Raw genomic sequence first — 57,075 nt, forward strand, 5'->3', positions numbered from 1 at the left:
CCGGATCATGCGCAAGCGGGAAACTGTTCCTTGTCTTTACGTCGTCCTTACGTCGCACCCGGGTGGAGAGGGCTGCGCCCGACCCTGGGTGGGCGCTTCGCGACGTGGGTTCTGCACGGCTCGCTTAAAAGCATAAATGTTGTCAATGCGATACGCGACACCACCAATGCGCCCTCCCGGGGGGAGGTCGGGCGCGGCCCGGGGTAGATCCCGGGCCAGACCTGTTGCGGGCGCGGTGCAGAACAGGTTCCCGCTTCCGCGTTTGCGACCGGCGGGCTGGACGACTTTTTCAGCAGCCTGTCAGGCTGCGACGTTCCGCTTTTCGCGCCTGTCCAGGCAGGCCCCGCCCGGCGCAAGTCGCCCTCCGTTTGTGCCATGACCGCGTGATCCGGGGCCGGCTTGCGATACCCGATCACCGCCGAGGCGCGCGCACTCCGCGCTTGACCCCTGCGCATCGCCATGCTGCAAAAGCGCGATGCAAAGGCCCGCCCGATGATCCGTTCGCTTTATGACTGGACGCTTTCGCTTGCGCGTAGCCCGCACGCGCTCTGGGCGCTGGCATTTGTGGCGTTTCTGGAAAGCTCGGTCTTTCCGGTCCCGCCCGATGTGCTGATGATCCCGATGATCCTGGCGCGGCCCTCGCGTGCCTTCGTCATCGCCGGGGTGGCGACGCTGGCCTCGGTGCTGGGGGGGATGGCGGGGTATTTCATCGGCTACGGCATGTTCGAAAGCCTGGGCCGCCCGGTGCTGGAGTTTTACGGCAAGCAGGCCCATTTCGACGATTTCGCTGTACGCTACAACGATTGGGGCGCCTGGGTGGTGCTGTTTGCCGGGGTTACGCCCTTTCCCTACAAGGTGATCACCATCCTCTCGGGGGTCACGGCGCTGTCGCTGCCGGTGTTCATCGTGGCGTCGATCATCGCGCGAGGCCTGCGCTTTTTCCTTGTCGCGGCGCTGCTGTGGCGCTTTGGCGCACCGATCCGTGATTTCATCGAGCGGCGCCTCGGGCTTATGTTCACCCTGTTCATGGCGCTTCTGATCGGGGGCTTTGTTGCGATGAGGTATCTGTGACCCGTTCCACAGGCATTCTGCTGGCAGCGGCCGGCTCGCTGGGGCTGCTTCTGGCGGCGCTGGTGTTTCAATACGGCTTTGGCATGGCGCCTTGCGCGCTGTGCATCTGGCAGCGCTGGCCGCATCTGGTGGCGGTGGCGCTGGCGGGGCCGGCTGTTGCACTGGCGGGGCCGCTCTGGCCGCTGCTGGGCGGTGCGGCGGCGGCGACCTCGGGCGGCATCGGGGTCTATCACACCGGGGTCGAACGCGGCTGGTGGCAGGGGCCGCAGGCCTGCTCGGCGGGGCCCGACATCGGCGCGCTCAGCCCCGAGGAACTGTTCGCGCAAATCATGGCGGCACCGGTCGTGCGCTGCGACGAGGTGCCCTGGGAAATGCTGGGTCTGTCCATGGCGTCGTGGAACGCGCTGGCCTCGTTCGGGCTGGCCGCGCTATGGGTGGCGGTGCTCTGGTTGCCGCGCGGACAAGGTCGGGGCCGGGTCTGACCGGCGGTCAGTGCAGATGAAATTCGCCCACGACATTGCGCCATTCGCCCGGCGCGATCATCTTGCGATGGGTGAAGCGCACCGAATGCAGCGGCCCTTCGATCTCTTCCTGCCAGAACTCGATGAACTTGAAGAGCCTCGGGTAATCGGGGGCGAGGTCATACTCCTGCCAGATGAAACTGTTGAGCACATGGCGGTAATCCGGCATCCGATAATACATCTCGGCAGTGGTCAGGCCGTAGCCCTTGAGCATCAGCTCGGTCTCGCGCGGGCGGGATTTTTCCATCGCAGTCTCCCTGTGGCGTGGTGATTCCCTTTCGATTTTGCCTAAGGAATATTTCTTTTCAACAAAAACAGCATGTTATCACTCACGCTCGGGGGCTGCTCGTGCTTTCTGCCGGGCGCCATTGCAGGCTGCAAGCGGCTTCGGCTATAGTGCGCCCAACACCGAATTGAAGCGTTCGAGCAGAGGCGAAACCTACGTGAGCGACACGCCGGAAACTCCTGAAGAAACAGAAGAAAAGCCCTACGGCCCGACCATCTCGATTGCTGACGAGATGCGTTCGGCCTATCTCGATTACGCGATGAGCGTGATCGTCAGCCGGGCGATCCCCGATCTGCGCGACGGGCTCAAGCCCGTGCATCGGCGGATTTTGTTCTCGATGCACCAGAACGGCTTCACCCATGACAAGCCTTATCGCAAGTCGGCGCGGGTGGTGGGCGATGTGATCGGCAAGTATCACCCGCACGGCGACTCGGCGGTCTATGACGCGCTGGTGCGGTTGGCGCAGCCGTTTTCGATGTCGCTCAAGCTGCTGGACGGGCAGGGCAACTTTGGTTCCATGGATGGCGATAACGCGGCGGCCATGCGCTATACCGAAGTGCGCATGGACAAGCCCGCCGCCGCGCTGCTGGCCGATATCGGCAAGGAAACCGTCGATTTCCAGGATAACTATGATGGCCAGGACCGCGAGCCCACCGTGCTGCCCGCGCGTTTTCCCAACATGCTGGTCAACGGCGCCGGCGGCATCGCCGTGGGTATGGCGACAAACATTCCGCCGCATAATCTGGGCGAGGTGGCCGCGGCAACGCTGGCGCTGATCGAAAACCCCGACCTGACCAGCGAACAGCTGATGGAATACGTGCCTGCGCCCGATTTCCCCACCGGGGGGCTGATCCTTGGCCGCTCGGGCGCGCGCAAGGCTTACATCGAGGGGCGCGGCTCGGTCATCGTGCGTGCGCGCACCCATATCGAAGAGCCGCGCAAGGACCGGTTTTCCATCGTCATCGACGAGATCCCCTATCAGGTGAACAAGGCCACAATGATCGAGCGCATCGCCGAGGTTGCGCGCGACAAGCGGATCGAGGGCATCGCCCATGTGCAGGACGAATCCGACCGCAGCGGCGTGCGCGTGGTCATCGACCTCAAGCGCGACGCCACCGCCGAGGTGGTGCTCAACCAGCTTTTCCGCTTCACCCCGATGCAGACCTCGTTCGGCTGCAACATGCTGGCGCTTAATGGTGGTCGGCCCGAGCAACTGACCCTGCGCGACTTCCTGCGCCACTTCATCACCTTCCGCGAGGAAGTGGTGGCGCGGCGCACGGCCTTCGAACTGCGCAAGGCGCGCGAGCGCGCGCATGTGCTGTGCGGGCTGGCCGTGGCGGTTTCGAATGTCGATGAGGTGGTGGCGACGATCCGTGCCTCGCGCGATCCGGCCGAAGCCCGCGCCCACCTGATGGAGCGGCGCTGGCCCGCGCACCAGATCGCCGAATACATCCGGCTGATCGACGACCCCGGCCACACTGTCAACGAAGACGGCAGCTACAACCTGTCCGAGGTCCAGGCGCGCGCGATCCTCGATCTGCGGCTTCAGCGCCTGACGGCGATGGGCGTTCAGGAAGTCACCGACGAGTTGCAGGACCTGGCCGAAAAGATCCGCGACTATCTCGACATCCTGCGTTCGCGCGAACGGATCATGGCGATCATTGCCGATGAGTTGACCGAGGTGCGCGACGCCTTCGCCGTGCCGCGCCGCACCGAGATCGTCGACTGGTCGGGCGACATGGACGACGAAGACCTGATCGAGCGCGAAGAGATGGTCGTCACCGTCACCAGCGCGGGCTATATCAAGCGCACGCCTTTGGCCGAATTCCGCGCGCAGCGGCGTGGCGGCAAGGGGCTGGCCGGCATGGCCACCAAGGAAGACGATGTGGTCACCACGCTTTTCGTGGCAAACACCCATACGCAGCTTCTGTTCTTCACCACCGACGGGATGGTCTACAAGCTCAAGTGCTGGCGGCTGCCGCAAGGCGGGCGCAACGCGCGGGGCAAGGCGATCGTCAACATCCTGCCGATCGCGACCGGGGTTTCGATCGCGGCGATCATGCCCGTGGACAAGCCCGAGGAGGAATGGGAAAACCTGCAGATCGTCTTTGCCACCACGGCAGGCGATGTGCGCCGCAACGCGCTGTCGGATTTCACCAATGTCAAATCCAACGGCAAGATCGCGATGAAACTGCCCGAAGACGGCAGCGTGCAGTTGGTCAACGCGCGCATTTGCGAGGAAAGCGACGATGTGATGCTTGTCACCGCGCTGGGGCGGGCGATCCGCTTTCCCACCACCGCTGTGCGAGTGTTCAAGGGGCGCGATTCGACCGGTGTGCGCGGCATCCGCCTGGCGAAGGGCGACCAGGTCGTGTCGATGGCGGTGATCCGCCATTTCGAGGCCACCACCGAAGAGCGTGCCGCCTATCTCAAGATGCGCCGTGCCGTCGAAGGGGCGCTTGATGACGGGGCCGAGACCGATGACGAAGAGGCCGTGGCCGATGTCGCCCTTTCACCCGAGCGTTATGCCGAGATGTCCGCAGCCGAAGATCTTATCCTGACAATCGCTGCCCGTGGCTCGGGCAAGATCTCGTCCAGCCATGATTATCCGGTGCGCGGGCGCGGCGGCCAGGGCGTTGCGGCGATGGACCGCGCCATGCGCGGCGGGCCGCTGGTGGCGGCCTTTCCGGTGGAGCCGGGGGATCAGATCATGCTGGCGACGTCGACAGGGCAGTCAATCCGGGTGCCGGTCGAGGGCATTTCCTTCCGCTCGCGCTCGGCTGGCGGGGTGAAGGTGTTTGCCACCGCGCCCGGTGAGGAAGTTGTCTCGGTCGCGCGCATCGCCGATCAGGGCGATGAGGACGAGCCGGACGCCGCGCCCGAATCGGATGGGGCCACCCCGGACTGAAGCCGGAACACGGCCGCCCCCGGGGCTGTTTGCAGGGCTTCGGCGGCAAGCTCGGACGCAATTTTATACAATGCACGCAAACCCCGCGACACAATCGCGGGTTTTGCAACAATGTGGCGCGGGGGCGGCACTCTTCGTGCATTTCGCAGCAACAAAATCAAGTTTACGACCAAATTGAGCCTGATTTGAGCGGCAATGTTCACGAAAGCAAAACACAGGCAGGCACCCTTACGGGAGTGAGAAGAGTATGCAGGCAACTGTTGTCCCGAAACGGCCGCAACGTCCGAAATCCGTTTCCCGCAACGCGGTGACGGATGCGCCCGAGACCCGTATTCACGAATGGGCGCAGGCCTCGGGGAGGATGCTGGTTGCGACTTTCTTCATCGCTTCGGCGGTGTCGAACATGGGCAACTCGCATTTCGATTTCAGCGCCATCGCGCACGCCGAATCTTCCATCGTGCTCAACGCAATGATCTACAGCATGGCTTTTGCCGTGCTGGTCGGGCGTTATCTTCATGTCACCGCGCTCGTGCTTGCGCTGGCCATGCTGTGGTCCAGCACTCTTCAGGTGACAAGCGGCGAACAGGAACTGGCCAGCTACTGGCAGGATCTCGCGGTGATCGGGGCGCTGTTCTACATGGCCGCCTCGAAAAGCGAGACTGTCGCGCAGCGACTGCCCAGGGCGTGGATGCGCAGCAAGTCCGTGACGCCGCGTCGCGTTCTTCCCGAAGGGCGGGTGATGGTCGATAGTGTCGCGGGGCCGGGGCCGCAGGTGTCGCGAAACCATGTGGCGCGGCCGGTGGCCATGCCGGTGTTCACGTCGCGCCGGCCATCGCGCTGAGAGGCGCGCGCGTATTCCTCTCCTCCTCCGGCGCGTGCCGGTCTTTCCTCTGCCGGGCCGGCGCGCAGGCCCCTTTCGCCCTGACCGGTGAAAGGGGCTCGCGCGCCATCACGCCCGTTGACCCCGTCCCCTGCCGTGGTAAACCCGCCGCGCAGGCAGCCGCAGGCAAAGGATGACAGGGCGATGAATCTCTTTTCCGATCTCCGCGACCTCGTGGTCGAGACCCTGCAGGCGATGGAGAGCGACGGCGCGCTGCCCAAGGGCCTGGATCTTGCCAATGTCACGGTCGAGCCGCCGCGCGACCCCGCGCATGGCGACATGGCGACCAACGCGGCCATGGTGCTGGCCAAGCCCGCGGGCATGAAGCCGCGCGAGATTGCCGAGGCGCTGGCCGCCCGGCTGGATGCCGACGGGCGCATATCCAGTGCCGAGGTTGCCGGGCCGGGCTTCATCAACCTGCGGCTGGCGCCGGCGCTCTGGCACGGGCTGATCCGGGGTGCGCTTGCCGAAGGTGCCATGTTCGGGCGCTCCGATCTGGGGCAGGGGCGGCGCGTGAATGTCGAGTTTGTTTCGGCCAACCCCACGGGGCCAATGCATGTGGGCCACACCCGGGGCGCGGTCTTCGGCGATGCGCTGGCGCGGCTGCTGGAATTTTCCGGCCATGATGTGACGCGCGAATACTACATCAATGATGGTGGCGCGCAGGTCGATGTGCTGGCGCGCTCGGTCTACGAGCGCTACCGCGAGGCCCACGGCCGCGCACCCGAGATCGCCGAGGGGCTGTATCCCGGCGACTACCTCGTGCCGCTGGGCCAGGCGCTCAAGGATCGTTACGGCGATGCGCTGCTCGACCGGCCTGAAGCGGAATGGCTTGAGCCGCTGCGCGATTTCGCCACCAGCGCGATGATGGACAGAATCCGCGACGATCTGGCCGCGCTGGGCGTGAAAATGGATGTCTACTTCTCGGAGAAGTCACTTTATGGCACCGGGCGGATCGAGGCCGCGCTGGACAGCCTGGAAAAGAAGGGCCTGATCTATCGCGGTGTGCTTGAGCCGCCCAAGGGCAAGCTGGCCGAGGATTGGGAAGCCCGCGAACAGACACTGTTTCGCTCCACCGCGCATGGCGACGATGTGGACCGCCCGGTGCGCAAGGCCGATGGCGGATGGACCTATTTTGCCCCTGACATCGCCTATCACCATGACAAGATCGAGCGCGGCTATGACCTGCTGATCGACGTTCTGGGCGCCGATCACGGCGGTTACGTCAAGCGGATGAAGGCGGCGGTGTCGGCCCTGTCGGACGGGCGCGTGCCGCTTGAGGTGAAGCTGGTCCAGCTGGTCAAGCTGTACAAGAACGGCGAGCCCTTCAAGATGTCGAAACGCGCGGGCACCTTCGTGACCTTGCGCGATGTGGTCGAGCAGGTGGGCGCGGATGTCACGCGCTTTGTCATGCTTACGCGCAAGAACGACGCGCCGCTCGATTTCGATTTTGACCGCGTGCTGGAGCAGTCCAAGGACAACCCGGTTTTCTACGTGCAATACGCCCATGCGCGGATCTGTTCGGTGCTGCGCAAGGCGGCCGAGGCAGAGATCGCCTGCGCCGACGCCGAATTGCAGGCCGCAGACCTTGCCGTGCTTGCCCACGAGGCCGAGCTGGCGCTTGCCCGGCGGCTGGCGCAATGGCCGCGTGTCGTCGAGGTGGCCGCCCGCGCCGGAGAGCCGCATCGCATCGCCACCTACCTGTCGGAACTGGCTGCCGAGTTCCATGGGCTGTGGAACCGCGGGCATGACGAACCGGCCCTGCGCTTCATTCAGGAGGGCGATGTAGCAACATCGCAGGCGAAAATTGCCCTTGCCCGTGCCACCGGCGTTGTCATTTCTGCCGGTCTTGGTATCCTTGGCGTCGCTCCGGTCGAGGAAATGCGCTGAAAAATACGGCGCCCGTCCGGAAACGAGCAGGCAAGACGGCCACGCACCCCCCTCAGCCGGGACCGGCAGGGAAGGGCGTGCGGGCAGCGAGGCAGGGCATGACGGACAGGCAGAGTTACGCTTACGCAGATGAGAATGCGACGCGGGTTCCTACCGCTGGCAGCCGGTTGCGCAGTATTGCCAACGGGTTCGGGGCGGTGCTCTCGGTCGCGCTGGTCGCGGGAATGGGGTTCTGGGGGTACAAGTTGGCGGTCCGTGACGTGAGCGGCGTGCCGGTGGTGCGCGCGCTGGAGGGGCCGGCGCGGGTGGCGCCCGAGGATCCCGGCGGAATGCAGGCCGCCTATCAGGGGCTGGCAGTCAATACCATCGCCGCCGAGGGCGAGGCCGCGCCCCTGCCCGAACAGATCGTGCTGGCGCCGCCGCCCCTGGACCTGGACCTTTCCGGGATGGAGAGCGCGCCGGGGGGCGACGCTTCACAGGAGTCCCCCGCGGGCAACCGCCTGGCCGGCCTGACCGAAGTCGCCCTGCGCCCCGATACGGACGCGGCGCAGCCCGCTGAGTCGGGCGCCACGGGCAGCCTGCGGCTGGTGCCCGCCGATGTGCCCGGCGTCGCGCGCTCGCCCCTGCCGCCAGCCAGGCCTGCGGGCGACCTGATGGCCGAGGCCGCCGCCCATGCCGCGATCAGCGCGCTTTCCGGATCGCGCCGCGGCGCCGAGATCGCCCCCGAAAACCTGACGCCCGGCACGCGGCTGGTGCAGCTTGGCGCATTCGACGATGCCGATGCCGCCCGCGCGGAATGGGACAGGCTGAACCGCCGCTACAGCGCCCTGCTCGAGGGCAGGAGCCGGGTGATCCAGTCGGCGGAAAGCGGCGGGCGCACCTTCTACCGGCTGCGCGCGCATGGTTTCTCCGATGAAGACGACGCACGGCGCTTCTGCTCGGTGCTGCTGGCCGAGCAGGCCTCGTGCATTCCGGTCCTGATCCGGTGAGCGCGGCGGGCGCCTGCATCCTGGCCCCCGCCGGGCCGGAGTTGACGGCGCAGGAGCGGGAATTCTTCGCCGATGCCGCGCCCTGGGGCTTCATCCTGTTTGCCCGCAACGTCGAAACCCCCGAACAGCTTCGGCGGCTGACCCATGATTTGCGCGAAGCGGTCGGCCGCGAGGCGCCGGTGCTGATCGATCAGGAAGGCGGACGTGTCGCGCGGCTTGGCCCGCCGCACTGGCGCGCCTGGCTGCCCCCGCTCGAACAGGTGGAACGCGCAGTCGGTGCCGGCGCGCCAGAGCGCGCGGCGCGCGGCATGTGGCTGCGCTATCGGCTGATCGCCAACGAGTTGCGCGCTGTCGGGATCGATGCCAATTGCGCGCCCATTGCCGATATCGCCGAGGGGACCACCCACCCGTTCCTCAAGAACCGCTGTTATGGCACCGATCTCGAAACGGTGGTGCGGATGGCCCGCGCTAGCGCGCAGGGGCTGCTTGCGGGCGGGGTGCTGCCGGTGCTCAAGCATATCCCCGGCCACGGGCGCGCGGCGGTGGACAGCCACCGTGACGTGCCGCTGGTGGGCGCCAGCGCGGCCGACCTGTCGGGGCGCGATTTCGCGGCCTTCCGCGCCCTTGCCGACCTGCCGATGGCCATGACCGCGCATGTGGTCTACGAGGCGATCGACCCCGGCGCGGTGGCGACCTGCTCGCCGCGGATGATCACGCTGATCCGCACGGAAATCGGCTTCGGCAACCTGCTGATGAGCGACGACATCTCGATGCGCGCGCTGGCCGGGCCGCTTGAGGCGCGCTGCCACCTGGCGCTTGCCGCGGGGTGCGATCTGGTGCTGCACTGCAATGGCGACGCAGGCGAGATGCGCGTGGTGGCGGCAGCCTCGGGCCGGCTATCCGCCGATGGCCAGCGCCGCGCCGAAGCCGCGCTGGCCGCGCGCCGCGCGCCCGAAGCTGTTGACATTTCCGCGCTTGAGGCCGAACTTTCCGAGCTTCTGGGCGGGCAGCGGGACATATGAGCGAGGCCTACGGCGACAGCAGCGAATGGGATGGACAGGAGCGCCTCTCGGTCGGCCAGCGGCTGGCGGAAGAGGCGCTGATCGTCGATGTGGACGGGTTCGAGGGTCCGCTCGATCTGCTGCTGACGCTTTCGCGCAGCCAGAAGGTCGATCTGCGGCGCATTTCGGTGCTGCAACTGGCCGAGCAGTATCTGACCTTTGTCGAACGTGCCAAGGCCCTGCGTATCGAACTGGCCGCCGATTACCTGGTGATGGCAGCCTGGCTTGCCTATCTGAAATCGCGCCTGCTGCTGCCGCCCGACCCGACCGAGGAAGGCCCCAGCGGCGAGGAACTCGCCGCGCATCTGGCTTTTCAGCTTGAGCGCCTGCAAGCCATGCGCGAGGCCGCAGCCAGGCTGATGGCGCGCGACCGCAAGGGGCAGGATTTTTTCGTGCGCGGCATTCCCGAAGAGGTCACGCGCACCCGCCGCTACCGCTATGACGCGACGCTCCTCGATCTGATGCAGGCCTATGCGCGGGTGCGCACGCGCGATGAATTCCGCCCCTATGCCTTTGACCGGGCCGATGTCTACGGCCTCGACGAGGCGCTGGCGCGGCTGCGCGCCATGCTGGGCGATCTGCCCGGCTGGGCGCCGCTGAGCGATTTCCTGCCCGAGGGCTGGCGCGGGCAGCCCGCGCGCCGCCGCTCGGCCACCGCCGCCACCTTCGCGGCCAGTCTGGAACTCGCCAAGGCCGGCCAGGTCGAGCTGCGCCAGCCTGACACTTTTGCCACCATCGAGTTGCGGCGCAAACCGTCTTCCGAAAGCTGAGCGCACCATGACCGACACTCCCCCCGTGCCCGACAACGAGGATGCCGCCCCCGCAAACACGGCGACCGAGAGCGGCGAAGCCGAACGCCCGCTCTTTGCCGCGCCCCCGATGGGCGAGCAGGAGCGCATGGTCGAGGCGATCCTATTCGCCAGCGCCGATCCGGTCAGCGTGGCCGATCTGGCGGCGCGGATGCCGCATGGCTGCGACCCGGCCGAGGCGCTGGTGCATCTCGAGCGCCGCTATCAGGGGCGGGGGGTGAACCTGGTGCGGGTCGGCGATGCCTGGGCGATGCGCACCGCGCCCGATCTGGGATTCCTGATGACGCATGAGCGGGTCGAGACGCGCAAGCTGTCGCGCGCGGCGATCGAGACGCTGGCGATCATCGCCTATCACCAGCCTGTCACCCGCGCCGAGATCGAGGAGATTCGCGGTGTCGCGGTCAGCCGTGGCACCATCGACCAGTTGATGGAACTGGACTGGATACGCTTCGGCCGCCGACGCATGACGCCGGGCCGCCCGGTGACCTATCTGGTCACGCAGGAATTCCTGGACCATTTCGGGCTGGAAAGCGCGCGCGACCTGCCGGGGCTGTCCGAGTTGCGCGCCGCCGGGCTTCTGGAAAGCCGCCCCGGTCCGGCAAGTGACATGCCCGGCACAGCCGGTACCGACGAGGACGAGGAGGCCGCCGACGCCCCCGAGCGCGGGCAGAGCGAGCTTTTCGAGGATTGATCGGCAGGGCCGCCCTGTGCGAGGCTGACGCGTGCGCGCCCCGGCGCGCGGTGAAATCAAGCCGAGGTATTGCTGTGAATGCGGCGCGATTGATGACGATGATCCTGCGTATCCTGATGCGGCGCGGCCTGCGCGGCGCGCTGCGCCGGAGAATGCGGGGGGCCGGTGCCGGCAGACTTCCCGGGCGTCGCCCGCCGCGCGGGCGCGGCTGATCCGGCAAGGGCGATGCTTCAAGTGCCTGTCGGGCCTCGCGCTCCTGGCCGGTTGCGGATGCCTCCGGCGGGGATATTTTGACCAAGAAGAAGGCAGGGCGGCGCGGTGCTACGCGGGCGGGTTCAGCCCGCGCGGAAATGCTTGGACAGCTTCAGCCCCTGGCCCTGGTAATGCGAGGCGATGCCCGCGCCATAGAGCGTGTCGGGCCTGTCGGCCATGCGTTCATAGACCAGCCGGCCCACGACCTGGCCGTGTTCGAGCACGAAGGGGGCTTCGTGGCAGCGCACCTCCAGCACCCCGCGCGCGCCCGCGCCGCCCTCGGCCGCGTGGCCGAAGCCGGGGTCGAAGAAGCCGGCGTAATGGACGCGGAACTCGCCCACCATGGCCAGATAGGGCGCCATTTCGGCGGCGTAGTCGGGCGGGATATGCACCGCCTCGCGGCTGACGAGGATGTAGAAGGCGCCGGGGTCGAGCACCAGCCGGCCCTGGCGGCTGCGCAGTTCCTCCCAGTAATCGGCGGGGTCGTAATGGTTTATCCGGTCGAGGTCGATCACGCCGGCATGGGGTTTGGCGCGATAGCCGAGCAGGTCGCCTGCCTCGGGGCGCAGGCCCACGGAAAAGCCCAGCCCCTGCGAGATTACTGCCTCGCCGCTGACCAGGGTGTCGCGCGCGTGCAGCGCGGCGAGTTCGGCATCGTCGAGGACTGCCTTGCCGCGGCGAAAGCGGATCTGGTTGAGCCGCATCCCCGGACGCACCAACACCGAAAACGAGCGCGGGCAGATCTCGGCATAAAGCGGGCCGCGATAGCCGGGCGCGACGCGGTCGAACTCGGTGCCGCCATCGGTGATGACGCGGGTGAGCAGGTCGAGCCGCCCGGTCGAGCTCTTGGCGTTGGCGACGGCCTCGACCCCGTCACCCAGCGCCAGGCTTTCGGCCAGCGGCACGACATAGACGCAGCCCTTTTCCAGCACCGCGCCGGAGCGCAGGTCCATCCGGTGCATTTCGAATTCGGAAAGCCGGTCGGCCACGTTCTTGCCGGCGCCGCTGAGGAACGAGGCGCGCACCCGGTAAGCCACATTGCCCAGCCGCAGATCAAGGCTGGCGGGTTGCACCTGATCGGGCAGGATGGCGGGGGCGGCGGTGATCTGGCCCGCAGCGATCAGGTCTCGCAGGCCTTGTGCCGGGAGAACGCCGATGCCTGTCTGTGCTGCTGTCTGTGCCATTGCGCTGTTTCCCGTTCCCACGCTGTCAGGTCGCGCGATACACAAACGCCCGCGCCGACACGGGGGCCGGGGCGGGCGTGTTGAGAATGGTCGGGCTGGCGAGATTCGAACTCACGACCTTCCGTCCCCCAGACGGACGCGCTAACCAGACTGCGCCACAGCCCGACGCGGCAGAGTGATAACCGATCTGCGCGCAGGGGCAAGGGTGAAATCGCATCTTTTCCGGCTCAGTCTGGGATCGAGGCACAGGCCTTGGCGAGACGGGCGTGCAGGCGGCGCATCCGCTCGAGCGTGGCGTGCAGGGCCTCGCTCCGGGCGCGGGCGGGCAGCGGGCGCATCGCGCGTAGACGGCTGGCGGGCAGGGGGCCAGACGCAGGATCTGACGCGGGCGTGGCGGGCGGTGCTGATGGGGCGGGGGAGAGGCCACCGGATTTGCTGTCGGGCGGCGGCGTGGCGGTTTTCCGGGCGCGGGCCGGCGGCCCGTCAGCGGCCGGAGCAGGGGCCGTGTCGGAGGGCGTGGCGCCGTCGGGGGCCGATGATTCGCCGGAATCCAGTTGCCGTGGGGTAGCGTCGGCTGCTGCACCGGCGCCTGTGGCAGATGCGGCCCCGCCGGGCCGTTCCGGCGTGAAGGGGAACGTCTGCTGCGCTGTCTGTTCGGCGTCCTGCGCGGGCTTTGGGGGCTCGTTGGAGCCAGCGCCAGATTCGGTATCGGCTGCCGGGGTTTGTTCATCGGGCGCGGGGGGCTCGGCGGCGGGGCGGGCGCGCTGCGCCTCGGGCTGCGGCTGTGGCGCGCCGGTGGCCGGAGCTGGCGCGTCGCCGCGTGCGTCGGGCGTGCCTGCCCCTTCGGCGCTGCCTCCGTCCGCGCCCACGGGAAGGGTGCCCAGCGAGGCCACATGCTTTACACCCTGTTCACGCAGGAGTTTTTGCACCCCGCGGATGGTCATGCCATCCTCGTGCAGAAGTTGCTTGATCCCGGCGAGAAGCTCCAGATCCGACGGGCGGTAATAGCGCCGCCCCCCGGCCCGCTTGACCGGCTTGAGCTGGGTGAACTTGCTTTCCCAGAAGCGCAGCACATGCGGGGGGGTCTCGAGGATATCGGAGACTTCCGAGATGGTGCGGAACGCCTCGGGCGCCTTGCTGCCCATGTGGCTCAGCTCCTGTTGCCGCGCGCCACACGCTCCTTCATCAGATGCGAGGGGCGGAAACTCAGCACGCGGCGGGGGTGAATGGGCACCTCTTCGCCGGTCTTCGGATTGCGGCCCACGCGGGGGCCCTTGTCGCGCACGCTGAACGTGCCGAAAGACGAGATCTTCACCGTCTCGCCCGCGACAAGCGCATCCGAGATGTGTTGAAGCACACTCTCGACCAGCTGGGCGGATTCATTGCGCGAAAGGCCTACTTCGCGAAACACCGCTTCGCTCAGATCCATGCGCGTCAGCGTCTTTTCGGCCATCACGTCCCCCTGCATTTTTGCCAAAGCATCGGCGAATTGATTTTCCGAGTCAATATCAGGGTGTTGGAAAGCGGATTTCATGTGCGGTTCTGGCGTGTTTTCGCCTGTGGCGATGCCCGGGCGGGGTGGCTATCACCAGCGCAGCACCACCGCGCCCCAGGCCAGCCCGCCGCCGATTGCCTCGGCCAGAACCAGATCGCCCTGCTTGAGCTTGCCCTCGGCCTTGCCAACCGACATCGCCAGCGGGATCGACGCGGCGGAGGTGTTGCCGTGGTCCTGCACGGTGACCACCACGCGCTCCATCGGCAGGCCCAGCTTGGTGGCGGTGGCGCGGATGATGCGCAGATTGGCCTGATGCGGCACGACCCAGTCGAGATCGGCGCTTTCCAGCCCGGCCTTGGCGAGGGCGCGCTCGGCGGTGGCGGCCAGCTTCTCGACCGCGTGGCGGAAGACCTCCTTGCCCTGCATCCGCAGATGTCCGGCGGTGCCGGTGCGTGACACCCCGCCATCGACATAGAGCGCTTCGCGGTGGCGACCGTCGGAATGGAGGTCGGTCGAAAGTATGCCGCGATCATTGATGTTGCCCGCGCCTTCGGCGGCTTCCAGCACCACCGCCCCGGCCCCGTCGCCGAACAGCACGCAGGTGGAGCGGTCCGACCAGTCCATGATCCGGCTGAAGGTTTCGGCGCCGATCACCAGCACCCGGCGCGACTGCCCCGAGCGGATCAGCGCATCGGCATTGGACAGCGCATAGATGAAGCCCGCGCAAACCGCCTGCACATCGAAGGCGAAACCGCGTGTCATACCCAGCGCGGCCTGAACCTGCGTGGCGACCGAGGGGAAGGTGTAATCGGGGGTCGAGGTGGCGAGGATCAGCGTGTCCAGATCGTCGGCTTCAAGCCCGGCATCGGCCAGGGCACGCTGCGCGGCCTTCAGGGCGAGGTCGGATGTATACTCGCCCTCCGCCGCGAAATGCCGCCGCTCGATCCCGGTGCGGCTGCGGATCCACTCGTCCGAGGTTTCGAGCGTCTTCTCGAATTCGCTGTTGGGAACCACCCGTTCGGGCAGATAGTGCCCGACGCCCCTGACTACGGCGCGTGTAATCATGCCTTGTTACCATCTCCCTGGTCGGGTTCGCCGGATTGCCCGGCATCCTGACCGGGTGCCGCGGCGGATGCAACCCGTGCCGCCAGCCGTTCCTGAAAGCCCGAGCGTGCAAGCTGGAAGGCCAGTTTCAGTGCCGCCGAAACGCCCGTGGCATCGGCCGCGCCATGCGATTTGACCACCGTGCCGTTCAGCCCCAGAAACACCCCGCCATTGACGCGGCGCGGGTCGATCCGCTTTTGCAGCCGCTTGAGCGAGCTGAGCGCCAGCAGTGCCGCGATTCGGCTTAGCGGTGTCTTGCGGAAGGCGTCAGAGAGGAAGGCGCGGATCAGCATTGCTGTGCCTTCGCCTGTCTTGAGCGCGACATTGCCGGTGAAACCGTCGGTAACGACCACATCGACCCGGTCGGAGGGGATGTCGCCGCCCTCGACGAAGCCGACGAAGGTGAAGCCGCCCGCCTCGGCGGCCTGGGCGATCAGTTCGTGCGCGGCCTTCAACTCGGCCCGGCCCTTGTGTTCTTCGGTGCCGACATTGAGCAGGCCCACGCGCGGGCTGGCCAGTTCCAGGCCGTTGCGGGCATAGGCGGCGCCCATCAGCGCGTATTGCAGCAGGTCTTCGGCATCGGCACGCACATCGGCGCCCACATCGAGCATCACGTTGAAGCCCTGGGTGTTGCGCGAGGGCCATAGGCAGGCGATGGCGGGGCGGTTGATCCCCGGCAGCTTGCGCAGCCGGATCATCGAGACCGCCATCAGCGCCCCGGTATTGCCGCATGAGACAGCAACCGTCGCCTCGCCGTCGCGCACCGATTCGAGCGCTGACCACATCGAGGTCGCCTGACCGTTGCGCATCACCTGGGCGGGCTTGTCATCCATCGCCACGATCTCGGCGGCATGACGGATCTCGCAGCGGCCCTTCAGCTCGGCGCGGCGTTCGACCAGCGGGCGCAACACCGCCTCGTCGCCATGCAGGATGAAGGCGATCTCGGGGTTCTTCTGCGCAGAAATGACAAGCCCGGCGACAATCGTCTCCGGGCCCTGGTCGCTTCCCATGGCATCGACCGAAATCACGATGCGCCCGTCGTTCTGGTGTGTGTTGTCGGGGGACGTCATCATGAACCGGGCTGCCTGCTGCTGAGAGTGATCAGGCCGCGTCGTCTTCCAGATCGACCTCGTCGGCCTGCGCCACGACCTCGCGGTTGTCATACCAGCCACAGGAGGGGCAGACGTGATGCGGGCGCTTCAACTCGCCGCAGTTGCCGCATTCGTTGGGGTTGGTGGCCACCAGCGAGTCATGCGCGCGGCGCATGTTGCGGCGGGAGCGGGTTACCTTGTTCTGCTGAACAGCCATGTTCGTGTCCTCGGGGTTGCCTTGCAGGGGCGCGCGGCGGGGCCGCGGCGCGGAGATTCTACTTCGATCGGGCAGGCCTTTACACGCAACCGGCGCGGCATCCAACCCTTGGCATCGAACGAGAGCGCGAAAATACTGCGAAACTGCGCGTATGCAAGGGGTATTCGGTGGCCTTTTCCAATGGGGCAGGGCGCCGCGGCGGGCGCAGCCGGTCACTCGCCCTGTCCGTCCTTGTCGCCGCTCAGCTTGTCACGCAGTTGCGCAAGGCCCGCCAGGGGGCGGGTATCCTCGTCGCGCAGGGGGGGCTTGCCCGGCTTGGTGAAGACCGCCTCGCCCAGTTCGGCACCCTCGGCGCGCGGAAAGGGGGGCAGTGCCAGCGCCAGCGCCTCGATCATCACCGCGCCGGGGTCGATCACCTCGGCAAGGGGTTCGGCATCGGCATCCTCGGGCATTTCCGACTCACCCTCTTCGACGGTGGGCATGTCGCGCAGATAGCGGCGCACCACCTCTTCCTCGATGCGAGTCGTCACCTGCGCCAGCGTCACGCTGCAGGGCTGCACCACGGTCGCCCCGAGATGGGCGTGCAATTCCCAGCTTCCGCCGGGGGCGGGGGTGATCTGCCCCGCGAAACGCAGCTTGCGCAGCTTGTCGATGCCGAGAAACCCGGCCAGCACGGCGCAATCCTCGGCACCCGGCGCGATCTCGAACGGGGTAGGGGCGTTGCGCGGCAGGCGCACCACGCGCAGTGGTTTCGCGCCCGGCACCAGCGCGGGGCTGTGGGCGCTCTTGTCCTCGGTCATTGGCGGAGCCTCCTGTGCGGACGTTCCTTTCTTGAACAGTCGCCATTCCTTCTGTAAGCCGGATACGTGGCTTGATGCGGCAAGACAAGGGGTCGGTATGGGGGGCGGCATGGCAAAACGCGTGGCCAGTCATGGCAGCGATCGGGCTGGGCGGCTCGTTCTCGGGCTGCGTGCGGGGCTGGCGGCACTGCTGATGGTGGCCCTTGCGGGGTGTGCCACGCAGGTGCGTCACCACGGCTACGCCCCCGATGATCGGGCCCTTGCCGAAGTCGACGTTGGCCGCCACAGCCGCGACGATGTCGCCGACCTCGTGGGCCGCCCCGGTTCGACCGGGCTGATGCGCGACAGCGGCTGGTATTACGTGGCCTCTAAGCGCGAACATTTCGCCTATCGCGCCCCGGTCGAGACTGACCGCGAAGTGGTTGCCATCAGCTTCGACCAGGGCGGGCGCGTCAGCAATATCGAGCGTTTCGGCCTGGAGAACGGCGAGGTGGTCGCCCTGTCGCGCCGCGTCACCGACAGCCAGATCACCGGCACCACGCTGATCGCGCAGATCTTCCGCAACATCGGCAACTTCACCGCCGGTCAGTTCTTCTGATCCGGGCGCGCCTTGCGCGCGACCGTGGCCGCGCGCGCGGTGCTTTCAGCGCTCCGCCGCTGGCTCGAATTCCAGTGCCACGCCGTTGATGCAGTAGCGCAGCCCGGTGGGTTTCGGCCCGTCGGGAAAGACATGGCCGAGATGCGCCTTGCAACGCGCGCAATGCACTTCGGTGCGGCGCTGGAACAGGCTGTCATCCGTCTGCTCTCCCACGGCCCGCGCGTCGATCGGCGCATGGAACGAGGGCCAGCCGCTGCCCGAGTCGTATTTCGTGGCCTTGTCGAACAGCGCGGCGCCGCAGCATATGCAGCGAAACACGCCCGGCCCGGCAGGAAATCCGGGGTGGCTGAAGGCGCGTTCGGTGGCGTGGCAGCGGGTCACGCGATAGGTCTCTGCGGGCAGGATCTGCTGCCACTCCTCATCGCTGCGCGCGGCGGGGTCCGAGGGGGTGGGGCGGGTGTTCATCGGGCTGACTCCGTCATACTTGTGTCATCTCTTGGGTGCAGTCTTGCGTGCCCGTCTTGCGTGCCGGGGGCTTGCCAAGCATACTTATGCCGTTGCGACCCACCGCCAAGCCCCTAAGGGAGGTTGCAGATGCCCAGCCTGAGCATGGGGCGTTACCGTGCCCGTTTCGGCACCAGCGCGCAAGACATCGACACGGCGCGCAGATTGCGTCACGCGGCGTTCATCGCGGCGCGCTCAGGGGGCGCGGAGGGCGCCGCCGCCGGGCGCGATGGCGACGCGCTCGATTCGCGCTGCCGTCATGTGCTGGTCGAAGAGGCCGCAACCGGCGCGCTGGTCTGCTGCTTTCGCGTGCTGGACCTGCCGCGGGGCACGGCAATCGGATCCAGCTATTCGGCACAATTCTACGATCTGTCGCGGCTTGGCGCCTATCCGGGCCGCATTCTCGAGATCGGCCGCTTCTGTATCGACCCGGCCCGAACCGACCCCGACATCCTGCGCATGGCCTGGGCCTTTCTGACCCGTCTGGTCGATGCGCAGGGCATAGAGCTTCTGATCGGCTGTTCCTCGTTCGAGGGCACCGACCCGGCGCGCTATGCGGCGGCCTTCGGGCTGCTGCGCGCCCGGCACCTGGCGCCGCCGCGCTGGCGCCCGGCTGGGCGGGCACCCGAGCGGGTGCGGTTCGATGCGCTGCCCGGCGCCGATGATCCGCCCGACACCCGCCGCGCCCTGCGCGAGCTGCCGCCCTTGCTGCGCAGTTATCTAACGCTGGGCGGCTGGGTTTCGGACCATGCGGTGATCGACCGGCAGCTTGATACGCTGCATGTCTTCACCGGGCTTGAAATCCGCGCCATTCCGCCCGCGCGTGCCCGGCTGATGCGCGCCGTGGCCCGGAGCGGGCGCGCAGTGGTGCCCGTCTCGCCGTAACCGGCGCTTGACCTCCGGGCGCGCCGGGGATAGCCCGCCGCCATGGCGCGCGCACCTCTTCTTCAGCTTTCCGGCATCGGCCTCGGCTTCGGCGGGGAACCGCTTTTCTCGGGCCTTGACCTCGTGGTGCAGCAGGGCGACCGGGTCGCGCTGGTGGGGCGCAACGGTTCGGGCAAGTCCACGCTGATGAAGGTGATGGCCGGGCTGGTGGAGCCCGATGCCGGCGCGCGCAGCCTCGCGCCCGGCACCACCGTGGGCTACATGGAGCAGGAGCCGGATCTTACCGGCTTTGCGACGCTGGGCGATTACGCCGCCGCCGGGCTTGACCCGTCCGAGGCCTGGCGCACCGAAATGGCGGCCGAGGGGCTGGGCTTCGATGCCGCGCTTGACCCGGCCACCGCCTCGGGGGGCGAGCGGCGGCGCGCGGCGCTGGCGCGGCTTCTGGCCGAGGCGCCGGAACTCATGCTGCTCGACGAGCCGACGAACCATCTCGACATCCAGGCGATCCGCTGGCTCGAGGCGCGGCTGGCCGAGACCCGCGCGGCCTTCGTGCTGATCAGCCACGACCGCGCGCTGCTTAACACCCTCACCCGTGCCACGCTCTGGGTCGATCGCGGCCAGGTGCGGCGCCGCGAAGAGGGTTTCAAGGGCTTCGAGGAATGGCGCGACAAGATCTGGGCCGAAGAAGACGAAGCCCGTCACAAGCTCGACCGCAAGATCAAGGCCGAGGCCCGCTGGGCCGTCGAAGGCATCAGCGCGCGGCGCAAGCGCAATCAGGGGCGGCTGCGCGCGCTGGCCGGACTGCGCGCCGAACGTGCCGGGCAGATCCGGCGGCAGGGCACGGCGGCGATGGCGCTCGAGTCTGGCGCGCAGTCGGGCAAGCTGGTGATCGATGCGCGCAACATCTCGAAAAGCTACGGCGACAAGGTGATCGTGCATGACTTCTCGCTCAGGGTGCTGCGCGGCGACCGGCTGGCGCTGGTGGGGCCGAATGGCGCGGGCAAGACGACGCTCTTGCGCCTGCTCACCGGCGAAGAGGCGCCCGACAGCGGCAGCCTGCGCCTGGGCACCAAGCTGGACATCGCGGTGTTCGACCAGACCCGCGCCCGGCTGGACCCCGACGCCTCGCTTTGGGAGAACCTCACCGGCGACCCCTTGATGCGGGTCTCCGGCCAGGCCGATCAGGTTATGGTGCGTGGTCGGCCCAAGCATGTGGTCGGCTATCTCAAGGAATTCCTGTTCGACGAGGGCCAGGCGCGCGCCCCGGTGCGATCGCTGTCGGGGGGCGAGCGGGCGCGGCTTCTGCTGGCGCGGATCATGGCGCGGGAATCGAACCTGCTGGTGCTCGACGAGCCTACAAACGACCTCGATGTCGAAACGCTCGACCTTCTGCAGGACCTGCTGGGCGAGTATGACGGCACGGTGCTGCTGGTCAGCCATGACCGCGATTTCATCGACCGGATCGCCCAGACTACGATCCTGCTGGAGGGCGAAGGCCGCGCCACTGTCTATGCCGGGGGCTGGAGCGACGTGCTGGCCCAGCGCGGCGGCGATGACCCGTTTGCGGTGACGCAGCCGCAGGCTGCGCCGCGCAAGGCCGCGCCGCCCGCCGGCGTGCAGGACGGGCCACGGGGCGGCACCACCGCCGCGCCGCGCAAGCCCGCGCGCGCCAGCCCGCTCAGCTTCACTGAGCGGCACCGGCTGGAAAAGCTGCCCGAGGATATCGCGCGGTTTGAAGCCGAGATCGCGAAGCTTGAACAGTTGCTCGCCGACCCCGAGCTTTTCACGCGCGCGCCCGAGAAATTCGCCAAGGCGACCGAGGCGCTCGCCATCCGCCAAAAGGCCCTGCAACAGGCCGAGGAGGACTGGCTCGCCCTGGCCGCGCGTGACGAGGACGCCGGCTGAAAGGCTTTGCGCCGCTGCCCGCAGGCCGGGCAATTCGTGACCTTTCTGCAACGCCCCGTCGCCCATCATGCCGATTTTCGCCAGCGGGGCGCCGCCTTCGGCGGCCAGACGCCGATTTCCTGGCGCTTTCGGTCACTCTGGCGTGAGGGGGGGGTCGTATTTGCGGCCGCGTTACTTACTTCAGGTCATATGGCGCGTCTTCGGAACACCGACGGCGTCTCCAAAGTTGAGTATCTGCTAGCGGCGTCGCGGCGTGCGACAAAGGCGCAGCGGCGTAACGATTCAAAGGAGGATAGTGATGAAGAAACTCTATGTAGCACTTCTGGCAAGTGCAATCGCAGCTCCGGCTTTCGCCGGCAGCCCCACGGCCCCGCTGTCTGAGCCGGTGATCCAGCCGGCCGCCCCCGCGCCTGTCGCCCGCGCGCGCGACTGGACCGGCTTCTACGGCGGTGCGCAGCTTGGCTATGGGAATGTCAAAAGCCCCAATGGCAGCGGCGCGATCGGCGGTGTGCACCTTGGCTACCTGCATGATTTCGGCGGGTTCGCCGCGGGTGCCGAGCTTGACCTGAACGCCGCGCGCCTTTCGCTTGACCAGGGCGGGCGCCTTGATGAGCTGCACCGGCTGAAGCTGCGTGGCGGTGCCACCTTTGACAACGTGTTCGTCTACGGTGTTGCCGGCTACGCCTATGCCAGCACCGACAGCACGGCCGCTCTGGGCAGCGATAACGGCTGGCTGGGCGGCATTGGTGCCGAGGTCGCGCTGGATAACAACTGGCGCGTCGGCGGCGAGATCCTGCACCATCGCCTGCGCGATTTCAACGGCGGCACCGAAAACCTGAGCACCACCACGGCGCAGGTGCGCACCTCGTTCCGCTTCTGATCCAGGCAGCGGAATACCAGACTATGAAGGGCGGGCCTGCGGGTCCGCCCTTTTCATGCCTGCCGCCCCGATCCTGGGCATGGCGGCCTCAGCGCGGCAGGATGATCTCGGCCTTCAGCCCGCCCAGCCGCGTGCTTTCGCCAAGGGTCAGCCGCCCCCCATGCCCGCGCACCGCATCGGCCACAATCGCCAGCCCCAGCCCCACCCCGGCGCCGCTGTTCTGGTTGCGCGCGCTATCGAGCCGGATGAAGGGCTTCAGCGCGTCGCCCCGCTGCCCTTCGGGGATGCCGGGGCCGTCATCCTCGACCGTGATGTGCAGCGCATCGGGCAACAGCGCCACGCCGATCTCGGCGCGGCTGCCGTAGCGGGTGGCGTTGCCGATCAGATTGTCGAGCGCGCGCGCCAGCAACTGCGGGCGCATCGGCATCTCGGCCCCTTCGCCGCGCACATCCACCAGCCGCACCTCCTGCCCGGCGCGGTGCGCGGTCTCAACCGCGCCGCGCACCAGCGCGACCGGGTCCGCCAGTACCGGATCGGCCACCGCATCGCCGCGCGCATAGGCCAGGAACATGTCGACAAGGCGCTCCATCTCGTCGATATCGGCCAGCATCGCTTTGGCCTCCGGATCGCCCGGTTGCAGGGCCAGCCCCAGCCTGAGCCGGGTCAGCGGCGTGCGCAGATCGTGGCTGACCGCCGACAGCATCAGCGTGCGCTGCTCGATCTGCCGCTCAAGCCGCCCGCGCATTTCCAGAAAGGCCTGGCCCGCGGCGCGTACCTCGCGCGCGCCCTGCGGTCGGTAATCCACCGAACGGCCCTTGCCGAAGGCCTCGGCCGCATCGGCAAGCCGCTTGATCGGGCGCAACTGGTTGCGCAGGAAGAGAAAGGCGATCAGCGTCATCAGCGTGCCGGTGAAGATCACGATCACCAGAAGTTGGTGCGGATTGCGCACCGTCAGGCGGGTGCGGTCCAGATAGAGGATCATCATGCCATGCCGGGTCTCGACCCAGACATGCGCCTCGTTGCGCCCGCTGATCATGTCGATGCCGCGCACGCCGGGCAATTCCGCCCTCAACGTCAGGGCAATGACGCGCCCGGTCAGGTCGACCGCTTCGCGCAGATCCCGGGGCGGGGGCGGCGCCCCGGCGGGCAATTCGGTCTGGAGGTCAAGCGGCCCCTGCAGTGCCACGATCTCGGCCTGTGCCGCGGCGACCGTCTCGGCCTCGTCCACCGCATCGAGCAGATAGCGCAGCCCGACCGCGATATTGCTGGTCATGCGTTCGGTGACGCCCTCGTAATGGCGCTGGATGAACAGGACCGAGACCACAAGCTGCATCGTGACGATCGGCAGGATCAGGATCAGCGCCGCCCGCCCGTAAAGCCCCGTGGGCATGAATCGCTTGAGCCACCGGAATACCATGCGCCCAACCTATGCCATCGCGCGCCACAGGGGGAGCGGGTTTTTTTAACGCTCCCTGCGCCAGCCCTTCTTCTTGGCCCAAATATCCAGTCTGTTTTTTCTTGTGCAAGGATGTGTGCGGGCGGGGCCCAGTGCCCCGCCGGCGCCCTACTTGGCTGCGCCGCCTTGCTGCCGTTCGCGCGCCTCGATCTTTTCACGTTCGGTCTTGAGGTAGGCGCGCCCGATCATGTGCGCGGCAATCGGCGCGGTCAGCATCAAGAACAGCACGGCCGCGATGGTCTTGGTGGTGGTCGGTGTTGCGGCGAAATGCAGCGCCAGCGCCGCCAGCACCAGCATCGCGCCCAAGGTGCCCGCCTTGGTCGAGGCGTGCATCCGTGTCAGCAGGTCGGGAAGGCGCAAGATGCCGATCGCCGCGACAAGGGTGAACCCGGCACCGCCCAGAACCAGCAGTCCTGCGATGATCTCGATCATTTGCCCGACTCCTCGCTGTCATAGCCCTGCTTGTCGCGCAGGAAGCGGCGTTCGGCATAGCGCGCCAGCGCCACGGTGGCCAGAAAGCCCACCAACGCCAGCACGATCGCCACGTCCAGGAAGGACGGATCATCCACAAGCAGCGCGTAAAGCCCGCAAAAGGCGATGATGGTGACGTTCATCATGTCCAGTGCGACCACGCGATCGGCCAGGCTGGGCCCCTTGGCGAGGCGAATGAAGGCGATGCCAAGCGCGGCGGCGACCATAAGGAAGCCGAGACGCACTGACAGGTCCAGGAATTCGACAGGGGTCATTTCTCGAACACCTCCTTCACCATGCGCTCCATGCCGTTCTTGAGGCTTGCGATCTCGGCCTCGGGGTCATCGGCGAACATCGCGTGGACATAGAGCGTCTTGCGGTCGGGCGTGACATCGATGCTGAGCGTGCCGGGCGTGAGCGAAATCAGGTTGGTGACTAGCAGGATCTCGATATCGCTCTGCACGTCCAGCGGCACTTCGATGATCTTCGGGTTGCGCGTCGGGAAGGGACGCAGAACGTCCCAGGCCACGCGGATCGACGACAGCAACAGTTCCCACAGGAAATACAAGGCCAGCCGGGTCGCCCGGAACACCCGGATGAAATAGAGCCGGTCCACCCCGATCAGCGGTGCCGATATCCACAGCGCGGCAAAGCCCAGCACCAGCCCGGTAAAGAGCGACCCCAGCGTGAAGCTGCCGGTGATCGCCGCCCAGCAGAAGGCAAGAACAAGGTTGTAGACGAATGCGTTCATGGCCGCACCCCCAGCACCGTTGTCACATAGGCGTCGGGCTCGAGCAATTGCATTGCGGCGATCTCGGCGAACTGCACGAAGGGTTCGGGCATCAGGCCGATCACCACGGTCATGATTGCCAGCCCGATGATCGGGATCATCATCGGCCAGTAGACGGCGGGCGAGATGCGGGCGGGCTCCGGGTCGATGCCGTCGGGGTGCGGCTTCCAGAAGGCCATGCCCCAGATCTTGGTCATCGAGAAGATGGTCAGCAGGCCCACCACCAGCGCGACGAAGGCGATGAACCAAGCGTCGATCTCCAGCGCGGCCTTGACGATCAGGTATTTCGCCCAGAAGCCCGACAGCGGCGGAAAGCCTGCCAGCGAAAAGGCCGGAATGATGAACAGCGCGGCCAGGAAGGGCGAGGATTTGTAAAGCCCGCCGATGCGGTTCAGGTCGGTGCTGCCGGTCAGCTTCTTGGCCACGCCCGACACCAGAAACAGGTTGGCCTTCACGATGATGTGGTGCACCAGATAGAACACCCCCCCCATCAGCGCCAGCGGCGTATAGAGCGCCAGCCCCAGCACCATGTAGCCGATCTGGCTGATGATGTGGAACGACAGGATCTTGCGGAAATCGGTCTGCGCCGCTGCGCCCAGAACCCCCGTCACCATGGTCAGTGCCGAGACCCAGATCAGGATCTCATGGGTAAACGCGACATCGCCCACGAAAACCAGCGTGAACATGCGCATCAGGGCATAGACGCCGACCTTGGTCAGCAGCCCGGCAAACACCGCCGACACCGCAAAGCTGGGCGTGTGATACGAGGCCGGCAGCCAGAAGAAGAGCGGGAACACCGCCGCCTTCACGCCAAAGCCGATCATGAACAGGATCGCGATCACGGTGATCAGGTTCTGGTTCTCGGCCTGGGCCACGGCCTCGCTCAGGTCGGCCATGTTCAGTGTGCCGGTGACCCCGTAAAGCAGCCCGATCCCGGCCAGGAACACGATGGTCGAGACCAGGTTGAGCGCCACATAGCGGATGCCCGCGTCAAGCTGCGCGCGCGAGCCGCCCAGCACCAGCAGCCCGAAGGAGGCGATCAGCATCACCTCGAACCAGACATAGAGGTTGAAGAGGTCGCCTGTCAGGAAGGCGCCCGTGACCCCTGCGATCAGGGTCTGGAATAGCGCGTGATAGCCCAGTTTTTCCAGCCGCTCGCTGATTTCGCCGAAGGCATAGATCGCGGTGGCAAGCCCGGTGATCGCGGTGATCACCACCATCACGGCGGAAAGGTAGTCCGACACCAGCGTGATGCCGAAAGGGGCGTCCCAGCTCGACATCTGCGCGGCGATCACGCCTTCGCGCAGTACACCGACCATCAGCGCAGACGAGGCGAGCAGAGATGCGACGGAGCCGCCAAGCGAGATCCAGCGCCCGGCCGCGCTGGCGCGGGCGAGGTAGGCAAAAACGGCTGTGGCGAAGGGAATTGCGATGGGCAGGACGAGCAGCCAGCTCATTTGGCGTCCTCCCGCGGTTCGGCATCGTTCATTTTATCGGTATCGAGCGTTCTGAGGCGCCGGTAGGCCTCGAAGGCCAGCGCCAGGGTGAAGGCCAGCAGGCCAAAGCCGATGACGATCGCGGTCAGCACCAGCGCCTGCGGCAGCGCATTGCCGACCACGCCGTCGGGGGTGTCCATGCCGTAGGGCACCAGCGCCGGCGCGCCCAGCGTCATGCGGCCGCTGGCAAAGATCACCAGGTTGGCCGCGTTCGACAGCAGGATCAGCCCGAACAGGAAGCGCAGGAAATTGCGCGCCAGCATCAGGTAGACGGATGCCGCCACGAGAACGCCGACAAGAAGGGCGGTAAGCGCCTCCATCTTACGTCTCCTCCTCGAAAGCAAAGGTCAGCGAAAGGATCCCGCCCAGCACGACGAGATAGACTCCGATGTCGAACACCAGCACCGAGTTGACCGAGAAAGCCGCGGTTTCATAGCTGTCTCCGCCCACCCAGTACCATTGCCCGGTGAAGAACGGATCGCCGAAGAAGACCGAGACGAGCCCGGCGGCCAGCGCGATGCCCAGCCCCACCATCGCCAGCGCCTCGGGCGAGCAGCGCAGCGCCGCCTTGGCCTCCTTTGGGCCGCAAGCCAGCGAGTAGACGATAAAGCCCACCGCGCCCAGAAGCCCGCCGATGAAGCCGCCCCCAGGCAGGTTGTGCCCGCGCAGCAGCATGAACACCGAAAAGACCAGCAAGAGCGCCACCAGAAGCCGTGCGGCGGCCGTGAAGATGATCGAATTCATTGGCCTTCGTCCTTCTTCGTGGCTGCCCGCGCACCCTTGAGCAGCGCATAGGCCCCCAGCGCCGCGACCAGCACCACGGCGATCTCGCCGAAGGTGTCGAGCGTGCGGAAGTCAACCAGGATGACATTGACGATGTTGCGCCCGAAGGCTTCGGGGAAGCTGGCGGCCTCGAAGAAATCGGTCAGGCGCCGATCAAATGGCGTATCGACCACATAGAGCAGCACCAGCGTTGTCATTGCCCCGACTGACGCTGCCAGCACGGCATCCCAGGGCCGGTGGCGCTGCTTTCCGGTGGGGTCCAGGTGCGGCATCTTCAGTGCCGCCACCGCGAACAGCACCACGACCAGCAGCTCCACCAGAAGCTGGGTGATTGCCACGTCAGGCGCCGAATAGACGATAAAGATCAGCGCCACGGCGATACCCACGACGCCAAGCCCCACGATGGCGGCAATGCGCGACGAGGTCAGCACGACCACCCCGGTACCGGCCAGCGCAAGGCCCGCGATCGCCCATTCGCGCACCGACAGCCCGCCCAGCGACAGGCTGACCGATCCGGGCGAGCGCAGCACCATCGTGGCCGCCACAGCAACGACCAGCACCGTGAAGGTGGCGAACAGATAGTGCCGCAACACCCCGGTCTGGATCACCCGGGTCTGCCCCTTGGCCATGGCCATGAAATGATCGAGCAGCCTGTCCCAGCCGGCATCAAAATCGGGGCCTTTCGCCTCGATCCGCGCCAGCGCCGCGCGCAGCTGCTGGTGCTTCCAGTACATCAGCGCGCCCAGCGCGAAGGTTGCGAGGCTCAGCATCAGCGGCAGGTTCACCCCGTGCCACAGCACCAGCCGTCCGCCGGTATCGGGCGCGCCCATCACGGCCGCCACGGCGGGTTCGATCAGCGCTTCGGCCACCAGCCAGGGCATCAGGCCGAATAGCAGCCCGAGCACGCCCAGGATCACCGGCCCCGCCAGCATCGGCCAGGGGCCTTCATGCGGCTTGTGCGGCAGTTTGCCCTGGGGGCCGTAAAAGGGCTTCCACGCGACGATGCCGGCCACCGCAAACATCAGCGCATTGGCAATGATCGCCATCGGGATCACGAAGGCCGAAAGCGTCATCTCCAGCCCGCCGGCATAGGCCAGCTCCTTGGCGATGAAACCGATGAAGGGCGGAAGCCCCGCCATCGACAGGGCAGCCAGCGCCGCCACGGTTGCGGTGATCGGCATGGCGCGGGCCAGCCCGCCCAGCAGATCGGCATCGCGCGTGCCGGTGCCGTGATCGACCACCCCGATGGTCAGGAAGAGCGCGGCCTTGTAAAGCGAATGCACGAACAGGAATGTCATTGCCGCGGTGATCGCATAGCCGGTCGAGCCGGCCAGGAACATGGTCAGCGTGCCCAGCGCCATCAGCGTGGTATAGGCCAGCGTCTGCTTCAGGTCGGTCTGGCGCAGCGCCATGAAGCTGGCGAACACCGCCGTCACCCCGCCGAAGATCGTCAGCGACCAGACCCAGGCATCCGAGCCCGACAGCGACGGGTGCATACGCGCCATCAGATAAACACCGCCCTTCACCATGGTGGCCGAGTGCAGATAGGCCGAAACCGGCGTCGGCGCGGCCATCGCATTGGGCAGCCAGAAATGGAACGGCACCTGCGCCGATTTGGTGAAGGCCCCGATCAGCACCAGGATCAGGATCGGCAGATACATCGCATGTTCGGCCATCGACCCGGCGGCATTGAGTTCCGACAGCTCGAACGTGCCCTGCGTCACCCCGATCAGGATGAAACCCGCCAGCATCGCCAGGCCCCCGGCCGCCGTCAGCAGCAGCGCCTGCAGCGCGTTGCGGCGCGATTTCGGATCGACATGCAGATAGCCGATCAGCAGGTAGGAGGTGAAGGTCGTCAACTCCCAGAACACGAACAGCGTGATCAGGTTGTCGGCCAGCACCAGCCCCAGCATCGAAAGCATGAAGGAGAAGAGGTAGAGGGCGAAGCGCGGGAATTGCGGCTGCCCGGCCAGGTATTTGGCCGCATAGAGCATCACCAGCGTGCCGATCCCGGTGATCAGCAGCGCGAACATCAGGCTGAGGCCGTCCAGCCAGAAGGTCAGCGCGATATCCAGGCTGGGGATCCAGTCCCATGCCCAGCGCACCGGCGCATAGGCCGCGATCTGGGGGATGTAGCCCAGAAAGAACACGAACAGCGCCCCGGTGACGAGCACCGGCAACATGCCTGCCGTCGTGACCCAGGGGGCGTTCGGGTCGCTATCTCCTGCCATATTCCTCACCCTCCCTTGCGGCCAGTCGCGCTGGCCTTGGGGCCAAGTCTTTTTTCCTCTCGCCTGCCGGCCAACCCGGACGCGACCGGGCACGGCGATGTCCGCAGCCGCCTTCCGGCGGGGTTGCGCCCGGCTGGCGCCCGACCCTTTTGCATCTCGCGCCGTCCTGCGCAAGGATTCCTGCTCCAAGCCTTGTGCCATGCAGGCTGCGGCGGGGCGGTTTGCACGAATCCCGGGCATCGCGCGGCAAGTGGCCGAAAATCCGGTTGCGCTTTCCTATGGGTGTCAGGCTGATTGTTGAAATCGAAATTGCATGGTGTTTCAATAGATAGAATCTATCAGGAGGCCCGCCATGCCCACCTTGCAGCAGATGCGCTATCTTGCCGCACTGGCCGAGACGCTGCATTTCCGCCGGGCGGCGGAACTGGCCCATGTGACCCAGCCGACGCTTTCGACCCAGCTGCGCGAGCTTGAGTTGCGCCTTGGCGTGCAGTTGGTCGAGCGCTCGCGCAGCCGGGTGATCCTGACGCCCGTGGGCGAGGAAATCGCTCGTCGCGCCCGCGCGGTGCTGCGCGATGTCGAAGAAATCCGCGCCGTCGCACGGTTCGCGCGCCAGCCGCTGCACGGCACTATGAAGGTGGGCGTGGTGCAGACGCTGGGGTCGTATCTGCTGCCGCTGATCGTGCCCGACCTGCATCGCAGCCACCCCGAGCTGGGTTTTTATGTGCGCGAGGGGCTGCCCGAGGCGCTGCTGGGCCGACTGGAACAGGGCGGGCTGGAGTTGCTGTTTTGCGCCTTGCCGGTCAACCGTGCCGATCTGGTGGCGACGCCGCTGTTTCACGAGCCGCTCATGCTTGTCGCGCCCGAGGAGCACCCGTTGGCCCGTCACGAGGTGGTGGATGCCAGCGCGCTGAAGGACCAGACGATCCTGACCCTTGAGCCCGGCCACCGGATGCATGACCAGATCGGCGATTTCTGCCGCGATGTGGGGGCGCGCATCTCGCCCGATTACGAGGGCACCAGCCTCGACACGCTGCGCCAGATGGTGGCCATGGGCATGGGGCTTTCGCTGCTGCCCGCGCTTTACGTGCGCTCCGAGGTTGCGCGCGAGCGGCTGGTGGTGGCCCGCCCCCTGCGCGCGCCCGCCCCGGCGCGGCAGATCGGCATGGTCTGGCGCAAGGGCAGCGCGCGCGCCGGCGAGTTCAGCGACCTTGCCGGAATCATCCGTGATATCCTGCGTACCCGCGCGCCCGAAATTTCGGTGCCGGAAGACGAAGCGGCGGCGTGACACCGCTGTCTTGTGTTTTGGCGCGGCGGGCCTGCGGCCCTTGCCTCCGCGCCAATGCCTTCGGCGAGGATATTTTTGCCAAGAAGAAGGGGCCGCGCTTTCGAGGCGCGCGCGCCTTCAGGGGGTCCAGCGCAGGAAATTGGCGATCAGCCGCAGCCCGGTGGCCTGGCTTTTCTCGGGGTGGAACTGGGTGCCGATCATGGTGTCGCGCCCGACGATGGCGGTAAGCGGCGCGCCATACTCCACATGCGCGAGCCGTTCGGAGCCGCGGTCCACCCGGAAGTGATAGGAATGCACGAAATAGGCGTGATCGCCGGTGCTGATCCCGTCCAGCACCGGGTGGGCATGGTCGATCACCAGATCGTTCCAGCCCATATGCGGCACTTTAAGGGCCGGGTCGTCCGGCGCGATGGCGACCACCTCGCCGCCGATCCAGTTCAGCCCGGCGACATCCTCGTATTCGCGCCCCCATGTGGCCATCATCTGCATACCCACGCAGATGCCCAGAAACGGCACCGCGCGGTGCTCGACCGCCTCGCGCAGCGCCTGTGTCAGCCCTGGCACCGCGTCGAGCGCGCGGCGACACGCCGGAAAGGCCCCGTCGCCGGGCAGCACGATGCGATCGGCGCGGGCCACATCCTCGGCCCGGGCCGAGACCAGCACCTCGCCGCCGCCCACCTCGGCCGCCATGCGCTGAAATGCCTTCTCGGCCGAGTGCAGGTTGCCGCTCTCGTAATCGACCAGAACCGTCAGCATGGCCTCACAGCGCCCCTTTGGTCGAGGGGATGGCATCGCCCGCGCGCGGGTCGGGCTCCACCGCGTCGCGCAGGGCGCGGGCCACGGCCTTGAAGGCGGCCTCGGCGATGTGGTGGCTGTTCGCGCCATCGAGCGTGGCCACATTCAGCGTGATCCCGCCATGGGTGCTGAAGGCCTGGAAGAACTCGCGCACAAGCTCGGTGTCGAATGTGCCGATCTTCGGGGTGGGAAAGCCCACGTTCCACACCAGAAAGGGCCGGCCCGACAGGTCGAGCGCGGCGCGCACCAGCGCGTCATCCATCGGCAAGAGGCAGGCGCCATAGCGGCGGATGCCGCGCTTGTCGCCAAGCGCCTGTGCCAGTGCCTGGCCCAGCGCGATGCCGCAATCCTCGACCGTGTGGTGATCGTCGATATGCAGATCGCCCTTGGCGCGCAGTGTGATGTCGATCAGCGAATGCCGCGCCAGCTGGTCCAACATGTGGTCGAAAAAGCCCACGCCGGTGGCGTTCTCGCCCTTGCCGGTGCCGTCCAGATCGACGCGGACGGTGATTTCCGTCTCGGTGGTGTTGCGGGTGATTTCGCCTGCGCGCATCACGGGGCCTCCATGTGTTCGAGCCCCGCTTATAGGCAGGCCGGGGCGTGCTGAAAAGACCGGATGGCCCGGGCCCGCGCGCGCAGGCCGGAGTGTTGGCAGGAAAGCACCAACTCACATGCCGGGTCCGCAGTGCCGCGCGCGCCCGCAGCGGGGCCGCGCGGCGGCAAAGCCGGGCCGCAAGGGTCGCACCCCAGGCCCGCGTGATCTGCTCGCGCCGCGCCCTCCGGCCATTGACAGGCGCCGCGCTGCCGGCCAAGTCGGCCGCACCGCCGCTGCAAGCAAAAGGCCAAGCGCATGACCCCAGCCGCCCGCCTCCAGGCCGCAATCGAGGTGCTCGACCGCATCACCGCTGGCGCGCCGACCGAACAGGCGCTGCTTAACTGGGCGCGGTCCAGCCGCTTTGCCGGCTCGAAAGACCGCGCGGCGGTGCGCGATCATGTGTTCGATGTGCTGCGCTGCTGGCGCTCCTGCGCGGCGCTGGGCGGGGGCGAGAGCGGCCGGGCGCTGATCATCGGCGCGTTGCGCGCTGCGGGGCAGGATGTGGCGGAACAGTTCAGCGGCGCGCGTCATGCGCCGCCGCCGCTGACCTCGCAGGAGGCCGCGCTGCTGGCGCACCAGCCGGACCTGCCCGAGAACGTGGCGCTCGATTGCCCCGACTGGCTTGCGCCGCGATTGCGCGCGGCCCTGGGGGCGCGGTTCGCGCCAGTGATGGAAGCCCTGCGCCACCGTGCGCCCGTCTTTCTGCGGGCCAATCTGGCCCGTGCCAGCCGCGAGGCGGCCCGCGCGGCTCTTGCCGAAGAAGGGGTTGAGACCCGGCCATCCGCGATTGCTGACACCGCGCTCGAGGTCACGGCGAACGCCCGCCGCGTACAGCATACACAGGCCTATCTGACCGGGCTGGTGGAGTTGCAGGACGCCGCCTCGCAGGCCGTGGTTGCGGCGCTGCCGCTGCGCGCCGGGCAGCGGGTGCTCGATTATTGCGCCGGGGGTGGCGGCAAGGCTCTGGCAATGGCTGCGCGGGCCGGGGGGGCGATCCTTGCGCATGACGCGGACCCGGCCCGCATGGCCGATCTGCCCGCACGCGCGGCACGGGCCGGGGCGGCGATCACGCCGCTTGCGGGCGATGCGCTGCGCGCCGCGGGGCCATTCGACCTGGTGCTGCTGGATGTGCCCTGTTCCGGCTCGGGCAGCTGGCGGCGCGCGCCTGAGGCCAAGTGGCGCTTCACCGAGGCGCGGCTGCATCAACTGGAGGCCACGCAGGCGCAGATACTGCAAGAGGGCGCAGGCCTTATCGCGCCGCGTGGCTTGCTGGCCTATGTGACCTGCTCGCTGCTGCGCGAAGAGAACGAGGCCGCCGTGGCGCGTTTTCTCGCCGGGGCGCCGGAATGGCGCTGCACACTGCAACGGCGCTGGCTGCCCTGCGACGGGGCGGACGGGTTCTTTCTTGCACTCTTGACGAGAGATTGAGCGAGGTATACGCAATCATGGGTTGTGGCGCGCTGCTGTTAATCAGGGTTTAAGGTTTTGTGTCCGGAATGGAGCGCGACGAATCCTGATCTTGGGGGGCACTCAGGTGTCGCAAACGGCGCTCGAACCGCATTCGATGGGGCGCATGGCCCTGTCGCTCTCGGCTTCGGTCTGGCCGCTGATGATCGCGGCCGCCGGGGCAGGGGCCACGGCCTGGCTGGTGGCCGAGCCGATGGTCAGCCTGGTGCTGGCATCGGTGGCGGCCACGCTGTTCTGCCTCGGGCTGTTGATCCTGTGGCTGGCGCGGCGGCATCTGCGCGCGCAGGGCGCTCTGGCCGAGCAGCTGGACGAACTGGTCGGGCAGGACGCGGCGCCGGCCTTCTGCACCGATGCCGACGGCTGCATCGGCTATCAGAACGCCGCGGCGGCGGAACGCTTCGGCGAACATGACGGGCGCACGCTGCTACGCGCGCTGGGCAACAGTTTCGCCAACCCCGCGGCGGTGCTCTTCCGCCTGCAGAACCGGGCCAGCGCGCTGGGCGCCGCGCGCGAGGATGTTGTCACCCGGCAGGGGCATGTGCGGCTTTCGGTCCACCGCATGGGCGCGCAGGATTTCTTCTGGCGGCTCGAGGAAATGGCCGAGCGCAGCAGCAGCGGCGGCCGCGGCGCCGAGGGGCTGAGTCTGCCGATGCTCACTGCCTCGAAGAACGGCACGATCCTTTTCATGAACGATGCGCTGCGCCGGATTGTCGGCGGGCGCATGCGTTCGATCGACCGGGTCTTTCCCTATCTGCCGCTGCGCTCGGGCGAGGTGACGGAGGTTTCGGGCGCCGAAGGCACGCTGCGCGCCCTGGTCGCCGAGGTCGAGGGGGCGAGCGGCCGGCGCGAGATTTACCTGCTGCCGATGCCCGAGGGAGAGCAAGGCGCGCTCCCCGCGCGCGGCGATTTCGAGGATCTGCCGGTGGCGCTGATCAAGGCCGCGCCCGACGGCGCGCTGATCGAAGCCAATCGCATGGCGCGCGACCTGGTGGGCCTGCCGCCCCGCCTCGAAGACATGCCGGACCTGGCCCTGGGCGACCTGATCGAGGGGCCGGGCCGGCCGATCCGCGACTGGCTTGCCGACGTGATGGCCGGCCATGCCGAGAACCGTCCGCAGACGGTGCGCGCGCGCCGCCGCGACGATGAGACCCATGTGCAGGTGGTGCTGCGCCGCATCGCGGGCGAGGGGCGCCCCGGCCTCGTCGCCGTGTTGCAGGACGCGACCGAACTGCGCTCGCTTGAGGCGCAATTCACCCAGAGCCAGAAGATGCAGGCCATCGGACAGCTCGCCGGGGGCGTCGCGCATGATTTCAACAACCTGCTGACGGCGATCTCGGGCCATTGTGACCTGCTCTTGCTGCGCCACGACAAGGACGATGCCGATTACGCCGACCTCGTGCAGATCCATCAGAACGCCAATCGCGCGGGCAGCCTGGTGGGGCAGTTGCTGGCATTCTCGCGCAAGCAGACGCTCAAGCCCGCGGTCTTCGACCTGCGTGACACGCTCTCCGACCTGACCCACCTGCTCAACCGGCTGGTGGGCGAAAAGGTGACATTCACGCTTTCGCATGACTCCGAGCTGCACATGGTCAGGGCCGACCGGCGGCAGATGGAACAGGTGCTGGTGAACCTCGTGGTGAACGCGCGCGACGCGATGCCGCAGGGGGGCGAGATCCGCCTCTCGACCGCGAACCGCACCTTGCGCGAAGACCTTGAGCGCGACCGCGCCCGCGTGCCGGCGGGCGATTACGTGGTGATCGAGGTCAGCGACCAGGGCGAGGGCATCGCGCCCGACAAGATCGACAAGGTGTTCGAGCCGTTCTTCACGACCAAGCGCGCTGGCGAAGGCACAGGGCTGGGCCTGTCCACCGCCTACGGGATCATCAAGCAGACGGGTGGGTTCATCTTTGCCGACAGCGTCGCGGGGCAGGGGGCCACGTTCAGCATCTACCTGCCGGCCTGCGATTTCGTACCCGAGCCTGCGCCGCCGCGCCCGGCGCCCTCGGCCCGGCCGGTCGGCGCGGGCGAAGGGGTCATCCTGCTGGTCGAGGACGAAGCGCCGGTGCGCGCCTTCGCCTCGCGCGCGCTCAGGATGCGCGGCTACACGGTGATCGAGGCCGACAGCGCCGAGCGCGCACTGGAAACCCTGCGCGACCCCGCGCTGAAGGTCGATCTGTTCCTCACCGATGTCATCATGCCCGGCAAGGATGGGCCAAGCTGGGTGCGCGAGGCGCTGTCGGACCGCCCCGGGGCCAAGGTGATCTTCGTTTCGGGTTATGCCGAGGATGCGCTTTCCGGCGGTGCGGCGCAGATACCGAATTCGGCCTTCTTGCCGAAGCCCTTCTCGCTCAATGAGCTGGCCGAAATGGTGGAGCGGCAGATTCATTGACGACGTCAGGCATTGACAGCGACAGGCATTGACGGGGGTTGGTATCGGCGGCGCCTGGCATTGACGGCTTCAGGCATCTGCGGGGCCCGTCAGCGGCGGTCGCGCCGCGTCCTTCGCTTCACGAAGGCGCGAGGTTGCCCTTCTTCTTGGCGAAAGTATCCCCGCCGGAGGCACCGGCGCGGAATAAAGGGCCGGCAGGCCCGCCGCGCCATCTGGCCAGGCCGCCCTCGCGGCCTGGCGATTGCTCGATGTCTGCGCCTCGCTCGCATCTCACGCGGGTTTGGCCCGCAAGAGGCGCTGCTGTTCCGCTGCCGGGTTCAACAGCCCGTGGCCTGCCACTGGCGCGGCCTTGCACCCAAGGCAGGCCGGCCGCGTCCGCGCCCCGGCGCGGCCTGCAGGGCCGGACAGGACGGCGGCGGCTTGCTCACGGCTGCGTTTGTTCACACTATGTTCACATTTTCCGGTTGGAGACTCGGTCGCCCTGGCCTATGTCTGTGAGGATCGTGACGAGGGGCAGCCAATGGCCGAACAGAAATTCATCTCGGTGCGCGGCGCGCGCGAGCACAACCTCAAGGGTGTCGATGTCGATATCCCGCGCGACCGACTGGTGGTGATCACCGGCCTCAGCGGCTCGGGCAAGTCCAGCCTGGCCTTCGACACGGTCTATGCCGAAGGGCAGCGCCGCTATGTCGAAAGCCTCAGCGCCTATGCGCGTCAGTTCCTCGACATGATGCAAAAGCCCGATGTCGACCACATCTCGGGCCTCAGCCCCGCGATCTCCATCGAGCAGAAGACCACCAGCAAGAACCCGCGCTCGACCGTGGGCACAGTGACGGAAATCCACGACTACCTGCGGCTGCTGTTCGCGCGCGCGGGCACCCCCTACAGCCCCGCGACCGGCCTGCCGATCGAGGCGCAGCAGGTGCAGGATATGGTCGACCGCGTCATGGCGATGGAGGAGGGCACCCGCGCCTATCTGCTGGCCCCCGTCGTGCGCGACCGCAAGGGCGAATACCGCAAGGAATTCCTGGAGTTGCGCAAGCAGGGGTTCCAGCGCGTCAAGGTCGACGGCGCCTTTCACGATCTCGAAGAACCGCCCGTGCTGGACAAGAAATACCGCCACGACATCGACGTGGTGGTCGACCGGATCGTGGTGCGCGAGGGGCTGGAGACCCGACTGGCCGACAGCCTGCGCACCGCGCTCGATCTGGCCTCGGGCATCGCGGTGCTGGAAACCGCCCCGCGCGAGGACGAGGGGGAGCCAGAGCGCCTCACCTTCAGCGAGAATTTCGCCTGCCCGGTCTCGGGCTTCACCATCCCCGAGATCGAGCCGCGGCTGTTTTCCTTCAATGCCCCGTTCGGTGCCTGCCCGGATTGCGACGGGCTGGGGGTGGAGCTGTTCTTCGACGAGCGCCTGATCGTCCCCGACGCGGCGCTGCGACTGGCCGACGGCGCCATCGCGCCCTGGCGCAAGGGCAAGTCGCCCTATTTTCTGCAAACCATCGAGGCGCTGGCCCGGCATTACGAATTCGACGCGCGCGCGCCCTGGCGCGACCTTGCCCCGCATGTGCAGCAGGTGTTGCTGCATGGTTCGAACGGCGAGGAGATCGAGTTTCGCTATGACGAGGGCGGGCGCGTCTACAAGGTCACGCGCCCTTTCGAGGGGGTGATCCCCAACATGGAACGCCGTTGGCGCGAGACCGACAGCGCCTGGGTGCGCGAGGAGTTCGAGCGCTATCAGAACAAGCGCGACTGCGGCACCTGCGGCGGCTTCCGGCTGCGCCCCGAGGCTCTGGCAGTCCGGATCGGCGGGCTGCATGTCGGGCAGGTCAGCAACATGTCGATTCGCGAGGCGCTGGACTGGGCCGAGGCGGTGCCGGCCCAATTGACCGAGCAAAAGCGCGCCATCGCCGGGGCGATCCTGAAAGAGATTCGCGAGCGGCTGGGCTTCCTGGTCAATGTGGGCCTCGATTACCTGACGTTGTCACGCGGGGCGGGCACGCTTTCGGGCGGCGAAAGCCAGCGCATCCGGCTGGCCAGCCAGATCGGCAGCGGGCTGACGGGCGTGCTTTATGTGCTCGACGAGCCTTCGATCGGGCTGCACCAGCGCGACAATGACCGGCTGTTGCAGACGCTCAAGAACCTGCGCGACCAGGGCAACACGGTGATCGTGGTCGAGCATGACGAAGAGGCCATTCGCGCGGCCGATCATGTGTTCGACATCGGCCCCGGCGCGGGGGTCCATGGCGGGCGCGTGGTGGCGCAGGGCACGCCCGACGAGATCGCCGCCGATCCGGCCTCGGTCACCGGGCAGTATCTGGCCGGCACCCGCCGCATCCCGGTGCCCGCCACACGGCGCGCGGGCAATGGCAAGACGCTCACGGTGGTCAAGGCCAGCGGCAACAACCTGCGCGATGTGACGGCGGAGTTCCCGCTGGGCAAGCTGGTCTGCGTGACCGGCGTTTCCGGCGGGGGCAAATCGACCCTGACCATCGAGACCCTGTTCAAGACCGCGAGCGCCCGGCTGAACGGCGCGCGCCAGACCCCCGCGCCTTGCGAGACGATCAAGGGGCTGGAGCATCTCGACAAGGTGATCGACATCGACCAGCGCCCGATCGGCCGCACGCCGCGCTCGAACCCGGCGACCTACACGGGCGCCTTCACCCCGATCCGCGACTGGTTCGCCGGCCTGCCCGAGGCCCGCGCGCGCGGCTACAAGCCCGGGCGCTTCAGCTTCAACGTCAAGGGCGGGCGCTGCGAGGCCTGCCAGGGCGACGGCCTGATCCGCATCGAGATGCATTTCCTGCCTGACGTCTATGTGGAATGCGAGACCTGCAAGGGCGCGCGCTACAACCGCGAAACCCTGGAGATCAGGTTCAAGGGCAAGAGCATCGCCGATGTGCTCGACATGACGGTCGAGGATGCGCAGGCGTTTTTCCAGGCCGTGCCGTCGATCCGCGAAAAGATGGATGCGCTGATGCGGGTGGGCCTGGGCTATATCAAGGTGGGCCAGCAGGCGACCACGCTTTCGGGCGGCGAGGCGCAGCGCGTGAAGCTTTCGAAGGAGCTGGCGCGGCGGGCTACGGGCCGCACGCTCTATATCCTGGACGAGCCGACAACGGGGCTGCATTTCGAGGATGTGCGCAAGCTCTTGGAGGTGCTGCACGAACTGGTCGATCAGGGCAACACGGTGGTGGTGATCGAGCATAACCTCGATGTCATCAAGACCGCCGACTGGATCATCGACATCGGCCCCGAGGGCGGCGACGGCGGCGGCAAGATCGTGGCCACCGGAACGCCCGAAGATGTGGCCGCCGCCGAGGCCAGCCATACCGGGCGCTATATTGCGCAGATGCTGCGCCCGCGCGGCTTGGCGGCCGAATAGCGCCTCTCGCCTTCTTGTCTGGCGCCGATGCGATGGCGGCAGAAGTCCTGCGCGCAATGGTCCCGGGATTGCACGGGGTCACCGCCTTGTGAATGTGGCCTCATGGCTGTATGACCCCCGCCACGGCAGGGGTGCCGCCACCAGGGACCACGCAGCGGAGGAAGATCATTGCGTATAGGTTGTCCATCCGAGATTTTCGAGGGAGAGCGCCGCGTTGCGCTCACGCCTGAAAGCGCGGGCCAGCTTGCGAAGCTTGGCCATGAATGTCTGATCGAAAGCGGCGCGGGCGAAGGTGCCGGGTTTTCGGATGCGGATTACAAGGCCGCCGGGGTCGAGGTCGTCAAGACCGCCGCGGCGCTGTGGAAGGCCGCCGACATCGTCATCAAGGTGCGCGAGCCCAACGAGACCGAAGCCAAGCGCCTGCGCAAGGGCCAGACGCTGATTTCGTTCTTCTGGCCGGCGCAGAACGAGGCGCTGCTTGAGCAGTGCCGCGCCAAGGGTGCCACGGTCATCGCCATGGACATGGTGCCGCGCATCTCGCGCGCGCAGAAGATGGATGCGCTGTCGTCCATGGCCAACATTGCCGGCTATCGCGCGGTGATCGAGGCGGGCAACAATTTCGGCCGTTTCTTCACCGGGCAGGTGACGGCGGCGGGCAAGGTGCCGCCGGCCAAGGTGCTGGTGGTGGGCGCCGGTGTGGCCGGGCTGGCCGCCATCGGCACCAGCGTCGCGCTGGGCGCGGTGACGCACGCTTTCGACGTACGCCCCGAAGTGGCCGAACAGGTCGAATCGATGGGCGCCGAGTTTGTCTATCTCGACTTTGCCGAATCCACCCAGGACGGTGCGGCCACGGGCGGCTATGCCGCGCCGTCGAGCCCCGAGTTCCGCGAGGCGCAGCTTGCCAAGTTCCGCGAACTGGCGCCCGAAATGGACATCGTCATCACCACCGCGCTGATCCCGGGCCGCCCCGCGCCCAAGCTCTGGACCGAGGACATGGTCGCGGCGATGAAGCCCGGCTCGGTCGTCGTGGACCTTGCGGCGGAAAAGGGCGGCAACTGTGATCTGACCCGCGCGGATGAAAAGGTCGTCAGCGACAATGGCGTGACGGTCATCGGCTACACCGATTTCCCCAGCCGGATGGCGACCCAGTCCTCGACGCTTTACGCCACGAACATTCGCCACATGCTGACCGACCTGACGCCCGAGAAGGACGGTGTCGTCGTCCATGACATGGAAGACGACGTGATTCGCGGCGCGACCGTGACCCATGCGGGCGAAATCACCTTCCCGCCGCCGCCGCCCAAGGTCGCGGCGATCGCGGCGGCCAAGCCCAAGGAAAAGAAGCCCGAGCCGACAGCGGCCGAGAAGCGTGCCGCCGAGGCGGCGGCGTTTCAGGCGCAGACCAAGGCGCAGGTGACGTTGCTGGCGGTCGGGGGCGGGCTCATGCTGCTTCTTGGGCAGATTGCGCCGGCCTCGTTCATGCAGCATTTCATCGTCTTCGTGCTGGCCTGTTTCGTGGGCTTCCAGGTGATCTGGGGGGTGAGCCACAGTCTGCACACGCCGCTGATGGCGGTGACCAACGCGATTTCGGGCATCATCGTGCTGGGGGCGATCCTTCAGATCGGCTCGGGCAACTGGATCATCGTCGTGCTGGCGGCGATTTCCGTGCTGATCGCCACGATCAACATCGTGGGGGGCTTTGTCGTGACGCGGCGGATGCTCGCCATGTTCCAGAAATCCTGAGGCCGGGAGAGAGCGGATGCTAAGTCAAGGATTTGTCTCGGCCGCGGCGATTGCGGCAAGTGTGCTCTTCATCCTCTCGCTGGGGGGGTTGAGCAATCAGGAGAAAGCCAAGCGCGCGGTCTGGTACGGGATCGTGGGCATGGCGGTGGCGGTGTTCTTCACCACTTTTGGCCCCGGTATCGGCGGCTACTGGTGGATGATCCCGATGATGGTGATCGGGTCGGTGATCGGCTGGCGCGTGGCCAAGCGCGTCGAGATGACCGAAATGCCCCAACTGGTGGCGGCGCTGCACAGCTTTGTCGGCCTCGCCGCCGTTTTCGTGGCCTGGAACGCCGATCTGGAGCGTATCCGGGTGCTGGGCGATCGGGCCGCCGGGCTGACCGACATGCAGTATTCGGCCTTCGCCGCGCTGGTGGCGACCAAGGATCAGGCCGAGCTGACCTTCCTGCAGCTTGAGATCATCTTCGCGATCTTCATCGGGGCGGTCACCTTCACGGGCTCGATCATCGCCTATGGCAAGCTGGCCGGTTCGGTCGATGGCAAGCCCAGGCAACTGCCCGGCGGGCACATGCTCAACGCAGCCGCGGCGGCGCTGTCGCTGGTCATGGCGATCGCCTACATGAACGATGCGGGATTCTGGACCCTGCTGGTGCTGGCCGCGCTGGCCTTCTTCATCGGTTATCACCTGATCATGGGGATCGGCGGGGCGGACATGCCGGTGGTGGTGTCGATGCTCAACTCCTATTCGGGCTGGGCGGCGGCGGCCATCGGCTTCACGCTGTCGAATGATTTGCTGATCGTCACCGGCGCGCTGGTGGGCTCTTCGGGCGCGATCCTGAGCTACATCATGTGCAAGGCGATGAACCGCAAGTTCCTCAACGTGATCCTGGGCGGCTTCGGCGGCCCGCAGGGCGCGGCGGCCGAGATCGAGGGCGAGCAGGTCGCCATCGATGCTGGCGGCGTCGCTGCGGCGCTGAACGAGGCCGACAGCGTGGTTATCGTGCCGGGCTATGGCCTGGCGGTGGCGCAGGCGCAAGGTGCCGTGTCGGAGCTGACGCGTAAGCTGCGCGCCAAGGGCAAGGAGGTGCGTTTCGCCATCCACCCGGTGGCGGGCCGCCTGCCCGGGCACATGAACGTGCTGCTGGCCGAGGCCAAGGTGCCCTATGACATCGTGCTCGAGATGGACGAGATCAACGACGACTTCCCCAGCACGGATGTGGTGATCGTGATCGGCTCGAACGACATCGTGAACCCCGCCGCGCAGGACGACCCCAACAGCCCCATCGCCGGGATGCCGGTGCTGGAGGTCTGGAAAGCCAAGCAGGTGTTTGTTTCCAAGCGCGGGCAGGGCACTGGCTACTCGGGGATCGAGAACCCGCTGTTCTTCAAGGAGAACACGCGCATGTTCTACGGCGATGCCAAGGACAGCCTGAACGCATTGCTGCCGCTGGTCGACTGAGCGGAAGGGCCAAAGGCTATTCTCCAGGGCCGCTGCGGCCCCGGACACGGCAGGCGGGAAAACCCGGCCTGCCGTTTTTCGTTCCGGCCCGGGCCTGTCTGCCTCTCACAGTGGCAGGTGGGCGGAAAACCCGGCATCCAACGGAGATGACCCGCAAGGCGCGCCCGGCGGAACTTGCCATGTGCTGCAAATCCTGCAACCCTTGCCATGACGGCCATCATGCCCGGCCAGTGGCACTGACAGACGGAGGATGACATGCCCGCGCCCGACCCGAAAATCGTGCTCGACTTCTGGCAGAACGAAGTTGGCCCCGAAGGCTGGTATAGCGGCGGCGAGAAACTCGATGCCGTGATCCGCGAAAGGTTCCTGGACCTTTGGGAGCGGGGGCGCTGCGGCGGGCTGGAGCAATGGCAGACCAGCCCCGAGGGGATGCTGGCCTATATCATCCTGCTCGACCAGTTCCCGCGCAACATGTTCCGCGACGATGCCCGCGCCTATGCCACCGATCAGCTGGCGCGGCAGGTCGCGGAAAAGGCGATCCATCACCGCTGGGATATGCGGCTGCCCGAACCCGTGCGGCAATTCTTCTACCTGCCGCTCATGCATTCCGAGAACCGCACCGACCAGGACCGCTGCGTGCGCCTGATTCTCACGCGGCTGCCCGAAACGGGGGCCGACAACCTGCTGCACGCCCGGGCGCATCGCGCGGTGATCCGGCAGTTCGGGCGCTTTCCCCATCGCAATGCGGTGCTGCGGCGGCGAAGCACCCGCGACGAGCAGGCCTATCTTGCCCAGGGCGGTTACGCCGCCACGGTGAAGGAACTGCGCGAGGCCGCCTGACACAAGGCAGAGCCCCCGCGCCGCCGCCGGTGCGGCCCTTGGGGCGGGCCACCACGCCCGCCCGCCGGTTGGGGAATGGCTTGCGCTCACTCGGTCCGGGGAATAGTTTAATATCAAACCATCCTGACAGGAGGGCCCGTAATGTCGGCCAAATCATTCGACGTGATCGTCATCGGCGCCGGCCCCGGCGGCTATGTGGCGGCCATCCGCGCCGCGCAACTGGGCAAATCGGTCGCCATCGTCGAACGCGAAAATCTGGGCGGCATCTGCCTCAACTGGGGCTGCATCCCGACCAAAGCGCTGCTGCGCTCGGCCGAGGTGTTCCACCTGATGCACCGCGCCAAGGAATACGGGCTGAGCGCCGAGAAGGTGGGCTTCGACCTCGACGCGGTGGTCAAGCGCTCGCGCAAGGTCGCCGGTCAGCTTTCGGGCGGGATCGGCCACCTGATGAAGAAGAACAAGATCACCGTGATCATGGGCGAGGCCACGCTGCCCGCAAAGGGCAAGGTCACGGTCAAGACCGACAAGGGCACCGAGGATCTGACCGCCCCCGCCATCGTGCTGGCCACCGGCGCCCGCGCGCGCGAATTGCCGGGGCTGGAGGCTGACGGAGATCTGGTCTGGACCTACCGCCACGCGTTGCAGGCCGACCGGATGCCGAAAAAGCTGCTGGTCATCGGCTCGGGCGCCATCGGTATCGAGTTCGCCAGCTTCTTCAACACACTGGGCGCCGACACCACGGTTGTCGAGGTGATGGATCGCATCCTGCCGGTGGAGGACGAGGAAATCTCGGCCTTCGCGCGCAAGGCGTTCGAGAAACAGGGCATGAAGATCATGTCCAAGGCCATGGTCAAGAAGCTCGACCGCGCCAAGGGCAAGGTCACGGCCCATATCGAAACCGGCGGCAAGACCGAAACCCATGATTTCGACACCGTGATTTCGGCTGTGGGCATCATCGCCAATACCGAAAACCTCGGGCTTGAGAAACTGGGCGTGAAGGTCGAGCGCGGCTTTGTCGTCACCGACGAATACTGCCGCACCGGGGTCGAGGGGCTTTATGCCATCGGCGATCTGACCAACGGGCCGTGGCTTGCCCACAAGGCCAGCCACGAGGGCGTGATGGTGGCCGAACACATTGCCGGCGGCCACCCGCATGCCGTGGATCCCGACGCCATCGCCGGCTGCACCTATTGCCACCCGCAAGTGGCCAGCGTGGGCCTGACCGAGGCGCAGGCCAAGGAAAAGGGCCTCAAGGTGAAGGTTGGGCGCTTCCCCTTCATCGGCAACGGCAAGGCCATCGCCTTGGGTGAACCCGAGGGGATGATCAAGACCATCTTCGATGAAAAATCCGGTGAACTGCTGGGCGCGCATATGGTCGGCGCCGAGGTGACCGAACTGATCCAGGGCTATGTGATCGGCCGCACGCTCGAAACGACCGAAGCCGAGCTGATGAACACGGTGTTCCCGCACCCGACGCTGTCGGAAATGATGCATGAATCGGTGCTCGACGCCTACGGGCGCGCGCTGCATTTCTGAGGGCGCGATTGCCCGGGGCCCGCACGCACGGCCCCAGGCCGCCACGAAATTGCCCCGCCACCGGCATCGCCGCGCCCGGTTCTTCCCGTTTCATGGCCTCTCGGGGGAACTGGCAAGGCGGCGCTGTCCACGCCGCGGCAATGGAGGGTTGGCATGACACGCCCCATCCCGCAGAAGGCCCGTATCCCCGGCAAGGCCCGCATCCGGCTGCGCCCGCAGCCCGCGGCCACGCGGCCGTTTCCCGGTGCGGCGCCCGGCCAGCGCGGCCCGCGCGATGCCGCAGGCCGGCTGATCTTCACCGACTGGGCCGCGATCTGAGCAGAGAGCCGCGCTGCCCCGGCGCAGCCGCAACTCGAAGGCGCGGCACCTGTCTTCTTCTTGGCAAAAATATCCCCGCCGGAGGCACCGGCGCGGGGCAAGGGCCGCAGGCCCGCCGCGCCGTCCGGCCACTTCCGGCTGCGGCCTGCGCACAGGCTCTGGACCGTGCTGCACACCCGTCCTATACAGCGCCCCATGACACAGCATCGCATCCGGCCCCTGCGAATTACCGGCCCGGCGCTCTGAGCCTCAGAGCCGCCGGGATAAATGGCGCAGCCCCTGCGCGCCGCTTTCGCAACCAGCCCAGACCGACCGGACCCGCCAAAGGACATTCCCTGATGTGTGCCGACCAGCCCGACTATAAAGCCACGCTTTCCCTGCCCGAAACCGAATTCCCCATGCGCGCGGGCCTGCCCGGCCGCGAACCCGCCTGGCTGGAGAAATGGGCGCGCATCGGTATCTACGATCGGCTGCGCGACAAGGCCGCGCGCGGAGCGCGGCCGCTTGGCCCCTTCACGCTGCATGACGGCCCGCCCTATGCCAACGGGCACCTGCATATCGGCCACGCGCTCAACAAGGTGCTGAAAGACATGGTGGTGCGCTCGCGCCAGATGATGGGGCATGACGCGCGCTATGTGCCGGGCTGGGACTGCCACGGCCTGCCCATCGAATGGAAGATCGAGGAACAATACCGCGCCAAGGGGCTCGACAAGGACAAGGTTGACCTCATTGATTTCCGGCAGGAATGCCGCCGCTTCGCCGAAGGCTGGATCGATGTGCAGCGCGACGAGTTCAAGCGCCTGGGCGTCACCGGCAACTGGGAAAACCCCTATCTGACCATGGATTTCCACGCCGAGGCGGTGATCGCCGGGGAGTTCATGAAATTCCTCATGAACGGCACGCTTTACCAGGGCTCGAAGCCCGTGATGTGGTCGCCGGTGGAAAAGACCGCGCTGGCCGAAGCCGAGGTGGAATACCACGACCGCCAGACCGAAGCGGTGTGGGTGAAGTTTCCGGTGGTTGGTTTGACGCTTTCAGGAAGTGAGTCTGAGGCGGTTGATATGCGCCGCAAAGAAATGGAGGAGCTTCCGAGCGCTTTTGTCCTCATCTGGACCACCACGCCTTGGACGATCCCGCAGAACCGCGCCATCGCCTTCAACCCCGATATTGCCTACGCGCTCTACCGCGTCACCGACGCGCCCGAGGAAAACTGGGCAAAGACGGGCGAGACTTTCCTCATGGCCGAGAAACTGGCCGAGGATGTTTTCGGTGCCGCACGGGTCGAAGCGTTCGAGAAATTGCGCACGGTTAGCGCCGACGAACTGGCCGCGCTGACCTGCGCGCACCCGCTGCGCGGCCTCGACGGCGCGCAGCGAGAATGGGATTACGATGTTCCGCTCCTGCCCGGTGAGCATGTGACCGACGATGCCGGCACCGGCTTTGTCCACACCGCGCCCAGCCACGGCGATGATGACTATGCGTTGGGGCGCGCGCATGGGCTGGAGATGACCCATAACATCCTCGACGATTCCTCCTTCCGCGCCGATCTGCCGTTCTTCGGGGGCGAGCGGGTGGTGCGCGAAAACGGCAAGCCCGGCGGCGCCAACAAGGCGGTGATCGAGAAGCTGAAGGAGGCCGGCGCGCTGATCGCCATGAAGCGCCTCACCATCTCGGACGCGCATAGCTGGCGCTCCAAGGCGCCGGTGATCCGGCTCAATCGCCCGCAATGGTTCGCGGCCATCGACCGCGAGCTCGACGACGGGCTGGACGGCCCGACCGGCCAGCGCACCATCCGCACCCGCGCGCTGACCTCGATCGACAAGCTGGTGCAATGGACGCCGCAAACCGGCCGCAACCGGCTTTACAGCATGATCGAGGCGCGTCCCGACTGGGTGCTTTCGCGCCAGCGCGCCTGGGGTGTGCCGCTCACCTGTTTTGTAAAGAAAGAGGCGCAACCCACTGATTCCGATTTCCTTCTCAAGGACGAGCGAGTCAACGAACGAATCGCCGAGGCGTTCGAGGCGGGCGGCGCCGATGTCTGGTACAAGCCCGATTTCAAGGCCGAGGTGCTCGATGGGCTGCACGACCCTGACGCCTATGAGCAGGTTTTTGATATCCTTGATGTGTGGTTCGATTCCGGCTCCACCCACGCCTTCGTGCTGCGCGACCGCGCAGACGGCACCGAGGACGGCATTGCCGATCTCTACCTCGAGGGCACCGACCAGCATCGCGGCTGGTTCCATTCTTCGATGTTGCAGGCCTGCGCGACCAAGGGGCGCGCGCCCTATCGCGGCGTGCTGACCCATGGCTTCACGCTCGACGAAAAGGGCATGAAGATGTCCAAATCGCTGGGCAACACGGTCGCGCCCGAGGATGTGACCAAACAGTATGGCGCCGATATCCTGCGGCTCTGGGTGGCGCAGTCCGATTACACGGCCGATCTGCGCATCGGCCCCGAGATCCTGAAAGGCGTGGCCGACAGCTATCGCCGGCTGCGCAACACGCTGCGCTTCATGCTGGGCAATCTGGCCGGGTTTGATGAGGCCGAGCGTGTCGCGCCCGCCGATATGCCCGAGCTGGAGCGCTGGGTGCTGCACCGGCTGGCCGAACTGGACGCGGAAGTGCGCAAGGGCTATGCGGCCTATGATTTCCAGGGCGTGTTCCAGAAGCTCTTTCACTTCTGCACAGGCGATCTTTCGGCCTTCTATTTCGATATCCGCAAGGACGCGCTTTACTGCGATGCGCCGGACAGCCAGCGCCGCCGCGCCGCGCGCACCGTGCTTGACCTGCTGTTCCATCGGCTGACCACCTGGCTCGCGCCGGTGCTGGTCTTCACCATGGAAGATGTGTGGGAGGCGCGCTTCCCCGACCCGGACGACTCGGTGCACCTGCACGACATGCCCGAAACGCCGGACGAATGGCGCGCCCCCGAGCTTGCGTCGAAATGGGCTGATATCCGGAAGGCGCGCCGCGTGGTGACCGCCGCGCTCGAAGTGCAGCGCCGCGACAAGGTGATCGGCGCCAGCCTGGAGGCCGCGCCGCGCGTGCATTTGGCCGATGCGGCGGTGCTGGCCGCGCTGGAAACGGTCGATTTCGCCGATCTCTGCATCACGTCGGGCGTGACGCTCAGCGGTGACCCCGCTCCGAAGGACGCCTTCGAACTGGCTGAAATCACGGGCGTCGCCGTGGTGTTCGACCGCGCAAGGGGCGAGAAATGCCAACGCTGCTGGAAGATCCTGCCCGATGTAGGCCAACACAGCCACCCGGCGACCTGCGCACGCTGCAGCAGCGCCCTGGGCTGAGAGCCACCCGGCCCGCGCGCCAGAGGTTCGTGCGCGGGGTTCCCGTGGCCGGCGGCGCATGCCTTCGGCGAGGATATTTTCGCCAAAGAGAAGGGGCTGGGGCGGCAACAGGCGGGCGGCGGGATCGCCTGCGCGCGCCTGTTCATTCTTCTTGGAAATAAATATCCATACACGGCTTCAGCCGGTGTGCCGGTCAGATGCCGGGCGCGGCGGTTGCCGGGGGCGCGGGCCAGAGCCGTGAGGCGGCTTGCCCGGGGCGGGTGATGCCCATCTGTTTCATGTTGGTGATCAGGTCCTCGCGCAGCACATGCACCAGATGCGGGGCGCCCCTCGGCCCCATCGCCCCCAGCGCGTAATGCCAGCCGCGCCCGAGCATGACGTAATCGGCCCCCAGCGCGAAGGCGCGGAGCATGTCGAGGCCCGTCTCGAGCCCGCCGTCGAAGATCAGCGGGTAATCGGGCCCGACCGCGGCGCGGATGCCCGCCAGCACGTCGATCGACCCCGGCGCGCCGTCGAACTGGCGCCCTGCATGGTTGGAGACCCATACGGCATCGATCCCTTCTCGGCGGGCGCGGGTGGCGACATCGGCCTCCATGACCCCCTTGATGACGAGCGGGCCGTCCCATTCCTCGCGCACGCGGGCCAGATAATCCCAGTCGGGCGCGTCGCGCAGCAAGTAGCCCACATGCGCGGTCGAGGAGGTCGGTCCCTCGGCCTTCATGTAGCTTTCCATCATCTTAAGGCGGGGGCGGCCCACGCGCAGCGTGCCCAGCGCCCAGGCCGGGCAGCGCGCGATCTGCAGCAGCATCCCCGGGGTCAGCCGTGGCGGCAGGGTGAGTTTAGCGCGCAACTGTCGCTCGCGCCGGCTGGGGCCGGGCAGATCGACGGTGACAACCAGCGTGTGAAACCCGGCCGCACGCGCGCGGCGAAGGATGTCGCGGCGGATATCGCCACTCTTGGGGGTGTAGAGCTGGAACCAGCCCTGTGCGCCCACATGGGGCCCGACATCCTCGGGCGTGCGGGTGGCCACGTTGGAGAGGCAATAGACCATGCCCGCTTCGCTGGCGGCTTCTGCCAGGGCGATCTCGGCGCCGGGCCACATCAGCCCCGACATGCCCACCGGCGCCACGCCGAAGGGCAGGGCATGGTCCTGGCCCAGCAGCCTTGTGCCCAGATCCGGAGTGATCGGCCCGCGCAGGGCGGCGGGCAGGAACATGAGCCGCTCAAGCGCCTCGCGGTTGCGGTGCTTGGTGGTCTCATTGCCGGTGGCGCTATCGACATATTCCCACACGAAATACGGGATGCGCCGCTTGCAGGCGGCTTTCATGTCGCTCAGGGCGGGGAAGGTAAGGTCAAGATCCATGGCGCTGTTATAAGCGATGCAGCGGGTTGGGGAAGGGGGGGCGCGCCGCGGCGTCAGTCTTTTGCAAGACAGAGATGCGCGCCCGTTACCGAAGGGGCGGGTGGCGCGGGCTGATCGCCCGAGCTTCACGGGACATGGCGGGAGCAAGGCTCTGGCCCCTGGCCGGACACGCTGTGCAAGGCCGCGCGCCCATGGCTGGCGGGGGCCTGCGGCGCGGATATTTTCATCACAGTGAAGGTGTGGGGACGCCACGGCGCGGGCGGATTGCCCGGAGGCTGGCCGTCTTGCCGCCGGGGCGTGCGCGGGGGCGGTGGTGCGCTTCGCCGCGCGGGGGTGGCCTTGACCTTGCCGGAATGCGCGCCCACTGTGGCGGCGAATCCCGCTTGCCGGAGGCTTCGCGATGCCTGCGCCCCTGACTGCCCGTGAAATTCTCGAAAAGCTGGTGGCTTTTCCCACGGTCAGCCGCGACAGCAACCTGGCGCTGATCGACTGGGTGGAGGGGTATCTGGACGATCTTGGCGTGCAGGCCCGCCGCGTGCCCAATGCCCGGGGCGACAAGGCCAGTCTTTATGCGCATGTCGGGCCCGAGGCCGAAGGGGGCGTGGTGCTTTCGGGCCATACCGATGTGGTGCCGGTAGATGGGCAGGCGTGGACGACCGACCCCTGGCGGCTGAGCGAACGCGGCGGGCGGCTTTACGGGCGCGGCAGTTGCGACATGAAGGGCTTTGTCGCACTGGCGCTGGCGGCGGTGCCGCAGGCGCTGCAGGTGCGGCTGAATCGTCCGCTGCAACTGGCGCTCAGCCATGACGAGGAAATCGGCTGTGTCGCGGTGAAAGACCTGATCGCGGAAATGACCGCCAAGCTGCCGCGCGCCGATGCGGTGATCGTGGGCGAGCCGTCGATGATGCAGGTGGTGTCGGGGCACAAGGGGGGCACCGGCTATCAGGTGCATGTGCGCGGGGTTGAGGTGCATTCGTCGATCCTGCACCGGGGAGTGAGCGCGGTGATGCAGGCCGCGCGGCTGATCGACTGGGCCAACCGGCAGAATGCCGCCGGGGCCGCGCGCGCGCCGGGGCCGCTGACTGCGCCCTTCGACCCGCCCTGGACCACGCTGCATGTGGGCACCATCGCCGGCGGCACCGCGGGCAACATCACCGCCGGCGCGTGCCGTTTCACCATCGAGTTCCGCGTCGTGCCCGGCGAGTCGGTCGAGGACTGGACCACCGCCTTCGAGGCCCGCGTGGCCGAGATCGAGGCCGAGATGCAGGCCATCCATCCCGCCGCCCGCATCGTGCTTGAACGCTATTACGCGCTGCCGCCCCTGGAGCCCGAGCCGGCTGGGGCCGCCGAGGCGCTGGCGCGCAGGCTGACGGGTGACAACGCCGCCCGTGCGGTCAGCTACGGCACCGAGGGCGGGCAGTTTCAGCGGCACGGGTTTTCGACCGTAATCTGTGGCCCCGGTGATATTGCCCAGGCCCATCAGGCCGATGAATATATCAGCCTCGCCCAGTTCGATGCCGGGCAGGCATTCATGGGCCGCCTTGTGGAGTCGCTGCGCGCGTGAGTGTGTTTCCCTTTTCCAGCAAGCTGCCGGTCAGCCACCCTGGCCCGCCACCCACGCAGGCCGACGTGGTGGTGATCGGTGCTGGCATCATCGGGGTGATGACCGCCTGGTATCTTGCCCGGCGCGGTTTCAGCGTGGTGATCTGCGAGAAAGGGCGCGTGGCGGCTGAGCAATCTTCGCGCAACTGGGGCTGGATTCGCCAGCAGGGCCGCGATCCGCATGAATTGCCGATCATGATGGAAGCCACCCGACTGTGGCCGGAGCTCGAGGCCGAATGCGGCGAAGACATCGGATACCGCCGCTGCGGGGTGCTTTACCTGGCCGGCAGCGAAAGCGAGATGGCGGCTTACGAGCACTGGCTCGAAACGGCACAGGCCCATGATCTGGAGACACGGCTTGTGGGCCGGGCAGAGATTGCCCGGATGATGCCGCAGGCCGCCGCGCTGTGGAAAGGGGGGCTTCACACTCCCGGCGACGCCTGCGCCGAACCCTGGCTTGCCGTGCCCGCGCTGGCGCGAGCTGCGGCGCGGCGCGGTGTGCCGATCGTCGAGAATTGCGCGGTGCGCGGGCTCGACCTGCGCGCCGGGCGTGTGGCGGCCGTGGTGACCGAGCAGGGGCGTATCGCCTGCGATCATGTGGTGCTGGCGGGGGGGGCGTGGTCGGCGCTGTTTTTGCGCAACCTCGGGGTCATGCTGCCGCAGCTTTCGGTGCTGGCCACGGCGGCCGCTACCGCGGCGCTGCCGCGCGTGTTCGATGGCGCCGCGGCCGAGGCCCGCTTTGCCCTGCGGCGCCGGCAGGATGGCGGCTATACCATCGCGCCGGGCGGGGTGCATGATCTGCTTCTGGGGCCGGATGCCTTCCGCCATTTCACCCGCTACATGCCGCAGTTGCGCAGCGATCCCCTGGCGACACGGCTCAAGCCCTTCGCGCCGCGCGGCTATCCCGACGGCTGGCGCACGCCGCGGGGCTGGAACCTGGATGCGCGCAGCCCATTCGAGGACATGCGCGTGCTCAACCCCGACCCGAACCGCCGCAGCCTCGCCCGGATTGTCGAGCGCTTCGCTGAGGTCTTCCCGACCCTGGGGCGCCCGGGGTTACGCATGGCCTGGGGCGGCATGATCGACACCATGCCCGACCTGCTGCCGGTGATCGACCGTGTGCATCAGGTGCCGGGGCTGGTTGTCGCCACCGGGATGAGCGGCCACGGTTTCGGCATCGGCCCGGCTATCGGCCGCGTGGTGGCCGAGATGGTGGCTGGCAACCCGGTGGGCCATGACCTGCACCGCTTTCGCCTGTCGCGCTTCTTCGACGGCTCGCGCATCGTGCCCAGCCCCGCGATCTGACCGGCGCGCCGGCTGAAGCCGCGCATGGATATTTATTTCCAAGAAGAAGGAACAGCCGTGCGCAGACGATCCCGCCGCCCGCCTGTTTCCGCCATGCCCTTCACTGTGACGAAAATATCCTCGCCGAAGGCATCGACAGGCCTCTCCGCCGGCCTGTCGATATGACGGATGCAGGCGCGTCGCTCAAAGGTTGCAGGGGCCTGGTCCGAATAAGGCGCACCGCTTCGCACTCCGGTTCGTCGGCCCGGCGGCTCAGAAAGGCACGTCGCCTGCGCGTTCTGCCGCCACCAGATACTGCGCGATCACATGCTTCTCGCCCGCCTTGTCGAAGGCGACCCGCAGCTTGTCGCCATCCACCCCGGTGACATGCCCGTAGCCGAACTTCGCGTGAAAGACGCGCTCGCCCTCGCCGAAGGCCGACGGTTCCTCGGCACTGCGGGCGCGGGCCGGGCGGGCGGCCGAGGCCGGAGCGACCCGCGCGCCGCCATGGGCCTGCAGGCGTTTCCAGCCGGGCGAGTTGTAGACATCGGCGCGCGCCGCGCGGGTTTCCAGCGTGCCGCTATCGGGCTCTTCCGTGCCGTTGCGGCCGGCAAAACCGCTCACCCGGCCGCCAAGCCCGCCATAAAGCCCCGGCGGGGTTAGCACCTCGACATGCCTGACGGGCAATTCATCGACAAAGCGCGACGGCAGCTGCGATTGCCATTGCCCGTAGACTCGCCGGTTCGCGGCAAACGAGATCGTGCAGATTTCCTCCGCCCGGGTGATGCCGACATAGGCGAGGCGCCGCTCTTCCTCCAGCCCCTTGAGCCCGCTTTCATCCATCGAGCGCTGCGAGGGGAACAGCCCATCCTCCCAGCCGGGCAGGAAAACGACGGGAAATTCAAGCCCCTTGGCCCCGTGCAGCGTCATGATCGAGACTTTCTCACCCGCGGCGTCGGTCTCGTTATCCATGATCAGCGCGACATGTTCCAGGAAACCCTGAAGATTGTCGAACTGTTCCAGTGCCTTGACCAGTTCCTTGAGGTTTTCCAGCCGGCCCGGCGCGTCGGGGGATTTGTCATTTTGCCAATGCGCGGTATAGCCGGATTCGTCGAGAATGCGCTCGGCCAGCTCGATATGGTTGCGCGGGGCTCCGCCGCCAGTGCCCGCAGCCTCGGGGGCGATGATCTCGATCAGGTCGTCGTCGTCCGGTGTCCCGGGTGTGGTCAGACCTCCCGGACCCAGCCCGGCCATGGCGCGCACAGACTCGTGCCAGCGGGTGATCCCGTCGATCAGGGTGCGCAACTCGCGCGCGGCCTTGCCGCTCAGCCCGCCCGAATCGAGCAGCCGGCGCGCGCCTTCGGTCAGCGGCACATCGGCCGCGCGCGCGGCAGTCTGGATCTTTTGCTGCGCCTTGTCGCCCAAGCCCCGTTTGGGCGTGTTCACCACCCGCTCGAAGGCAAGGTCATCGCCCGGGCTGACGGCAAGGCGGAAATAAGCCATGGCGTCGCGGATCTCCATCCGCTCATAGAAGCGCGGCCCGCCGATCACGCGGTAGGGCAGGCCGATCGACAGGAAACGATCCTCGAAGGCGCGCATCTGGTGGCTGGCGCGCACCAGAATGGCCATCTGGTCCAGCCCGAAGGGCGTGTGCCCGCGCGTGCCCCGTTGCAGCGCCTCGATCTCTTCGCCGATCCAGCGGGCTTCTTCCTCGCCGTCCCAATGGCCGACCAGGCGCACGCGCTCGCCGCCTTCGGCCTCGGTCCAGAGCGTCTTGCCCAGCCGCCCCGCGTTGGCGGCGATCAGGCTGCCGGCGGCGGCCAGGATATGCGGGGTGGAGCGGTAATTCTGTTCCAGCCGCACCACCTGCGCGCCGGGAAAATCCTGCTCGAACCGCAGGATGTTGCCCACCTCGGCCCCGCGCCAGCCATAGATCGACTGGTCGTCATCGCCCACGCAGCAGATGTTGCGATGCGCCCCGGCCAGCAGCCGTAGCCACAGATATTGCGCGACATTGGTGTCCTGGTATTCGTCTACCAGGATATGGCGAAAGCGGCGCTGATACTGCTCCAGCACGTCGGGGTGGGTCTGGAAGATCGTCACCACATGCAGCAGCAGGTCGCCGAAATCCACCGCGTTGAGCGCCCTGAGCCGCGCCTGATAGGCCGCATACAGCGCCGGACCCCGCCCGTCGAAGGCGTCGGCCTCGCCGGCGGGCAGGGTCTCGGGCCGCCAGGCGCGGTTCTTCCAGTTGTCGATTATTCCGGCCAGGTGGCGGGCGGGCCAGCGCTTTTCGTCGATGCCGGCGGCGCTGATCTCCTGCTTGAGCAGTCGGATCTGGTCATCGGTGTCGAGAATGGTGAACCCTGGCTGCAGCCCGGCCAGCTCGGCATGGCGGCGCAGCAGCTTCACCCCGATGGCGTGGAACGTGCCCAGCCAAGGCAGCCCCTCCACCGATTGGCCCAGAAGCTGCGCGACGCGCTCCTTCATCTCGCGCGCGGCCTTGTTGGTGAAGGTCACGGCCAGAATCTCGTGCGGCCGCGCCCGCCCCATGTTGAGCAGATGCGCGATCCGGCAGGTCAGCGCCCTTGTCTTGCCGGTGCCCGCGCCCGCCAGCATCAGCACCGGGCCGTCCAGCGCCTCGACCGCGGCGCGCTGCGCGGGGTTCAGCCCGTCCAGATAGGGCGCCGGGCGCGCCGCCATCGCCTGTTGCGAAAGCGGCAGCGCGGCGGCGTCAAAGGCGTCGTGATCGTCGAATTCGTTCATGCGTGCACCCTAGCCCGGACAGGGGCAGGAGAAAAGGGTTGTTCGCAGAATGTTCCTGCGCGCGCAAGCGGTCATGCGCCGGCCGCATCGCGGGCAGGTTCAGGGCGGTAACAGGCGCGTTTCGAAAAATGAGCGCGACCCCGACACCTTGCGGGGCGGGGGGCGATTGGCCGCGCGTCAGCGCGGCCCGATCATCATCACCATCTGCCGGCCTTCTAGCTTGGGCATGTTCTCGACCTTGCCGATCTCGGCCACGTCATCGGCTACACGGTTGAGCAGCTCGAGCCCCAGCTTCTGGTGCGCCATCTCGCGGCCGCGAAAACGCAGCGTGACCTTGACCTTGTCGCCGCCTTCCAGAAAGCGGATCACATTGCGCATCTTGACGTCATAGTCATGGACATCGGTCCCGGGGCGGAACTTGACTTCCTTGACCTCGATGGTCTTCTGCTTCTTGCGGGCTTCGGCCTCACGCTTCTGCTGTTCGTACTTGAACTTGCCGAAGTCCATGATCTTGCAGACCGGCGGCGTGGCGTTTGGCGAGATCTCGACCAGGTCGAGCCCGATTTCAACAGCCATTGCGAGCGCGTCTTCCGGAGTGCGCACGCCAAGGTTTTCCCCTTCGGCGCCAATCAGGCGGATCTCGGGGGCACGGATTCGATCGTTCACGCGGGGGCCAGTGTCACGGGTTGGCGGCGCGTTATGAGGTCTGCGGGCTATGGGAGCGGTTCCTTCTGCAATGACAGGTATTTGTCGGCGGAGGTGACGATAGACGGGCCGCCGGGGCGTTTCAAGGTGATTCAGGGCGCGCGGCGGGGCAATCGGCAGTGTTAGGTGCCCGCCGGGGGCGCCCGGGGTGGCAAGGATCGGCCAGGACGGCGCATTTGCGGGGCAATGGGTTGCCTGCCGGTTGAAACCTGTCAGAAGGGGGCCAACCTTGTAGGATGAAAAGAAAACGCGAGATTTGGCATGAACAGAAATCTGACGGTTGTAGTCGTGGTGGTCCTTCTGGCGGCAGGGGGGTATCTGCTGCTGGCCGACCGTTCCGGGGTTGAGGTGGACACGCTCGATCCCGCCGCGGTCGAGACCCCCGAGCCGCTTGACCCCGAGGAAACGCCCGAACCGCTGGATCTTGGTCCGGATCAGGATGCCGAGCCAGCCCCCGAAGACACCCAAGGCACCGGGGAAGATGAGGCCACTGCTCCCGGCGGCCTGGCCGAAGAGGTGGTGCGCGAGGCGCTGGAAAGTGACGGTGCCGAAACCCCTGATGCCCTGTCGGATCAAGCTGCAGACGTGATCGACGAGGTGCTCGAATCGGGCGATGCCGCAGGTGACGCGGCAACCGAGGCTGCCGAAAGGGCGATCCGCGAAGCGATGGAATCCGCCGAAGACGGCGTGAGCGACACCGAAGCCGCCGCGCGCGAGGCGATCGCCGATATTGCCCGCGATTCCGGCGTCGCCCCCGTGGACGATCCGGAGGCCCAGGAACAGGCCGCGGGCCTTGTCCGGGACGAGGCCGATATGGCCCATGCCGCCCGGCAGCAGACTGATGAGGCCTCCGAACAGGCCGTGCTTGCCGCCGCCGAGGCTGTGCAGGCTGCGCTTGAGGGCGATGCCGAGGCCGCCGAACGTGCCGCCGACACCTCCGCAAACGCCGCCGCCGAGGCCGCGCGCGCGGCCTCCGATAGCGCCGAGGCG

At 67.1% G+C, this 57,075-nt stretch carries 48 protein-coding genes and 1 tRNA gene (1 of these 49 only partly in view); 26 read left to right on the forward strand and 23 right to left on the reverse strand.

What is annotated here, in order from left to right:
• Positions 1–492: 492 nt before the first annotated feature.
• A complete protein-coding gene (locus DQ229_RS00870) occupies positions 493–1,071 on the forward strand; it encodes a YqaA family protein (RefSeq protein ID WP_114964475.1) in 579 nt (192 codons plus the stop codon).
• Complete coding sequence (locus DQ229_RS00875; protein ID WP_114964390.1) at positions 1,068–1,553, forward strand: disulfide bond formation protein B; 486 nt, start codon at positions 1,068–1,070, stop codon at positions 1,551–1,553. The genes DQ229_RS00870 and DQ229_RS00875 overlap by 4 nt, the downstream gene beginning before the upstream one ends.
• A 7-nt stretch (positions 1,554–1,560) precedes the next feature.
• Here DQ229_RS00875 and DQ229_RS00880 read toward each other — a convergent pair whose 3' ends face one another.
• Positions 1,561–1,839, reverse strand: coding sequence for an usg protein (locus DQ229_RS00880; RefSeq protein WP_114964391.1), 279 nt, complete (start codon positions 1,837–1,839; stop codon positions 1,561–1,563).
• A gap of 196 nt (positions 1,840–2,035) precedes the next feature.
• Here DQ229_RS00880 and gyrA point away from each other — a divergent pair, with 196 nt between their 5' ends.
• The 7 genes from gyrA (at position 2,036) to scpB (ending at position 11,106) form a co-directional block, all read left to right on the forward strand.
• Positions 2,036–4,786 (forward strand): DNA gyrase subunit A, encoded by a 2,751-nt coding sequence (gene gyrA, locus DQ229_RS00885; protein ID WP_114964476.1) that lies wholly within the window; start codon positions 2,036–2,038, stop codon positions 4,784–4,786.
• Positions 4,787–5,033: 247 nt separating this feature from the next.
• Positions 5,034–5,627 carry a hypothetical protein gene (locus DQ229_RS00890; protein WP_155326407.1) on the forward strand — a complete coding sequence of 198 codons (594 nt, stop codon included), beginning with the start codon at positions 5,034–5,036 and terminating at the stop codon, positions 5,625–5,627.
• Between the two features lie 183 nt (positions 5,628–5,810).
• A complete protein-coding gene (gene argS / locus DQ229_RS00895; RefSeq protein ID WP_114964393.1) occupies positions 5,811–7,556 on the forward strand; it encodes an arginine--tRNA ligase in 1,746 nt (581 codons plus the stop codon).
• Between the two features lie 98 nt (positions 7,557–7,654).
• A complete protein-coding gene (locus DQ229_RS00900; RefSeq protein WP_114964394.1) occupies positions 7,655–8,545 on the forward strand; it encodes an SPOR domain-containing protein in 891 nt (296 codons plus the stop codon).
• The gene (locus DQ229_RS00905) at positions 8,542–9,567 is read left to right on the forward strand and encodes a glycoside hydrolase family 3 N-terminal domain-containing protein (RefSeq protein WP_114964395.1); all 1,026 of its coding nucleotides are present in this window, start codon (positions 8,542–8,544) and stop codon (positions 9,565–9,567) included. Before DQ229_RS00900 ends, DQ229_RS00905 begins: the two co-directional genes overlap by 4 nt.
• On the forward strand, positions 9,564–10,376 hold the full coding sequence (locus DQ229_RS00910; RefSeq protein WP_114964396.1) for a segregation and condensation protein A: 813 nt from the start codon (positions 9,564–9,566) through the stop codon (positions 10,374–10,376). The genes DQ229_RS00905 and DQ229_RS00910 overlap by 4 nt, the downstream gene beginning before the upstream one ends.
• Before the next feature lie 7 nt (positions 10,377–10,383).
• Complete coding sequence (gene scpB / locus DQ229_RS00915) at positions 10,384–11,106, forward strand: SMC-Scp complex subunit ScpB (RefSeq protein WP_114964397.1); 723 nt, start codon at positions 10,384–10,386, stop codon at positions 11,104–11,106.
• Between the two features lie 335 nt (positions 11,107–11,441).
• Here scpB and DQ229_RS00920 read toward each other — a convergent pair whose 3' ends face one another.
• From DQ229_RS00920 to DQ229_RS00955, 8 genes are all read right to left on the reverse strand, one after another.
• Entirely contained in the window at positions 11,442–12,542 is a 1,101-nt protein-coding gene (locus DQ229_RS00920; protein ID WP_114964398.1) for a 2'-deoxycytidine 5'-triphosphate deaminase, read from the reverse strand.
• 87 nt (positions 12,543–12,629) lie between these two features.
• Positions 12,630–12,707, reverse strand: a tRNA-Pro gene (locus DQ229_RS00925).
• 62 nt (positions 12,708–12,769) lie between these two features.
• The gene (locus DQ229_RS00930) at positions 12,770–13,687 is read right to left on the reverse strand and encodes a MerR family transcriptional regulator (protein WP_114964399.1); all 918 of its coding nucleotides are present in this window, start codon (positions 13,685–13,687) and stop codon (positions 12,770–12,772) included.
• 5 nt (positions 13,688–13,692) lie between these two features.
• Entirely contained in the window at positions 13,693–14,010 is a 318-nt protein-coding gene (gene ihfA / locus DQ229_RS00935) for an integration host factor subunit alpha (protein WP_162300711.1), read from the reverse strand.
• A 117-nt stretch (positions 14,011–14,127) separates the two neighbouring features.
• A complete protein-coding gene (locus tag DQ229_RS00940) occupies positions 14,128–15,102 on the reverse strand; it encodes a beta-ketoacyl-ACP synthase III (RefSeq protein WP_114964400.1) in 975 nt (324 codons plus the stop codon).
• Positions 15,099–16,211: a phosphate acyltransferase PlsX gene (plsX, locus tag DQ229_RS00945; protein WP_114964478.1), complete on the reverse strand. Its 1,113-nt coding sequence runs from the start codon at positions 16,209–16,211 to the stop codon at positions 15,099–15,101. The genes DQ229_RS00940 and plsX overlap by 4 nt, the downstream gene beginning before the upstream one ends.
• Before the next feature lie 31 nt (positions 16,212–16,242).
• Positions 16,243–16,449 (reverse strand): 50S ribosomal protein L32, encoded by a 207-nt coding sequence (gene rpmF / locus DQ229_RS00950; protein ID WP_114964401.1) that lies wholly within the window; start codon positions 16,447–16,449, stop codon positions 16,243–16,245.
• 212 nt (positions 16,450–16,661) lie between these two features.
• Complete coding sequence (locus tag DQ229_RS00955; protein WP_114964402.1) at positions 16,662–17,249, reverse strand: YceD family protein; 588 nt, start codon at positions 17,247–17,249, stop codon at positions 16,662–16,664.
• A 109-nt stretch (positions 17,250–17,358) separates the two neighbouring features.
• Here DQ229_RS00955 and DQ229_RS00960 point away from each other — a divergent pair, with 109 nt between their 5' ends.
• Entirely contained in the window at positions 17,359–17,847 is a 489-nt protein-coding gene (locus DQ229_RS00960) for an outer membrane protein assembly factor BamE (RefSeq protein WP_114964479.1), read from the forward strand.
• A 45-nt stretch (positions 17,848–17,892) separates the two neighbouring features.
• Here DQ229_RS00960 and msrB read toward each other — a convergent pair whose 3' ends face one another.
• The gene (gene msrB / locus DQ229_RS00965) at positions 17,893–18,312 is read right to left on the reverse strand and encodes a peptide-methionine (R)-S-oxide reductase MsrB (protein ID WP_114964403.1); all 420 of its coding nucleotides are present in this window, start codon (positions 18,310–18,312) and stop codon (positions 17,893–17,895) included.
• Between the two features lie 129 nt (positions 18,313–18,441).
• On the opposite strand from msrB, the gene DQ229_RS00970 reads away from it, so the two are divergent.
• The 3 genes from DQ229_RS00970 to DQ229_RS00980 all read left to right on the forward strand — a co-directional run bounded on the left by DQ229_RS00970 (position 18,442) and on the right by DQ229_RS00980 (position 22,021).
• Complete coding sequence (locus tag DQ229_RS00970; protein ID WP_114964404.1) at positions 18,442–19,236, forward strand: GNAT family N-acetyltransferase; 795 nt, start codon at positions 18,442–18,444, stop codon at positions 19,234–19,236.
• 42 nt (positions 19,237–19,278) lie between these two features.
• A complete protein-coding gene (locus DQ229_RS00975) occupies positions 19,279–21,141 on the forward strand; it encodes an ABC-F family ATP-binding cassette domain-containing protein (RefSeq protein WP_114964405.1) in 1,863 nt (620 codons plus the stop codon).
• 298 nt (positions 21,142–21,439) lie between these two features.
• Positions 21,440–22,021, forward strand: coding sequence for an outer membrane protein (locus DQ229_RS00980; RefSeq protein WP_114964406.1), 582 nt, complete (start codon positions 21,440–21,442; stop codon positions 22,019–22,021).
• 88 nt (positions 22,022–22,109) lie between these two features.
• Here DQ229_RS00980 and DQ229_RS00985 read toward each other — a convergent pair whose 3' ends face one another.
• From DQ229_RS00985 to DQ229_RS01020, 8 genes are all read right to left on the reverse strand, one after another.
• Entirely contained in the window at positions 22,110–23,438 is a 1,329-nt protein-coding gene (locus tag DQ229_RS00985) for an ATP-binding protein (protein WP_114964407.1), read from the reverse strand.
• 147 nt (positions 23,439–23,585) lie between these two features.
• Positions 23,586–23,909, reverse strand: a complete 324-nt coding sequence (mnhG, locus tag DQ229_RS00990; protein ID WP_114964408.1) for a monovalent cation/H(+) antiporter subunit G — start codon at positions 23,907–23,909, stop codon at positions 23,586–23,588.
• The gene (locus DQ229_RS00995) at positions 23,906–24,223 is read right to left on the reverse strand and encodes an MrpF/PhaF family protein (RefSeq protein WP_114964409.1); all 318 of its coding nucleotides are present in this window, start codon (positions 24,221–24,223) and stop codon (positions 23,906–23,908) included. Before DQ229_RS00995 ends, mnhG begins: the two co-directional genes overlap by 4 nt.
• Positions 24,220–24,699 carry a Na+/H+ antiporter subunit E gene (locus DQ229_RS01000; protein ID WP_114964410.1) on the reverse strand — a complete coding sequence of 160 codons (480 nt, stop codon included), beginning with the start codon at positions 24,697–24,699 and terminating at the stop codon, positions 24,220–24,222. Before DQ229_RS01000 ends, DQ229_RS00995 begins: the two co-directional genes overlap by 4 nt.
• The gene (locus tag DQ229_RS01005; RefSeq protein ID WP_114964411.1) at positions 24,696–26,195 is read right to left on the reverse strand and encodes a Na+/H+ antiporter subunit D; all 1,500 of its coding nucleotides are present in this window, start codon (positions 26,193–26,195) and stop codon (positions 24,696–24,698) included. Before DQ229_RS01005 ends, DQ229_RS01000 begins: the two co-directional genes overlap by 4 nt.
• Positions 26,192–26,554: a Na+/H+ antiporter subunit C gene (locus DQ229_RS01010; RefSeq protein WP_114964412.1), complete on the reverse strand. Its 363-nt coding sequence runs from the start codon at positions 26,552–26,554 to the stop codon at positions 26,192–26,194. Before DQ229_RS01010 ends, DQ229_RS01005 begins: the two co-directional genes overlap by 4 nt.
• Before the next feature lies 1 nt (position 26,555).
• The gene (locus DQ229_RS01015; RefSeq protein WP_114964413.1) at positions 26,556–26,978 is read right to left on the reverse strand and encodes an MnhB domain-containing protein; all 423 of its coding nucleotides are present in this window, start codon (positions 26,976–26,978) and stop codon (positions 26,556–26,558) included.
• A complete protein-coding gene (locus tag DQ229_RS01020) occupies positions 26,975–29,248 on the reverse strand; it encodes a putative monovalent cation/H+ antiporter subunit A (protein ID WP_114964414.1) in 2,274 nt (757 codons plus the stop codon). Before DQ229_RS01020 ends, DQ229_RS01015 begins: the two co-directional genes overlap by 4 nt.
• A gap of 352 nt (positions 29,249–29,600) precedes the next feature.
• On the opposite strand from DQ229_RS01020, the gene DQ229_RS01025 reads away from it, so the two are divergent.
• The gene (locus DQ229_RS01025) at positions 29,601–30,536 is read left to right on the forward strand and encodes a LysR substrate-binding domain-containing protein (RefSeq protein ID WP_114964415.1); all 936 of its coding nucleotides are present in this window, start codon (positions 29,601–29,603) and stop codon (positions 30,534–30,536) included.
• 117 nt (positions 30,537–30,653) lie between these two features.
• Here DQ229_RS01025 and hisH read toward each other — a convergent pair whose 3' ends face one another.
• Together hisH and hisB are read right to left on the reverse strand one after the other, a co-directional pair.
• A complete protein-coding gene (hisH, locus tag DQ229_RS01030) occupies positions 30,654–31,292 on the reverse strand; it encodes an imidazole glycerol phosphate synthase subunit HisH (protein ID WP_114964416.1) in 639 nt (212 codons plus the stop codon).
• A 4-nt stretch (positions 31,293–31,296) separates the two neighbouring features.
• The gene (gene hisB / locus DQ229_RS01035; RefSeq protein ID WP_114964417.1) at positions 31,297–31,884 is read right to left on the reverse strand and encodes an imidazoleglycerol-phosphate dehydratase HisB; all 588 of its coding nucleotides are present in this window, start codon (positions 31,882–31,884) and stop codon (positions 31,297–31,299) included.
• 297 nt (positions 31,885–32,181) lie between these two features.
• On the opposite strand from hisB, the gene DQ229_RS01040 reads away from it, so the two are divergent.
• From DQ229_RS01040 to ileS, 9 genes are all read left to right on the forward strand, one after another.
• The gene (locus DQ229_RS01040) at positions 32,182–33,354 is read left to right on the forward strand and encodes an RsmB/NOP family class I SAM-dependent RNA methyltransferase (RefSeq protein ID WP_114964418.1); all 1,173 of its coding nucleotides are present in this window, start codon (positions 32,182–32,184) and stop codon (positions 33,352–33,354) included.
• A gap of 181 nt (positions 33,355–33,535) precedes the next feature.
• Complete coding sequence (locus DQ229_RS01045; RefSeq protein ID WP_238380912.1) at positions 33,536–35,782, forward strand: hybrid sensor histidine kinase/response regulator; 2,247 nt, start codon at positions 33,536–33,538, stop codon at positions 35,780–35,782.
• Positions 35,783–36,302: 520 nt separating this feature from the next.
• A complete protein-coding gene (gene uvrA / locus DQ229_RS01050; protein WP_114964419.1) occupies positions 36,303–39,167 on the forward strand; it encodes an excinuclease ABC subunit UvrA in 2,865 nt (954 codons plus the stop codon).
• Positions 39,168–39,335: 168 nt separating this feature from the next.
• Entirely contained in the window at positions 39,336–40,910 is a 1,575-nt protein-coding gene (locus DQ229_RS01055) for a Re/Si-specific NAD(P)(+) transhydrogenase subunit alpha (protein ID WP_114964420.1), read from the forward strand.
• 16 nt (positions 40,911–40,926) lie between these two features.
• Positions 40,927–42,369, forward strand: coding sequence for an NAD(P)(+) transhydrogenase (Re/Si-specific) subunit beta (locus DQ229_RS01060; RefSeq protein WP_114964421.1), 1,443 nt, complete (start codon positions 40,927–40,929; stop codon positions 42,367–42,369).
• 255 nt (positions 42,370–42,624) lie between these two features.
• The gene (locus DQ229_RS01065) at positions 42,625–43,209 is read left to right on the forward strand and encodes a DUF924 family protein (RefSeq protein ID WP_114964422.1); all 585 of its coding nucleotides are present in this window, start codon (positions 42,625–42,627) and stop codon (positions 43,207–43,209) included.
• A 141-nt stretch (positions 43,210–43,350) separates the two neighbouring features.
• Complete coding sequence (gene lpdA / locus DQ229_RS01070; protein WP_114964423.1) at positions 43,351–44,745, forward strand: dihydrolipoyl dehydrogenase; 1,395 nt, start codon at positions 43,351–43,353, stop codon at positions 44,743–44,745.
• Positions 44,746–44,898: 153 nt separating this feature from the next.
• Complete coding sequence (locus tag DQ229_RS16205) at positions 44,899–45,063, forward strand: hypothetical protein (RefSeq protein ID WP_155326408.1); 165 nt, start codon at positions 44,899–44,901, stop codon at positions 45,061–45,063.
• Positions 45,064–45,401: 338 nt separating this feature from the next.
• On the forward strand, positions 45,402–48,365 hold the full coding sequence (gene ileS / locus DQ229_RS01075) for an isoleucine--tRNA ligase (protein WP_114964424.1): 2,964 nt from the start codon (positions 45,402–45,404) through the stop codon (positions 48,363–48,365).
• 193 nt (positions 48,366–48,558) lie between these two features.
• Here the strand turns inward: ileS and DQ229_RS01080 are convergent, their stop codons facing one another.
• Positions 48,559–49,728 carry an alpha-hydroxy acid oxidase gene (locus DQ229_RS01080; protein WP_114964425.1) on the reverse strand — a complete coding sequence of 390 codons (1,170 nt, stop codon included), beginning with the start codon at positions 49,726–49,728 and terminating at the stop codon, positions 48,559–48,561.
• Positions 49,729–50,128: 400 nt separating this feature from the next.
• Here DQ229_RS01080 and argE point away from each other — a divergent pair, with 400 nt between their 5' ends.
• Positions 50,129–51,292: an acetylornithine deacetylase gene (gene argE / locus DQ229_RS01085; protein WP_114964426.1), complete on the forward strand. Its 1,164-nt coding sequence runs from the start codon at positions 50,129–50,131 to the stop codon at positions 51,290–51,292.
• Positions 51,289–52,635, forward strand: a complete 1,347-nt coding sequence (locus DQ229_RS01090) for an NAD(P)/FAD-dependent oxidoreductase (RefSeq protein ID WP_114964427.1) — start codon at positions 51,289–51,291, stop codon at positions 52,633–52,635. The genes argE and DQ229_RS01090 overlap by 4 nt, the downstream gene beginning before the upstream one ends.
• Positions 52,636–52,887: 252 nt before the next feature.
• On the opposite strand, the gene DQ229_RS01095 is transcribed toward DQ229_RS01090, so the two are convergent.
• Together DQ229_RS01095 and infC are read right to left on the reverse strand one after the other, a co-directional pair.
• Positions 52,888–55,380: an ATP-dependent helicase gene (locus DQ229_RS01095; RefSeq protein ID WP_114964428.1), complete on the reverse strand. Its 2,493-nt coding sequence runs from the start codon at positions 55,378–55,380 to the stop codon at positions 52,888–52,890.
• A gap of 177 nt (positions 55,381–55,557) precedes the next feature.
• Positions 55,558–56,046, reverse strand: coding sequence for a translation initiation factor IF-3 (gene infC / locus DQ229_RS01100; protein WP_238380906.1), 489 nt, complete (start codon positions 56,044–56,046; stop codon positions 55,558–55,560).
• 300 nt (positions 56,047–56,346) lie between these two features.
• Between infC and DQ229_RS01105 the strand changes: the two genes are divergently transcribed.
• Positions 56,347–57,075, forward strand: the 5' portion of a protein-coding gene (locus DQ229_RS01105) for a hypothetical protein (protein WP_162300709.1). The gene runs 237 nt beyond the window's last position; the window shows 729 of its 966 coding nt (coding positions 1–729); it begins with the start codon at positions 56,347–56,349; the stop codon falls past the right edge of the window.

Origin of the sequence: Alkalilacustris brevis (genome assembly GCF_003350345.1) — a bacterium.
Taxonomy (GTDB): domain Bacteria; phylum Pseudomonadota; class Alphaproteobacteria; order Rhodobacterales; family Rhodobacteraceae; genus Alkalilacustris; species Alkalilacustris brevis.

Excerpts from the sequence above, each read along its gene's own strand:
- DQ229_RS00870 (WP_114964475.1), top strand. The coding sequence starts at position 493 with ATGATCCGTTCGCTTTATGACTGGACGCTTTCGCTTGCGCGTAGCCCG.
- DQ229_RS00880 (WP_114964391.1), bottom strand. The coding sequence starts at position 1,839 with ATGGAAAAATCCCGCCCGCGCGAGACCGAGCTGATGCTCAAGGGCTAC.
- DQ229_RS00890 (WP_155326407.1), top strand. The coding sequence starts at position 5,034 with ATGCAGGCAACTGTTGTCCCGAAACGGCCGCAACGTCCGAAATCCGTT.
- argS (WP_114964393.1), top strand. The coding sequence starts at position 5,811 with ATGAATCTCTTTTCCGATCTCCGCGACCTCGTGGTCGAGACCCTGCAG.
- DQ229_RS00900 (WP_114964394.1), top strand. The coding sequence starts at position 7,655 with ATGACGGACAGGCAGAGTTACGCTTACGCAGATGAGAATGCGACGCGG.
- DQ229_RS00910 (WP_114964396.1), top strand. The coding sequence starts at position 9,564 with ATGAGCGAGGCCTACGGCGACAGCAGCGAATGGGATGGACAGGAGCGC.
- scpB (WP_114964397.1), top strand. The coding sequence starts at position 10,384 with ATGACCGACACTCCCCCCGTGCCCGACAACGAGGATGCCGCCCCCGCA.
- DQ229_RS00920 (WP_114964398.1), bottom strand. The coding sequence starts at position 12,542 with ATGGCACAGACAGCAGCACAGACAGGCATCGGCGTTCTCCCGGCACAA.
- DQ229_RS00930 (WP_114964399.1), bottom strand. The coding sequence starts at position 13,687 with ATGGGCAGCAAGGCGCCCGAGGCGTTCCGCACCATCTCGGAAGTCTCC.
- ihfA (WP_162300711.1), bottom strand. The coding sequence starts at position 14,010 with ATGCAGGGGGACGTGATGGCCGAAAAGACGCTGACGCGCATGGATCTG.
- DQ229_RS00940 (WP_114964400.1), bottom strand. The coding sequence starts at position 15,102 with ATGATTACACGCGCCGTAGTCAGGGGCGTCGGGCACTATCTGCCCGAA.
- plsX (WP_114964478.1), bottom strand. The coding sequence starts at position 16,211 with ATGACGTCCCCCGACAACACACACCAGAACGACGGGCGCATCGTGATT.
- rpmF (WP_114964401.1), bottom strand. The coding sequence starts at position 16,449 with ATGGCTGTTCAGCAGAACAAGGTAACCCGCTCCCGCCGCAACATGCGC.
- DQ229_RS00955 (WP_114964402.1), bottom strand. The coding sequence starts at position 17,249 with ATGACCGAGGACAAGAGCGCCCACAGCCCCGCGCTGGTGCCGGGCGCG.
- DQ229_RS00960 (WP_114964479.1), top strand. The coding sequence starts at position 17,359 with ATGGCAAAACGCGTGGCCAGTCATGGCAGCGATCGGGCTGGGCGGCTC.
- msrB (WP_114964403.1), bottom strand. The coding sequence starts at position 18,312 with ATGAACACCCGCCCCACCCCCTCGGACCCCGCCGCGCGCAGCGATGAG.
- DQ229_RS00970 (WP_114964404.1), top strand. The coding sequence starts at position 18,442 with ATGCCCAGCCTGAGCATGGGGCGTTACCGTGCCCGTTTCGGCACCAGC.
- DQ229_RS00975 (WP_114964405.1), top strand. The coding sequence starts at position 19,279 with ATGGCGCGCGCACCTCTTCTTCAGCTTTCCGGCATCGGCCTCGGCTTC.
- DQ229_RS00980 (WP_114964406.1), top strand. The coding sequence starts at position 21,440 with ATGAAGAAACTCTATGTAGCACTTCTGGCAAGTGCAATCGCAGCTCCG.
- DQ229_RS00985 (WP_114964407.1), bottom strand. The coding sequence starts at position 23,438 with ATGGTATTCCGGTGGCTCAAGCGATTCATGCCCACGGGGCTTTACGGG.
- mnhG (WP_114964408.1), bottom strand. The coding sequence starts at position 23,909 with ATGATCGAGATCATCGCAGGACTGCTGGTTCTGGGCGGTGCCGGGTTC.
- DQ229_RS00995 (WP_114964409.1), bottom strand. The coding sequence starts at position 24,223 with ATGACCCCTGTCGAATTCCTGGACCTGTCAGTGCGTCTCGGCTTCCTT.
- DQ229_RS01000 (WP_114964410.1), bottom strand. The coding sequence starts at position 24,699 with ATGAACGCATTCGTCTACAACCTTGTTCTTGCCTTCTGCTGGGCGGCG.
- DQ229_RS01005 (WP_114964411.1), bottom strand. The coding sequence starts at position 26,195 with ATGAGCTGGCTGCTCGTCCTGCCCATCGCAATTCCCTTCGCCACAGCC.
- DQ229_RS01010 (WP_114964412.1), bottom strand. The coding sequence starts at position 26,554 with ATGGAGGCGCTTACCGCCCTTCTTGTCGGCGTTCTCGTGGCGGCATCC.
- DQ229_RS01015 (WP_114964413.1), bottom strand. The coding sequence starts at position 26,978 with ATGAATTCGATCATCTTCACGGCCGCCGCACGGCTTCTGGTGGCGCTC.
- DQ229_RS01020 (WP_114964414.1), bottom strand. The coding sequence starts at position 29,248 with ATGGCAGGAGATAGCGACCCGAACGCCCCCTGGGTCACGACGGCAGGC.
- DQ229_RS01025 (WP_114964415.1), top strand. The coding sequence starts at position 29,601 with ATGCCCACCTTGCAGCAGATGCGCTATCTTGCCGCACTGGCCGAGACG.
- hisH (WP_114964416.1), bottom strand. The coding sequence starts at position 31,292 with ATGCTGACGGTTCTGGTCGATTACGAGAGCGGCAACCTGCACTCGGCC.
- hisB (WP_114964417.1), bottom strand. The coding sequence starts at position 31,884 with ATGCGCGCAGGCGAAATCACCCGCAACACCACCGAGACGGAAATCACC.
- DQ229_RS01040 (WP_114964418.1), top strand. The coding sequence starts at position 32,182 with ATGACCCCAGCCGCCCGCCTCCAGGCCGCAATCGAGGTGCTCGACCGC.
- DQ229_RS01045 (WP_238380912.1), top strand. The coding sequence starts at position 33,536 with ATGATCGCGGCCGCCGGGGCAGGGGCCACGGCCTGGCTGGTGGCCGAG.
- uvrA (WP_114964419.1), top strand. The coding sequence starts at position 36,303 with ATGGCCGAACAGAAATTCATCTCGGTGCGCGGCGCGCGCGAGCACAAC.
- DQ229_RS01060 (WP_114964421.1), top strand. The coding sequence starts at position 40,927 with ATGCTAAGTCAAGGATTTGTCTCGGCCGCGGCGATTGCGGCAAGTGTG.
- DQ229_RS01065 (WP_114964422.1), top strand. The coding sequence starts at position 42,625 with ATGCCCGCGCCCGACCCGAAAATCGTGCTCGACTTCTGGCAGAACGAA.
- lpdA (WP_114964423.1), top strand. The coding sequence starts at position 43,351 with ATGTCGGCCAAATCATTCGACGTGATCGTCATCGGCGCCGGCCCCGGC.
- DQ229_RS16205 (WP_155326408.1), top strand. The coding sequence starts at position 44,899 with ATGACACGCCCCATCCCGCAGAAGGCCCGTATCCCCGGCAAGGCCCGC.
- ileS (WP_114964424.1), top strand. The coding sequence starts at position 45,402 with ATGTGTGCCGACCAGCCCGACTATAAAGCCACGCTTTCCCTGCCCGAA.
- DQ229_RS01080 (WP_114964425.1), bottom strand. The coding sequence starts at position 49,728 with ATGGATCTTGACCTTACCTTCCCCGCCCTGAGCGACATGAAAGCCGCC.
- argE (WP_114964426.1), top strand. The coding sequence starts at position 50,129 with ATGCCTGCGCCCCTGACTGCCCGTGAAATTCTCGAAAAGCTGGTGGCT.
- DQ229_RS01095 (WP_114964428.1), bottom strand. The coding sequence starts at position 55,380 with ATGAACGAATTCGACGATCACGACGCCTTTGACGCCGCCGCGCTGCCG.